This window comes from Streptomyces sp. RK9 (genome assembly GCF_045070545.1).
GTDB lineage: Bacteria > Actinomycetota > Actinomycetes > Streptomycetales > Streptomycetaceae > Streptomyces > Streptomyces alboflavus.
This window is the reverse complement of sequence record NZ_CP173703.1, coordinates 804387-861677: the sequence shown is the minus strand read 5'-3', so window position 1 is coordinate 861677 and position 57291 is coordinate 804387. Positions and strand designations below refer to the sequence as shown.

Sequence of the window (57291 nt, the reverse complement as noted above, 5' to 3'; positions counted from 1 at the left end):
CGCCGCCGGAGACGAACTCGTAGGCGCTCCACGGGCTGTCGGTGATCGTGGTGTCGGTGATGTTCACCGTTGCCTCGATGGCGCTGTCGTACGCGTCGACGCGCAGGGCGCCCATGGGATGGTTCCAGTTGGGGTTCATCGCGCCGGTGCGCACCAGGCTGTTGCCGGACACCGTGATGGTTCCGGCGAGCGGGAAGAACGGGTCGAGGAACTTCTGGTTGGAGATGGCTATGCCGCTGCCGAGGGCGTTGGTGTCGAGGACCAGGTTGTCCTTGACGGTGATGTTCCGGCCGCCGTAGATCGCGATGCCGTTGGCGAGGTTGGGCTGCGAGACGGTGTTGCCGATGAACGCCGAGTCGCTGTTGGTGGTGTTGAGCGACCACATGGCGAGGGCGTCGTCCCCGGTGTTGCGCAGGAAGTTGTCGCGCACCCGCACCCCGCGCGCGGTGCCGTTGAGGTTGAGGCCGTCCGCGGTCATGTCGAGGAACCGGTTCTTCTCGACGACCAGGTTGTCGTTGTTGCCCATCAGCCACATGCCGACCTTGAGATGCTGCAACCACATCCCGGACACGGCCGAGTCGGGGCCGAGCGAGCCGTTCACGAAGTTGTCCGGGTTGCTGTCGACGCGCTCGGTGACCTCGCCGATCACCGCGAAGTCGTGCAGACCGACCTTGCCGGTCGGGGCGCTCGACTGGTCGATGAAGCGGGAGCTGCGGACGACGGAGTGCCAGGCGCCCGCGCCCCGGATCCGCACGTCGTCGACGTTGCTGAGGGACTGCGTGAGCTTGAACTCGCCCGGCGGGATCCACACCGTGCCGCCCTTCGCGGCGGCGACGGCCTCACGGAAGGCCTGCGTGGAGTCGCCCTGCCCGGACGGGTCGGCGCCCTTGTCGGTCACCGACACCGCCCCGGACGGCTTGCCGCCCGCTGCGGCGACCTGCTCGAAGTCGGCCACGTCGACGGTCACTTGGGTGCCGGTCGCCTCCAGGCGGACCTTGTCGCCCGCGCCCGCGTTCCGGCCGAGGAGCAGCCGCGCGTTGTCCAGGAGGTGGTGGGTCTTGGACCCCTGGATCCAGGGCGTGTCGACATAGCTGTACTTCGACGTCACGGCGAGCGACTTGTCGAGCTTGACGCCGTTGACGTACACCGCGAGGGACCCCGACTGACCGTCGGGCACGCTGTACGCCACGTTCACCGCGTTCGCCGCGCCGGGCAGCGTGAACTCGACGTGCTGGCCCGCCGCGAGGCGGACGGCCTGCCGGCCCGACGACTCGGAGGCGACCGTGCCCTGGGTGTGGTCGGGGCCGATCCTGGTGCCGTTGGACGGGGCGCTCTCCGCCTCGACGGAGGTGAAGGGGACGGTGGCGCCCGCGGCGGCCGACCGGGCGCGCGAGCCGCCGTCGGCGGCCTGCGCGGCCGGGGCGAGCGCGGTCAGCAGGCCCGCCGCGAGACCGAGCGCGGCGGCGATCGGTACCGCTCTTCGGGCGGGGGAGCGGCCTAAGGGTGTGCATGAGGTGTGCATGACATGCCTCTCTCCGAGGGGGCGGGGGGCGGCGGCCCCGCCGCGGGTCAGACCCGCAGCCAGGCCGCCGTGTCCTGCGGGAGCCGCCCCTCGTCGTCCAGGGGGCCGCTGGCCAGCAGGAGGCTGGTGTGGGCGGGCGGTGCGCAGGGCGCGGCGGCGAAGTTCACCACGCAGACCAGGCCGTCGCCGCGCGCGAACGAGAGGACCCCGTCGGGGGCGGGCAGCCAGGTCAGCGGGCCGTCCCCGAAGCCGGGCCCGGCGCGCCGGATCCGCAACGCCGCGCGGTACAGGGCGAGCATCGACGCCGGGTCGCCGGACTGCCGGTCGGCCGCGTACGCCGCCCAGTCCGCGGGCTGCGGAAGCCAGGGCTCCGCCACGGACCCGAAGCCCGCGTGCGGCGCGCCCGCCACCCACGGCAACGGCACCCGGCACCCGTCGCGGCCCGGATCGCCGCCGCCCGACCGGAAGTGCATCGGGTCCTGGATCCGCCCCGGCGGAATCGCGCACTCGGGCAGGCCGAGCTCCTCGCCCTGGTAGACGTACACCGAGCCGGGCAGGGCGAGCGAGAGCAGCGCGGCGGCCCGCGCCCTGCGGGTGCCGAGGCCCAGGTCGGTCGGGGTGCCGAAGGCCTTCGTGGCGAAGTCGAAGCCGGTGTCCGCGCGGCCGTAGCGGGTCACGGTGCGCGTCACGTCGTGGTTGCACAGGACCCAGGTCGCGGGCGCGCCGACCGGGGCGTGCTCGGCGAGGGTCTCCGTGACGGACGTGCGCAGGCGCACCGCGTCCCAGGGGCAGCTGAGGAAGGACAGGTTGAAGGCGGTGTGCAGCTCGTCGGGGCGCAGATAGCGGGCGAAGCGCTCGGAGTCCGGCAGCCACACCTCGCCCACGAAGACCGCCCCGTACTCGTCGGCGACGGCCCGCCAGGAGCGGTAGATGTCGTGCAGCTCGTCGCGGTCGAGGAACGGGTGCGGGTCCCTGCCCTCGACGAAGTCGGGCAGCGCGGGATCCTTCGCGGGCAGCGCCGCGGAGTCGATCCGTACGCCCGCGACCCCCCGCTCCAGCCAGAACCGCAGCACGTCCTCGTGCTCCTGGCGGACCGCCGGATGCGCCCAGTTGAGGTCGGGCTGCTCGGGCGCGAACAGGTGCAGGTACCACTCGCCGTCCGGGACGCGGGTCCAGGTGGAGGCGGACGCGGCGAACTGCGACGGCCAGTCGTTGGGCGGCAGTTCGCCGTGCGCGCCGCGCCCCGGCCGGAAGTGGAACAGCTCGCGCTCGGGGCTCCCTGGCCCCGCGGCGAGCGCCGCCCGGAACCAGACATGCTGGTCGGAGACGTGGTTCGGGACGATGTCGACGATGGTGCGCAAGCCGAGGGCCCGGGCCTCGGCGATCAGCTTCTCGGCCTCGGCGACCGTGCCGAACGCCGGGTCGATCACGCGGTAGTCGGCCACGTCGTAGCCGCCGTCGACCATCGGCGACAGGTACCAGGGGTTGAACCACAGGGCGTCCACGCCGAGTTCGGCGAGGTACGGCAGCTTGGCGCGCACGCCCGCCAGGTCTCCGGTGCCGTCGCCGTCGCCGTCCGCGAAGCTGCGTACGTACACCTGGTAGATGACGGCGGAGCGCCACCAGTCGGCGTCGGGGGTGGTCGGTCGCGTGGCTGCCACGGTGACGGTCCTTTCGGGCAGGGGGACCCCGCCGCCGGCCGGGGCGGGGTGGGGGAGAGGGGCCGGCGGCCCGCCGGATCAGCCCTTGAGGCTGCCGGCGGTCAGGCCGCTCATGATGTGGCGCTGGCACACCAGGAAGATCACGAGGGTCGGCAGGGAGGCGATGACGAGGGCGGCGAGCAGCCAGTTCTCGGTGACGCTCGCGGCGAGCGAGTAGATCCCGACGTTGATGGTCTGCTTGCCCGGGTCGGGCAGCGTCAGCATGGGCCAGAGGAAGTCCTTCCACACCCCGACCACCGCGAAGATCGACACGACGCCGAGGATCGGCCGGGAGATCGGCAGGACCACCGAGCGCAGGGTGCGCAGCGGCGAGGCCCCGTCGATGGCGGCGGCGTCCAGGAGCTCGCGCGGGATCGAGTCGAAGAACCGCTTGAGCAGGAAGATGTTGAACGCGTTGGTGACCGAGGGCAGCCAGATCACCCAGGGCGAGTTGACGAGGTTCCGCTCGACGATCGGCACGTCGAGGACGGTCAGGTACTGCGGTACGACGAGGACGGTCGCCGGGATCATCAGGGTCACCAGCATCGCGCCGAGGATCACGTTGCCGAGGACCGGGCGCAGCTTGGAGAGCGAGTAGGCCGCCGCCACGTCGAAGACGAGCTGGAAGGCGAGGGCGCCGAGGGCGTAGTACAGCGTGTTGCCGAGGAGCTTCGCCAGGTCCATCACCCCCCAGGCGTCGGCGTAGTTGCCGGGGTGGGCGTCCTCGGGGACCAGCGTGGGCGGGGTCTGCGCGAACTCCTGCGGGGACTTCAGGCCGCTGGTCACCATCCAGTACAGCGGCCCGATGAACACCAGCGTGAAGACCACGAGGACCAGGGCGAGGGCCGTCCAGTAGAGGAACCTGCCGCGCGGCCGCGCGAGTTGGGCGGGGGAGATCAGGGTGCGTGTCGACATCGGGGCTCCCTCACTCCTCGCTCACGCGGCTCAGCCGGACGTACGCCGCCGAGAACACGGCGAGCAGGACGAGCAGCACCAGGCCGAGGGCGGCCGCGCTGCCGTAGTTGTTGAAGGTGAACGCGTACTGGTAGATCAGCTGGACCACGGTGAGCGTCGCGCCCTCGGGGCCCGCGCCCCCGGTGAGCAGGAACGGCTCCACGAACACCTGCATGGTGGCGATGATCTGCATGAGCAGCATCAGCGACAGGACGAGGCGGGTCTGCGGGATCGTGACGTGCCAGATCTTGCGGAGGATCCCCGCGCCGTCCAGCTCCGCGGCCTCGTACAGCTCGCCCGGGATGCCCTGGAGCGCGGCCAGATAGATCAGGGTCGCGCCGCCCATGTTCATCCACGTCGCCGCGATCACCACGGACAGCATCGCCGTGTCGGTCGACTGGAGCCACTGCTGCTCCGGAAGACCGACCGCGCCGAGCATCCGGTTGAACAGGCCGTACCCGGGGTCGTAGAAGTACTTGAAGAGGAGCACCGAGGCGACCGGCGGCAGCATCACCGGCAGATACACGAGCAGCCGCAGATAGCCCCGGCCGTGCCGGAACTCATTGAGCACGAGCGCGACCACGAACGGCACGACGAATCCGAGGAGCAGTGCGAGCCCCGTGAACAGGAGCGTGTTCCGCCAGGCCTGCCAGAACGCGGGGTCGTTGAAGATGTACGTGAAGTTCGACCAGCCCGCCCAGACGGTCGCGCCGTCCTCGCGCTTCTCGAACGCCAGGAAGAACTCCCTGACCATCGGGTACCAGGAGAAGAACGCGAAGCAGAGCACGGCGCCGACGAGGAAGCCGTGGGCGGTGAGATTGCGCTTCAGCGCCTGCCGGAACGCGGCGCGTCGGTGCGGGGAGCGGGTGGCGCCGGGGTCCGGGACGGGCGGCGGGGTCGTGCGCTCGGACAGGGTGGGGGCCGACACGGTGTCCCCCTACTGGTTCGCCAGGATCTGGTTGACCTGCTTCTCCGCGGTGTCGAGCAGCTTGCCCGTGTCGGCGTCCTCGTTGGTGAGGACGGCCGACATGGCGGTGTCGAGGACCTTGTAGATCTCCTGCGCCTTGGGCGGCTCGGGCTTGCCCTGCACGGGATGCGCGGTGAACGCCTTGAAGTTCGCCACGGGCATGGTGGAGCTGGTGGCGCGGGCCTTGTCGTCGGCCGTCTTCGTCTGCCCGGTCCAGAAGTTGGGCTGCGGCAGGCCGACGGGCAGGCCGTCCGCCTTGGTGCGGGCCCAGTCGAACTGGCCCTTGCCGGGGGTGAGGAACTTGAAGTTGATCCAGGCGATCGCGGCCTTGACCTTGTCGGCCGAGACGCCCTTCTTGATCATGTAGTCGTTGCCGCCGAAGAGCGTGGCCTGCTGCCCGGGGATCGGCGCCATCCCGTAGTCCCCGTACTTCGCGCCGAGGTTCTGCACCATGTACGTGATGTCGTCGGGCGCGGCGAGGAACATGCCGAGCTTCCCCGACGCCATCTGCTTCTGCAGGTCGCCCCACTTCAGGAGCTGTGTCCTGCCCATGCTGTCGTCGTCCCAGCGCATGGCCTTCAGGTTGTCGAGGATCCGCTTGCCGGTGGCGTCGTTGAACGCGGCCTCGGTGCCGTCCGCGTCGACGATGCTGCCGCCGAGGCCGTAGGCCGTCGCGGTGAAGTGCCAGCCGCCGTTGTTGCCCGCGCTGTACTCGCCGAACCCGGCGACGCCGTCACCGAGCGCGGCGATCCGCTTCGCCGCCGTGCGGACCTCCGCCCAGGTGGTGGGCGGCTTGTCGGGGTCGAGTCCGGCCTTCTCGAAGAGCGGACGGTTGATCAGCAGGCCCATCGTGTAGTTGCTGTAGGGCAGGCCGTAGAGCTTGCCGTCCTTCTTCAACACGTCCAGGACGTCTGGGTCCATGTCGCCGAGCGCGGGCACCGACCGGTCGTTGACGTAGGCGCTGATGTCGGTGGCGCCGTCGTTGTCGAGGACCTGCTGGAGGTCGGTGAAGTACGTGTAGAAGACGTCGGGTTGGGACTTGGCCTTCAGCATCGCCGTGAACCGGGGCGGCTCCAGACACGGATCGGTCTGCTTGCCCTTGATCGTGACGTTCGGGTACGTGGCGTTGAACGCCTTGACGTCCTCCTTCCACTGCTTGAGCTCGGCCTTCTCCGCAGCCGGCGGCATGCAGTCGATGGTGAGCGTGACCTTGGTCTTCGGGTCCAGCGGTGAAGCCGCGTCGGCCGCGTCCGCGGCGTTGCCGTCGCCCCCGTCGTCGCTGCTGCTGGTGCCGCAGGCGGCGAGCACGGTGAGGGCGAGCGTGGCGGCGAGCGCGGTCGTGGTGGTGCGGCGGGGGCGGCGCGTGCGGCTCACGTGTGGTCGGCGTATCCCGGTGCTTCTCATCGGTGGACCCCTCTGGGGCAGCGCCACCGCCCGTGCGGGCAGGGCATGGCGGGAGCTGGGGAAGCCCACAGCGGAGAGCTGTGCGGCGGCGCTCACTCAAGCACCGCCGACACCAAGCCGCAATATCTCGCGCGTAAATTGAAAATATTCGACTGTCGCGCGTTGTCGTCCTCGCGGCGGCTGATCACACCCCGCCCGTGTCGCCCGTGCCCGCACGTGCCACCTGTGCCGTGGAGCCCCGCACCACCAGCTCCGGCTCGAAGAGCAGTTCCCCCGACGGGACCGCGCTGCCCGCGATCTGGAGGGTGAGCAGCTCGACCGCGGCGCGGCCCATGGCCTCGATCGGCTGGCGGACCGTGGTGAGCGGTGGCTCGGTGCAGTTCATGAACGCGGAGTCGTCGAAGCCGACCACCGACACGTCCCGCGGCACCACCAGACCCCGGCGGCGGGCCGCCCGGACGGCGCCGAGCGCGAGCGGGTCGCTGGCGCAGACGATGCCGGTGACCCCGGCGTCGAGCAGCCTGGCCGCCGCGGCCTGGCCGCCCTCCAGCGAGAACATCGCCCGCGCCACCCGCTCCTGAGGCAGCCGCCCGCCCGCCGTGTCGGCCAGCGCGCGGGCCGCGGCCAGCTTGCGCTGCGAGGGCATGTGGTCGGCGGGGCCGAGCACCAGGCCGATGCGTTCGTGGCCGAGCGAGACCAGGTGGCGCCAGGCCTGCTCGACGGCCACGGCGTCGTCGCACGAGACGGCGGGGAAGCCCAGGTGCTCGATGGCCGCGTTCACCAGGACCACCGGGATGTTGCGCGCGGCGAGCTGCTTGTAGTGGTCGTGCGGCGCGTCGGCCTGGGCGTACAGGCCGCCCGCGAAGACGACGCCCGACACCTGCTGCTGGAGCAGCAGTTCCACGTAGTCCGCCTCCGAGACGCCGCCCTTGGTCTGCGTGCACAGGACCGGGGTGAGCCCCTGCTGGGCGAGGGAGCCCCCGATGACCTCGGCGAACGCCGGGAAGATCGGATTCTGCAGCTCCGGCAGGACGAGCCCCACCAGACGGGCGCGCTCCCCGCGCAGCAGGGTCGGCCGTTCGTAGCCGAGCACGTCGAGCGCGGAGAGGACCGCCTGCCGGGTGGCGTCCGAGACCCCCGGCTTGTTGTTGAGCACCCGGCTGACCGTGGCCTCGCTGACCCCGACCTTCTTCGCCACCTGAGCAAGTCGTCGCGTCATGAACGCAAGATTAGCGCAAGACTTGCGCGGCGCTTGCGTGAACGGCGTCGGCCCCTCTGTCCCGCGCGGCCCCGCACGCGCGCCCGTCAGCCCCGCACCCGCCGCCACTTGCGCAGGCTCACCAGCTCCCGGGGCGGCGTCAGCTTGCTGCCGACCTCGACGTACGACACCTCCGCCGCGTACACACTGCCCTCGGAGTCCACCGCGACGCTGTGCAGCCAGTTGAACTGCTCCGGGGCCTCGCCGGGCAGTTCGGCGCCGAACCGGGTGACGAGCCGCCCCGCGCGGTCATAGATCTGGATCTTGTGGCCGAGGCCGGGCACGCCCTGCTGCACCGGCGGCGGCCCCTGCTCGGCCACGTACACGTTGGTGTCGGCGCCCCGGCCCGCGCAGACGGCGACCGCCTTGTGGGCGTGCCAGGAGGCGCGGAACCCGCCGTCGAGGGAGAACACCTGGACGCGGTGGTTCTCGCGGTCGCAGACGATCACCTCGTCGTCGCCGCACAGGGCCAGGCCGTGCGGAAGGCTGAACCGGCCCTCGTCGGTGCCGGGTCCGCCCCAGGACAGCAGATGGGTGCCCGCGGCGTCGTAGCGGTGGACGCGCGAGTTGCCGTAGCCGTCGGACACGAAGACGTCGCCGGTCAGGGGCGATATCGCCACGTCGGTGGGCCGGTTGAAGGGCTCGCCGCTCTGGAACGGCGCCGGACGGCCGGTGCCGAGGGTCAGGAGCGTGTTGCCCTGCCGGTCGGTCTTGGTGACGCGGTTCCCCACGTCGTCCACGAGCCACAGGTGGTCCTCGTGGTCGACGGTGATCGCGTGGGGGCGCAGGAACCGGCAGCCCTTCCAGCGCGGCATCGTGTTGCCGTACGGGTCCTCGAACAACTCGGTCCCGGCGAACGGGGTGTCGTTGCCCCACATGTCGACGACGTTCCCGTCCCGGTCGAAGACGAGCACGGGCATGTTGCCGCGGTTGAAGACATGCACGCGGTCCTCGGAGTCCACGGCGACGGACGTGGCCTCCCTCAGCCACACCCCGTGCGGGATCCGGGCCCAGTACGGGACGGGTTCGTAGACGGTCTCAGCGGTCGCGGGTCCGACGGCCACGGGTCCTCCCAGGACGAGCGGGTCCGGATCAAGCGGGTCCGGATCATAGGACGGCCGCACGGCCGGGCGACAGAGGGCGGCCGTGCGGGGCGGTCCCCCAAGTGGCGCCCCCGGCTTGACAGGCGGACGATGGAGTGTAGGGCCGGTGCAGCCCGGAACGGAGGAAGTCATCATGATCGAGGTCAAGGCGGTCGAAAAGCCGGATGAGCGGCGTGACTTCCCCCGCGGTCACCTCGAAGCCGTCCATCTCACCGGTCTGGACTTCGCCGTGGGCACCTTCGAGCCCGGCTGGCGCTGGTCCGAGTCCGTGGGACCGATCGCGGGCACCGCGAGCTGCCTGATCCACCACAACGGCTACGTCGTCGAGGGGCGGATGCACCTGCTCATGGACGACGGCGGCGAGACCGAGGTCGGACCGGGCGACGTCTTCGTCTGCCCGCCGGGACACGACGCCTGGGTGGTGGGTGAGGAACCCGTCGTGGTGTTCGACTTCGCGGGCGGCATGGCGCAGGAGTACGCGAAGGCGGCGGGCGAGTAGGAGCGGCCCGGCCCCTGACCGGCGGCCGGCGGCCGCGGGAACGGGGCCCGCCGTCCCGGCCCCCGGGAGGCGCTGCCCTCGACGGACCGCACGCCCCGCCCGCGCGGCACCCCGCCCCGGACGGTCCACCAGGACATGCCGCCCCCGGCGCGGCCCGCTGGAATGGACGGGTGACCGCGCCCCCGGACGACTGCCTCGCGCGCAACGAGTGGATCTGCGGTGAGTATCTGAGCACCCGCCGCGAGATCCTGCTCGACGCCGTCCTGCAGCACCTGGAACTCACCGCGGTCTCCGTCCTGATCGCCCTCGTCATCGCCCTGCCCCTGGCCGTGGTCTCCCGGCGCTGGGGCCTCGCCGCCGGACCGGTGCTCGCGGTCACCACCGTCCTGTACACGATCCCGTCGCTCGCGATGTTCTCGCTGCTGCTTCCCGTGTACGGCCTGTCCTCGACGCTCGTCGTCGCCGGGCTCGTCCTGTACTCGCTGACGCTGCTCGTCCGCAACATCCTCGCGGGCCTGCGGGCCGTCCCCGAGGACACCCGGCAGGCCGCCCGCGGCATGGGCTACGGACCGATCCGCCTGCTCCTGACCGTCGAACTGCCGCTCGCGCTGCCCGCCGCCATGGCGGGCCTGCGCATCGCCACCGTCTCGGCGGTCTCCCTCGTCACCGTCGGCGCGATCGTCGGCTTCGGCGGACTCGGCAACCTCATCTACTCCGGGATGAACACCTACTTCAAGGCCCAGGTCCTCACCGCCTCCGTGCTCTGCGTGGTCATCGCCGTCCTCGCCGACCTGCTGCTGCTCGGCGTACAGCGCGTCCTCACACCCTGGACGAGGGCGGCCCGCGCGTGAACACCCTCACCGACGCCTGGGACTGGCTCGCCGACTCCGCGCACTGGGCGGGCGACGACGGCATCTGGCACCGGCTGACCCAGCACCTCGTCCTCACCGTCGTCTGCCTCCTGATCAGCTGCCTCATCGCGCTGCCCGTCGCCCTGGTCCTCGGCCACCTCGGCAAGGGCGGCGCGCTCGCCGTGAACATCTCCAACGTCGGGCGCGCCGTACCGACGTTCGCGGTCCTCGTGCTGCTCCTGCTCACCCCGCTCGGCAAGTGGGGCGAGGGCCCCACCGTCGTCGCCCTGGTCCTGTTCGCCGTGCCGCCGCTGCTCACCAACGCCTACGTCGGCATGCGCGGCGTCGACCGCAGCGTCGTCCAGGCCGCGCGCGGGATGGGCATGACGGGGCGGCAGATGCTCTGGCGGGTCGAGGCGCCGCTCGCGCTGCCCCTGATCATGAGCGGCGTCCGCATCGCCGCCGTCCAGCTCGTCGCCACCGCGACCATCGCCGCGCTCGCGGGCGGCGGCGGCCTCGGCCGCATCATCACGGCGGGCTTCAACCTGGCCAGCACGCCCCAAGTGGTGGCGGGCGCGGTGCTCGTCGCCGTGTTCGCCCTGCTGGTCGAGGGCGTGTTCGAGGCCGTCGAGCGGCTCGCGCCCCGGTGGGCGCGCAAGACGGGGAAGGGGTGAGCGGCGTGACACGCACCGTTCGCGGACGCAACCGGCTTACCCGGTGCGGCGTGCTGCTCGCGGCCGCCGTACTGCTCGCCTCCGGCTGCGACTCGGGTCCCTCCCTGGAGACCCAGGACAAGGTCACCGCGCCGCCCGGCGACAGCAAGCACCTCGTCGTCGGCTCCGCCGGATTCACGGAGAGCGACCTGCTCGCGCAGATGTACGCGCTCCTCCTGGACAAGGCCGGCTACGACACCGAGATCCTGTCCGTCGCCAACCGCGAACTCTACGAACCCGCCCTGGAGTCCGGACAGATCGACGTCGTGCCCGAGTACGCGGCCACGTTCGCCGACTGGCTGAACGCGAAGGTCAACGGCGCCGACGCGAAGCCCGTCGGCTCACCCGACCTCGACGCCACCATGAAGGCCCTGCGCGAGCTCGCCGCGCCCCGCGGCCTCACCGTCCTCGACCCCGGCAGGGCCGTGGACCAGAACGCGTTCGCCGTCACCGCCGCGTACGCCCGCGAACACCACCTCAAGTCCCTCAGCGACCTCGGCAAGTCCGGCCTCAAGGTCCGCCTGGCCGCGGGCGACGAATGCGTCCAGCGCCCGTACTGCGAACCCGGCCTGAAGAAGGTCTACGGCATCGACATCACCGGCGTCGACCCCAAGGGCGTCGGCACCACCCAGGCCAAGAAGGCCGTCCAGAGCGGCCAGGACCAGATGGTCCTCACCACCACGACGGACGCCACCCTCGACGAGTTCGGCCTCGTCCTCCTCACCGACGACAAGAACCTCCAGAACGCCGACTACATCGTCCCCGTCGTCAACCGCTCCCGCGCCGGCAGCAAGGGCGTCTCCCGCGCCCTGGCCCGCCTCAACACGGTCCTGACGACAGCGGACCTGGCAGACCTCAACAGACAGGTGGACAGCTGGCGCCGCCTGCCGGAGGACGTGGCGAAGAAGTACCTGGAGACCAAGGACCTGCTGTAGCGCTTGCCCGCCGCCCGCCGCCCGCCGCCCGCCGCACTTGCTCCACCTCCCCGGACGGGGCGCTTCTCTCCGCCGCAACGGCGAACACCCCCACAAGCATCTCGGCGGTGCCGAACACCCCCCGCCATGGCGCAGCCACAATCCCCACGAAGGCCAACAGACAACCCCCGCCTTGGCGCAGCCAAGATCCCGACGAAGGCCGACAGACAACCCCCGCCATGGCGCAGCCAAGAGCCCCCCGCAGGGAACCCCCGGCCCACCCCGCGCCGGAGAGGCGCTACGCGTCGGAGACCGAGTCGAACTCCACGTCCCCCCGCCCCACGCCGTGGGCATCCGCGTCCACCGACCGCCGCAGCGCCTCATGCAGCTTCGCCGGGGTGAGGACCCCGACGAAGCGGGCGCCGTCCACGACGGCGACCCAGCCGGCGTCGTGCTGGAGCATCACGCCGAACGCCTGCTTCAGGGGCGCGCCCACGGGCACCCAGGCGTTCATGCGGTGGGCGAGGTCGCCGACGGTGGCGTCGTCCCCGGCGAGGCCGACCTCGTCGACGCCGACCCAGCCGTGCAGGTCGCCGCCCTCGTCGAGGACCATCGCCCAGCGGGCGTCGTCCCCGCGCAGCCGGGCCGCGGCCTGCGCGGCGGACTCGTCGAGGCGGGCGACGGGCGGCTGTTCCAGGTCGTCGACCTCGATCTCGGTGACCGAGAGCCGCTTGAGCCCGCGGTCGGCGCCGACGAACCTGGCCACGTACGGCGTCGCGGGCGTGCCGAGGACGGCGCCCGGCGTGTCGAACTGCTCGATGCGCCCCTGCCCGTACACGGCGACCCGGTCGCCGAGGCGGACGGCCTCCTCGATGTCGTGGGTGACCATCAGGACGGTCTTGCGCACGGTCCGCTGGAGGTTCAGGAACTCGTTCTGGAGCCGTTCGCGCACGACGGGGTCGACGGCGCCGAACGGCTCGTCCATCAGGAGCACGGGCGGGTCGGCGGCGAGGGCGCGGGCCACGCCGACGCGCTGGCGCTGTCCGCCGGAGAGCTGCTCGGGATAGCGCGGCCCGTACGTCTTCGGGTCGAGCCCGACCAGGTCGAGGAGTTCGGCGGCGCGGGCCCGTGCCCTGGCCCGCTTCCAGCCGACGAGGGCGGGCACGGTCGCGGTGTTGTCGAGGACGGTGCGGTGCGGGAAGAGGCCGACCTGCTGGATGACGTAGCCGATGCGGCGCCGCAGGCGTACGGGGTCGACGGCGGCGATGTCCTCGCCGTTGACGTAGATGCGGCCGGAGGTCGGCTCGATGAGCCGGTTCACCATCATCATCGTGGTGGTCTTGCCGCAGCCGGACGGGCCGACGAGCGTGACCAGCTCTCCCTCGGCGACCTCGAAGGAGAGGTCGTCCACGGCCGTCGTGCCGTCCGGGTAGCGCTTGGTCACCTGCTCGAACCGGATCATTCCCTCACGCTAGCCGTGCGTGTTCCACCCCGCACACGCTCGGCGACCGCTCAGGCGTCCGCCGTGGGGCTCCCGCTCACCAGGACCACCTCCAGGGTGCGCGGCCCGTGCACGCCCTCGACGCGGTCGAGTTCGATGTCGCTGGTCGCGGAAGGACCGGAGATCCAGGTGAGCGGGCGCCCGGGGTCCAGCCGCTCCATGGCCCGGGGCACGGAGGAGACGACCTGGTCGGGGACGCGGACGACGCAGATGTGGTGGTCGGGGACGAGGGTGATGCGGCGGCGCCCCTGGTCGGGCGAGCCGTCGAGGACGAGGGTGCCGGTCTCGGCGATCGCGATCGCGCAGCCGGTGACGACGCTGTCGGCCCGGTCCAGCTCCGCCGTGGTGCTCGCGGCCCGGTCGTGGATGCGGACCGGGTCGGCGGCGGCCAGCCATCCCGGCGGCAGGGCGGGCGGCACGAGGACGTTCCGGGCGCCGCGCAGGGCCAGGAGCCGCATCAGCAGGTCCGACAGCTCGTCCTCGCCCGTGCGGTGCACGATCGCCCGGTAGTCGGCGAGGTTCTCGGCGAGCAGGTCGACGGTCTGCCCGGTGGTGCGCTCACCGTGCTCGCGCGCGTAGTCCCGGTCGACGGCCGAGTCGTACGGCTCGTCGGGGACCGGCCCGAGCGCCCGGCCGATCCGCCCCAGGATGATGTCCTTGGAACTCACGCTCCCGCCTTCCCGTCCTCGGTACGCCCCTCGGCGGAAGCCCCCGCCGGTCTCGCCGTACGTCCCTGCGTGCGCTGCCACCAGTCGCGGAACGACTCCTTCGGCACCGTCGGCAGATCCCGCGTCGCGCTCCACGCACGGCCAGGACCCGGCAGCGTCCGGGGGTGCGCGCGCCGGGTCCGGGCGGCGAGGCGCTGCCCGGCCCGCAGCAGCCCCGGCCGGGCGAACACCAGGCCCGCCGCGCGCATGGCGGCCCGCTCGGCCGCGTGGCCGCGGGCGGGCTTCAGGGTCGCCCTCACGCCGTGGCGGGTGAACTCGCCGCCCTGGACGACGCGTTCGCGCAGGTGCACCAGGACTTCGGGGATGTCGATGGCGACCGGGCACACCTCGTAGCAGGCGCCGCAGAGGCTGGAGGCGTAGGGCAGGGAGGCGTCGATCTCGCTGGCGGTGCCGCGCAGTTGAGGGCTGAGGATGGCGCCGATGGGGCCCGGGTAGACCGAGCCGTAGGCGTGCCCTCCGGCCCGTTCGTAGACGGGGCAGACGTTCAGGCAGGCCGAGCAGCGGATGCAGCGCAGGGCCTGGCGGCCGACCTCGTCGGCGAGGGTGTCGGTGCGGCCGTTGTCGAGGAGCACGAGGTGGAAGGCGGTGGGCCCGTCGCCGTCCGTGGTGCCCGTCCACATCGACGTGTACGGGTTCATGCGCTCGGCCGTCGAGGAGCGCGGCAGGGTCTGCAGGAACACCTCCAGGTCCCGCCACGTCGGCACGACCTTCTCGATGCCGACCACGGAGATCAGCGTCTCGGGCAGCGTCAGGCACATCCGCCCGTTGCCCTCCGACTCCACGACCACCATGGTGCCGGTCTCGGCGACCATGAAGTTCGCCCCCGAGACGCCGACCCTGGCGCGCAGGAACTTCTCCCGCAGGTGCAGCCGGGCGGCCTCGGCGAGTTCGGCGGGCGTGTCCGTCAGGGCGTCCGGGGCGGGGCGGCCCCACTGCGCCATCTCGCGCGCGAAGATGTCGCGGATCTCGCCGCGGTTGCGGTGGATGGCGGGTACGAGGATGTGCGACGGGCGGTCCTTGCCGAGCTGCACGATGAGCTCGGCGAGGTCGGTCTCGTAGGCGTGGATGCCCGCGGCCTCCAGGGCTTCGTTGAGGCCGATCTCCTGCGTGGCCATCGACTTGACCTTGACCACCTCGCGCTCGCCGGTGGCCCGGACCAGATCGGTGACGATGCGGTTCGCCTCGTCCGCGTCGGCGGCCCAGTGCACGGTGCCGCCCGCCGCCGTCACCGCCTCCTCCAGGCGCAGCAGGTGCTCGCCGAGGTGGCGCAGCGTGTGGTCCTTGATCTGCCGTCCGGCCGTTCGCAGCCGCTCCCAGTCGTCGAGCTCCGCGACGGCCTTCGCGCGTTTGTCGCGGATGGTGTGGGTGGCGTGGCGCAGATTGGCGCGCAGGGTCGCGTCGCGCACGGCGTCGCGCGCCGCCGCGGGGAACGCCGGCATCCCGAGATACGTGCCGCTCATGACCAGGGCTCCTTCTCCGTGCTCGCCAGGATCTCCGCGAGGTGCACCGGCCGCATCGCCGTGCGAAGCCGCGTCATCGTGCCGCCGAGGTGCATCAGACAGGAGTTGTCCGCCGCGCACAGCACCTCCGCGCCCGTCGACTCGGCGGCGCGCACCTTGTCCGTGCCCATCGCCGCCGAGACGTCGGAGTTCTTCACCGCGAACGTCCCGCCGAAGCCGCAGCACTCCCGCGCGCCCGGCAGCTCCACGAGGTCGAGCCCCTCGACGGCCGCGAGCAGCCGCGTCGGCCGGTCGCCGAGGCCGAGGGAGCGCAGCCCGTGACAGGTCGGGTGGTACGTCACCGTGTGCGGGTAGTACGCGCCCACGTCGGTCACGCCGAGCACGTCCACCAGGAACTCCGTCAGCTCGTACGTCTTCGGCACCACCGTCGCCAGCGTCCGGGCGAGCCCGTCGCCGCGGCCCTCGGCGCGCGCCCGCTCGCCCATCCGCGGATACAGCTCCCGCACCATCGACCCGCACGACCCGGACGGCGTCACGACGGCGTCGTACTCACCGAAGACATCGGAGAAATGCCGGGCGAGCGGCTCGGCCTGGTGACGGTAGCCCGTGTTGTAGTGGGCCTGCCCGCAACAGGTCTGCGCCGCCGGGAAGTCCACGTCCACACCCAGTCTGGTCAGGAGTTTCACCACGGCGCGGCCCGTGTCGGGATACAGCGTGTCGTTGACACACGTCAGGAAGAGGGCGACGCGCAACGCTGGGTCCTCCTTGTCGATCATCGGTGCTTTCCCCGCGCAGCGTAATCTGGCGGGGGCGCCTTGGGGAGAGGGGTGCCACGGCTTTGGTCCATCCCTTGACCCTCCGCGTGGGACGGGCTGAAGTGATCGCCTCAAGGGCTCGTCCTCAAACGCCGGACGGGCTGCAACGGTTACCCCGAACCTGAAGGAGTTGTGTTGAGCGAGTCGTACCGTCAGCCCGGGGTCGTGCTCACCGATCGGCGGTTCAGTGTGCCGTTGGATCACGATGTGCCCGGTGGTGAGCGGATCGAGTTGTTCGGCCGGGAGTGTGTCGCGGCGGGGCGCGAGGGCGCGGAGCTGCCGTGGCTGGTGTACCTCCAGGGTGGGCCCGGCTTCGGTGCCAACCGGTTCAGCGGGAAGCAGGCGTGGCTAGGGCGCGCGCTGCGCGACTACCGCGTGCTGCTGCTCGACCAGCGCGGCACCGGCAGCTCCACCCCCGCCAACCGGCAGACGCTGCCGCTGCGCGGCGGGCCGCGTGAACAGGCCGACTACCTCGCGCACTTCCGCGCCGACGGGATCGTGCGCGACTGCGAGGCGATCCGGACCGAGGTCACCGGCGGCGCGCCCTGGACCGTCCTCGGCCAGAGCTTCGGCGGCTTCTGCACGACGCATTACCTGTCGGCCGCGCCCGAGGGACTCGCGGCGGCCCTGATCACCGGCGGCCTCCCGACCCTGGACGGGCACGCCGACGACGTGTACCGCGCCGCGTACCCGCGCATGGAGCGCAAGTCCCTGGCGCACTACGCGCGTTACCCCCAGGACGCCGAGCGGGCCCGCCGCATCGCCGAGTACGTGGCCGAGCACGAGCCCGTCCTGCCCGGCGGCTACCGCTTCACCACCGAGGCGTTCCAGTCCCTCGGCATCCTGCTCGGCACCGGCGACGGCACCCACCGGCTGCACTACCTCCTGGAGGACGCCTTCGTGCGCACCCCGGCGGGCCACGCCCTGTCGGACGCCTTCCAGGAGACCGTCCAGAGCATCCTGTCGTACGCCGGGGCGCCGCTGTACGCCCTGCTGCACGAGGCCTGCTACGCCCAGGGCGGGCGGCCCACCGCCTGGTCCGCGGAGCGGGTGCGGGCGGAGTTCCCGCGCTTCGACGCGGGCAAGAGCCTCGCGGACGGCGCCCCGCCGCTGTTCACCGGCGAGGCCGTGCAGCGCTGGATGTTCGACTCCGACCCCGCCCTGCGCCCGCTGCGGGAGACGGCCGACCTCCTCGCCGACCGCGTCGACTGGCCCGCGCTGTACGACCGTTCACGCCTCGCCGCGAACGAGGTGCCGGTGGCCGCGGCCGTCTACCACGACGACCTGTACGTCGACACCGAGCACTCCCTGGACACCGCCCGCACGATCCGGGGGCTGCGCACCTGGGTCACGGACGAGTACGAGCACGACGGCCTGCGGGTGAGCGGGCCGCGGGTCCTCGACCGGCTCATCGGCCTGGTGCGCGGCGAACTCTGAACCGGCCTCTGAACCGGCCTCTGAACCGGCAATGGCGCACTGCGACGCGGCGAGCGGCGCGCGCTGACCTGGGGATGTGACCTCGTGGTGCCCGGCGCGCGCGGTTAGGCTGCGGCCATGACCGACCAGCAGAGCAGTGCCGCCGAGCCCACGCAGCTCACTCCCATGCCCGAGGACTGGCAGCGGGCCCTCGCCGTCGTCGCCCACCCGGACGACCTGGAGTACGGCTGCGCCGGCGCCATAGCCGCGTGGACCGACGCCGGGCGCGAGGTGGTGTACGTGCTCGCCACGCGCGGCGAGGCGGGCATCGACACCCTCGCGCCCGCCGAGGCCGCGCCGCTGCGCGAGCGCGAGCAGCGGGCCAGCGCCGCCGTCGTCGGCGTGGACACCGTCGAGTTCCTCGACCACAAGGACGGGGTGATCGAGTACGGCATCGCGCTGCGCCGCGACATCGCCGCCGCCATCCGCAAGCACAAGCCCGAGCTGGTCATCACCCTCAACCACCGCGACACCTGGGGCGGCGTCGCCTGGAACACCCCCGACCACGTCGCGGTCGGCCGCGCCACGCTGGACGCCGCGTCCGACGCGGGCAACCGCTGGATCTTCCCCGAGCTGTCCGAGCAGGGCCTCGAACCGTGGGACGGCGTGCGCTGGGTCGCCGTCGCGGGCACCAACGCGCCGACCCACGCCGTGGACGCGACCCCCGGCCTGGAGCGCGCCATCCAGTCCCTCCTGGAACACCGCGCGTACATCGAGGTCCTCACCGACGAGGACCCCGAGAAGTACTGCCGCACCTTCCTCAGCGGCTTCGCCGAGCAGCTCGCGCCCCGCTTCGGCGGCAAGCCCGCCGTGGCGTTCGAGGTCTTCAGCCGGTGAGCACCCGCCCGTAGGCTGACGGTACGTCAGATACGTACCGTCGGCGCGGGAAGAGGGTCGGACCGGTGATCGACACCGTCAGCACGGACATCCCGGAGGGCGCGGAGCGGCGGCTGCGCCTCGACGTCGAGGACGGCGTCGGCGTCCTCACCCTCTGCCGCCCCGCCCGGCTCAACGCCTGGAGCTGGGAGTCCACCCGCCAACTCGGCCTGTACGCCGACCGCATCCGCTTCGACGACGCGATCCGCGTGGTCCTGCTCCGGGCCGAGGGACGGGCGTTCTGCGCGGGCATCGACATCACCGCGCCGGGCGGCGCCATCACCGGCCGCTCGGCCGCGGAGCGCACCGCCAACTACTACGAGGGCATCCGCTGGGCGCACGAGCGCTTCCGGGCCTTCGCGGGCCTGCCGCAGCCCGTCGTCGCCGCCGTGCAGGGCTACTGCCTTGGCTTCGGCTTCGAACTCGCCCTGATGGCGGACGTCCGGATCGCCGCCGACGACGCCGTGTTCGCACTCCCCGAGGCCCGGCTCGGCGTCGCCGTCGACGCGGGCGGTGACCTGCGCGTCGCCCGGGACGCGGGCGCGGGCTGGGCCAAGTACCTCGCCCTGACCGGCCGCCGCATCGACGCCGCCACCGCGGCCCGCCTCCACCTCGCCCAACTCGTCGTCCCCCGCACCGACCTGGAGCCGGCCGCACGGGACGTGGCCGCCGAGATCGCCGCGAACGCGCCCCTCGCCGTACGGGGCGTGAAGCGGGACATCGACGCCTACGCGGACGCGGGTCTCGGCCGGTCGCTGGACCGCGTGGCGATGACGGCGGCGGTCACGCTGACTTCGGAGGACGTGGGGGAGGGGTACGCGGCGAAGGCGGGTGGGCGGGAGGCGGAGTTCGAGGGGAAGTGAGGGGGCCTGGGGTTCGGTGGGGGCGGGGCGGGCCCGCTTTGGCCGCGCCACGAAGGCAGGGCGGGGCGAGCCCGCTCAGGTCGCGTCACGAAGGCGCGCGTCCTGCCGGGGTTGCGTCACGGTCGGGCGAGCCGCGCCCCGGGGCGGGCAGGGGGCGTTCCTTGCTCAGGCTCGGGCAAGGCGGTGTGCGCCTCGTCCGCGGCGCGTCACGGTGGTGTGGGACCTGCCCGAGCCGGGCAGGAGGGGCGGTCCTCGCGCTCAGGCTTAGGCAAGCAAGGTCGTGTGCGCTCCGCCTGAGCCGCGTCACGGTGGTGTGAGCCCCGTCCGGGGCGGGCAGGAGGGGCGCTCCTCGCTCAAGCCCAAGCAGGGCGGTGTGCGCCGCCCGCGCCTCGTCACGATGGCGCACGCCTCGCCCGGCCCTCTCATGACGGCGCGCCCCCAGCCCGCTCCGGCGGGGACGCCCGGCCCAACTGCTCCCGCAGCGGCACCACCGGTGGGTTCACCACGGCCCGCCGCTGCCAGTTCGCCCCGTCGACCACCAGCGTGTGGCCCGTGATGAAGCGGGCGTACGGGGACGCGAGGAACGTGGCCGCCCAGCCGAGTTCGCGCGGCGCGCCCACGCGGAGGGCGGGCTGGCGGGCGGCCAGGGTGTGGTCGGGGCCGAGGCCGTCGCGGATGTCGGGCGTCATGTCCGCGTGCGGCATCAGGCCGGGGACGAGGCCGTTGACCTGGATGCCGTACGGCCCCCATTCCACCGCGAGGGTCTCGACCAGGCTGCGCACGCCCGCCTTCGCCGCCGCGCTGTGCGCGAAGCCGGGGCCGCCCGTCCAGGCGTAGGACGCGCCGATGTTGATGACGGAGCCGGGCGCGCCCGCCGCGAGATGGCGGCGGGCGAACTCGCGCGTCATGAAGAACGTGCCGGTGAGCGTCGTGTCCAGGACCGCGCGCCAGGCGCCCGGGGACATCTCCTCGGCGGGCACGGGGAAGTTCGCCGCCGCGTTGTTCACCAGGACGTCCGGCAGGCCGTACGCCGACTCCGCGGCCTCGAACGCGGCGGCGGCCAGGTCCGGGTCGCGGATGTCGCACACGGCCGTCGCCACGCGCCCGCCGAGCGCGGCCAGTTCCGCGCGGGCCGCGGCGAGGCGGGGCGCGCTCCGGCTCGCGAGCACCAAGTCCGCGCCGAGCCGGGCGAATTCGGTCGCGATGGCGAGGCCGAGGCCGCTGCCGCCGCCGGTGACCAGGACGACGGTGCCGTCGAAGGTGCCGGGCGGCAGGGCGCTCGCGCCGGGCGGGGGAGGGGCGGGGAGGCCGGGGGGCGGGGGTGTGGCGGTGCCGTCACTCGTCATGGACGCCATCGATAGCGCGACGGCCCGCAAAGCTCCAGAGGCGGCGCGGGGCAGCGCGGAAGGCGTCGCGGGGCAGTGCCGGGCAGTGCTGCACAGTGCGAGGCGAGGCGAGGCGAGGCGGGGCGGGGCAGGGCGTCGGTGCTGGATTGACATACCGGCTTGCTGATTCTGCAATAGGGGCATGGGAAGCCGAAAGAAGTCCGACGTCACCGACCCGCACGACGCCACCCCTGCCTCCGGCCCGCACGACGCCACTCTCGCCCCCGACTCCGCATCCGGCGACGACACCGACAAGGTCCTCACCGCCGTCGGCCCCCGCCTCCGCAAGATCCGCAAGGAGCGCGGCGCCACCCTCGCCGGTCTCTCCGAGGCCACCGGCATCTCCGTCAGCACCCTGTCCCGCCTGGAGTCGGGCGGGCGCAGGCCGAGCCTCGAACTGCTCCTGCCCATCGCCCGCGCCCACCAGGTGCCCCTCGACGAGCTGGTCGGCGCCCCGCCGGTGGGCGACCCGAGGGTGCGGGCCAAGCCGATCGTCCGGCACGGGCGGACGATGGTGCCGCTGACCCGGCAGCCCGGCGGGCTCCAGGCGTACAAGGTCATCGAGCCCCCGCGCTCCGACACGCCCGACCCGCGGACCCACGAGGGCTACGAGTGGCTGTACGTCCTCTCGGGGCGCCTTCGCCTCGTGCTCGCCGAGCACGACGTGGTGCTCGGCCCCGGCGAGGCGGCGGAGTTCGACACGCGTGTGCCGCACTGGTTCGGGTCGACGGGGGAGGGTCCGGTGGAGTTCCTGAGCCTCTTCGGGCCGCAGGGGGAGCGCATGCACGTACGGGCGCGGCCCGCCGCGAAGGGCGGCAAGGGGGAGTAAGGGGGGAGGGCGAGAGGGCGCCGCCGGTGCGGGCCGTGCTGTTCCCTTCTGGGCAAGCGACCGCTTAGTATGCATCCTGAGCACGGTCGACTACAGCGTGGAGGCCCCGCATGCGCGCATGGCACGTACACCGCAACGGCGAGCCGGGCGAGGTGATGCGGCTCGAAGAGGCGGAGCGGCCCGTGCCCGGCGACGGGCAGGTGCTCCTGAAGGTCCGCGCCGCGAACATCAACTTCCCCGACGCGCTGCTCTGCCGTGGGCAGTACCAGATCACCCCGCCGCTGCCGTTCACGCCGGGCGTGGAGATCTGCGGCGAGACCGAGGACGGGCGGCGCGTCATCGCCAACCCCGCGCTGCCGCACGGCGGTCTCGCCGAGTACGCCGTCGCGGACGCCGCCGCCCTGCTGCCCGCGCCGGACGCCCTCGACGACGCGGAGGCCGCCGCGCTGCACATCGGCTACCAGACCGGCTGGTTCGGCCTGCACCGGCGCGCGCACCTCAAGGAGGGCGAGACGCTGCTCGTGCACGCGGCCGCGGGCGGCGTCGGCAGCGCCGCCGTCCAGCTCGGCAGGGCGGCGGGCGCCCGCGTCATCGGCGTCGTCGGCGGCCCGGACAAGGCCGAGGTCGCGCGCGGGCTCGGCTGCGACCTGGTCATCGACCGGCGCGCGGACGACATCGTGGGCGCCGTGAAGGAGGCCACCGGCGGCCGCGGCGCCGACGTCGTGTACGACCCGGTCGGCGGCGACGCCTACGCCAAGTCCGCCAAGTGCGTGGCCTTCGAGGGCCGCATCCTCGTCGTCGGCTTCGCGAGCGGCGCCATCCCGACGCCCGCCCTCAACCACGCCCTGGTGAAGAACTACTCGATCGTCGGCCTGCACTGGGGCCTGTACAACACCAAGGACCCCCGCGCCGTCCTCGAGTGCCACGAACACCTCACCGAGCTGGCCGCGAAGGGCGCCGTCAAGCCCCTGGTGAGCGAGCGGCTGCCGCTCGGCCGGGCCGCCGCGGCCGTCCAGCGCGTCGCCGACGGCACCACCACCGGCCGCGTCACCGTGCTGCCCGCCCTCCCCGAGGAGGCCGCCGCATGACCGACGCCGCCGCGCTCCGCCGCCGCACCCAGGACCTGCTCGCCGCACACCCCCCGGCGACCACGGACCGCATCGACTTCCTGAAGGCCCGCTTCGACGCCGGACTCGCCTGGGTGCACTACCCCGAGGGCCTCGGCGGCCTGGGCGCCCCGCGCACCCTGCAGGCCGTCGTGGACGCCGAGTTGGAGGCCGCGGGCGCGCCCGACAACGATCCGCGCCGCATCGGCATCGGCCTCGGCATGGCCGCGCCCACCATCCTCGGCTTCGGCACGGACGAGCAGAAGCGCCGCTTCCTGCGGCCCCTGTGGGTCGGCGAGGAGGTGTGGTGCCAGCTGTTCAGCGAACCCGGCGCCGGATCCGACCTCGCGGCGCTCGGCACCCGCGCCGTCCGCGACGGCGAGAGCTGGAACGTGGACGGGCAGAAGGTGTGGACGTCCAGCGCGCACGTCGCCCGCTGGGGCATCCTCATCGCCCGCACCGACCCGGACGTGCCCAAGCACCGCGGCATCACGTACTTCATCTGCGACATGACCGACCCCGGCGTCGAGGTGCGGCCGCTGCGCCAGATCACCGGCGAGGCCGAGTTCAACGAGGTCTTCCTCAGCGGCGTGCGCATCCCGGACAGCCGCCGCCTCGGCGCGGTCGGCGACGGCTGGAAGGTCGCGCAGACCACCCTCATGAACGAGCGCGTCTCCATCGGCGGCATGCACATCCCCCGCGAGGGCGGCATGATCGGCCCCGTCGCCGAGACCTGGCGCGCACGCCCCGAACTGCGCACCCACGACCTGCACCAGCGCCTGCTCACCCTCTGGGTGGAGGCGGAGGTCGCCCGGCTCACCGGCGACCGCCTCCGCCAGCAGCTCGTCGCGGGCCAGCCGGGCCCCGAGGGCTCCGGCATGAAGCTCGGGTTCGCCCGCCTCAACCAGGAGATCAGCGGCCTGGAGGTGGAACTCCTCGGCGACGAGGGCCTGTTGTACGACGACTGGACGATGCGCCGGCCCGACCTGGTCGACTTCACCGGGCGCGAGGCGGGATATCGCTATCTGCGCTCCAAGGGCAACAGCATCGAGGGCGGGACCAGCGAGGTGCTGCTCAACATCGTCGCCGAGCGTGTCCTCGGCCTGCCGTCGGAACCGCGCACCGACAAGGACGTCGCCTGGAAGGACCTGACCCGATGAGTGACCTGCTGTACACGGAGGAAGAGGAGGCGCTGCGCTCCGCCGTGCGCTCCCTGCTCGCCGACCGCTGCGCCCCGGCCGACGTCCTCGCCCGCGCCGAGTCGGACCGGCCGCACGACCGCGAGCTGTGGAAGACCCTCGCCGACAGCATGGGCCTCGCCGGGCTCCTGGTGCCCGAGGACCGCGGCGGCCAGGGCGCCTCGCACCGCGAAGCGGCCGTCGTCCTGGAGGAGTTGGGGCGCGCGGTGGCGCCGGTGCCGTACCTCACCAGTGCCGTCATCGCCACCGAGACGCTGCTCGCCTGCACCGGTGACGCGGCGGCGGAGCTGCTCGCCGCGCTCGCCTCCGGCCGCACCGTGGGCGCGCTCGCCGTGCCGTTCGCCACCGCGCCGGGCGCGGTCCACGCCCGGGTCCGGCACGAGGGCGGCGCCCTGCGCGGCGAGGTGACCGGCGTCGCGGACGCGGTCGGCGCCGACGTCCTGCTCGTCCCCGCCGACGGCGGCCTCTTCGCCGTCGACACCGGCCGCGACGGCGTCACCGTCACCCCGCTGACCTCCCTCGACCGCACCCGCCCGCTGGCCACCGTCACCCTCGACGGCGCCCCCGCGCGCCCGCTCGCCGAGGGCGCGGAAGCGGACTCGGCCGTCCGCCTCGGCCTGCGCTCCGGGGCCGGACTGCTCGCCTCCGAGCAACTCGGCCTCGCCGAATGGTGCTTGACGGAAACCGTTGCCTACCTGAAGGAGCGCCATCAGTTCAACCGGCCCGTCGGCTCCTTCCAGGCGCTCAAGCACCGCCTCGCCGAGCTCTGGCTGCGCGTGGTCAACACCCGCGCCGCGGCCCGGCACGCCGCCGACGCCCTCGCCACCGGCAGCGACGAGCCGAACCTCGCGGCGGCCCTCGCGCAGGCCTACGCGGCCCCCGTCGCGGTGCGCGCCGCCGAGGAGGCGCTCCAGCTGCACGGCGGTATCGGCATGACGTGGGAGCACCCCGTCCATCTGTACCTGAAGCGGGCCAAGGCCGACTCGATCGCCCTGGGCACGGCGGGACAGCACCGGACGGAACTGGCCGACCTGATCGACCTCCCCGCGCCCGCAACGCCCTGACCTGGTCGTAGTCCCAGGGGCGTATGGGACCCGGCCATTACCCGCCCATTACATGAGGCATAATTGCGAGCCGTTCGCAATAACACTTGATCTTGTGTAGGGGTGTGGAGCATGAGGGCCGGATCGATACGTGGCACCGGTGCCGTCGCGGCGGCGGCCGCACTGGCGGTCGCCGCCACGGCCTGTTCGGCGCCGGACGACGACAAGGGCGGCGGCGCCAAGACGTCGGCCGTCGTCGGCATCGCGTACGAGCCCGAGACCCTGAGCCCGCTCCTCGGCTACGGCAAGGACGGCAACTCCAAGATCTTCGACGGGCTGCTCACGCACGACGCGGACATGAAGCTGCGGCCCGCGCTCGCCGCGAAGCTGCCGAAGGTCGGCGACGACGGCAAGACGTACACGTACGAGCTGCGCAAGGGCGTCAAGTTCAGCGACGGCAAGCCGTTCACGGCCAAGGACGTCGTCTTCACGTACGAGACCATCCTCGACAAGAAGACGAACAACGCCTCCAAGACCGAGCTCGACGCCCTCAAGAGCGTCGAGGCCAAGGGCGACGGCACCGTCGTCTTCCACCTGAAGTACCCCTACGCGCCGTTCGCCGAGCGGACCGTCCTGCCCATCGCGCCGCAGCACATCGCGGGCAAGCAGGACGTGAACACCGGCTCCTTCACCACCAAGCCCGTCGGCACCGGACCGTACGAGCTGGTGAAGTGGTCCAAGGGCGAGAAGCTCGTCTTCAAGGCCAACCCCGGCTACTGGGGCGGCGCGCCGAAGGTCAAGAACTTCACCATGGCCATCGTCAAGGACGACGACGTGCGCGCGACCCGCCTGCGCACCGGCGACCTCGACGGCGCCATCCTGCCGCCCAACCTCGCCAAGACCTTCGAGTCCGACGGCGGCAAGCAGACGTACGCCGCCAAGACCTTCGACTACCGCGTCGTGACCCTGCCGACCGGCAACAAGGTCGCGGGCGACACCGCCGTGCGGCGCGCCCTCGACGTCGGCGTGGACCGCAAGACGATGGTCGACCAGATCCTGGAGGGCGCGGGCAAGGAGGCCTACGGCCCGGTGCCGACGGACAGCCCCTGGTTCACCAAGGGCACCGAGCGGAAGTTCGACGTCGAGAAGGCCAAGAAGATCCTCGACGACGCCGGCTGGAAGCCCGGCAAGGACGGCATCCGCGAGAAGGACGGCGTCCAGGCGAAGTTCCCCCTCTGGTACCTCACCGGCGACAAGCTCCGCCAGGACCACGCCCTCGCCTACGCCTCCGACGCCAAGAAGCTCGGCATCAAGGCCGAGGTGCAGTCCGGCACCTGGGAGGTCATCGAGCCCCGCATGGCCAAGGACGCGGTCCTCGCGGGCGGCGGCTCCCCGGCCGACCCGGACTTCGACCAGTACACGCTCCTGAACTCCGCGCTCGCCGGTGACGGCTTCAACAACATGGCGCACTACGACAACCCCAAGGTCGACAAGGCCCTGGAGGACGCCCGCAGGAGCGGCGACCATGCGAAGCGCCAGGCCGCGTACGACACGATCCAGCGCGAGCTGGTCAAGAACCCCGGCTACACCTTCCTCACCCACATCGACCACCTGTACGTGGTGAACAAGTCCTTCGGCGAGCTGTCCACGCAGGTCGAGCCGCACGACCACGGCCTCGCGTCCGGCCCGTGGTGGAACGTCGAGGACTGGCAGCCGAACAAGTGACGTCGGCGCCCACCGAGTCCGCCGACCCCACCGAGTCCGCCGGGCCCGCCCCGGCGGCCGGGCGGGGGCGGCGCGCGCTGCCCTGGGGCCCGATGGCGCGGCTCGCGGGACGGCGGGCGGTGTTCGCCGTCCCCGTCCTGCTCATCGTCACCTTCGGCGTCTTCGCCGTCGCGGAGGCCTCGCCCTTCGACCCCGTCAAGGCGTACGCGGGCACGGCCGGGCTCACCGCGTCCCAGGAGAACCTCGACCAGCTGCGCGCCAACCTCGGCGTCGACAAGCCGCTGGTCGAGCGCTGGTGGGACTGGCTGACCGCCGCCCTCCGGGGCGACTTCGGGGACTCCCACACGCTGCGCCAGCCCGTCGCCGACGCCATCGGCGAGCGCATCGGCTGGTCGGTGCTCCTCGCCGCGACCGCCTTCGCCCTCGCGATCCTGCTCGGCTCGGCCCTCGGCGTGCTCGCCGCGCGCCGCCCCGGCGGCTGGCTCGACCGCTGCGTGACCTCGCTCGCGTACACCCTGGAGGCCGCGCCGCCGTTCTGGCTCGGCCTGCTCGCCGTGTGGTTCTTCGCCCTCAAGCTGGGCGTGCTGCCCGCGGGCGGCCTCACCGACACCTCCAGCACGGTGGTGACGGCCGGGCAGGTCACCCACCACCTCGTCCTGCCCGCTGCCGTCCTCGCCGTCTCCCAGCTTCCCTGGTTCGTCCTGTACGTACGCCAGGGTGTCGGCGACGCCCTCGGCGACGACCCCGTCCGGGGCGCCCGCGCGCGCGGCCTCGCCGAGCGGACCGTGCTCCTCAAGCACGCCTTCCGCTCCGGCATGCTGCCCGTGCTCACCCTCGTCGGCTCCCGTGTGCCCGAGCTCATCACCGGCGCGCTCCTCGTCGAGACCGTCTTCAGCTGGCCCGGCATCGCCGCCGCGACCGTGCAGGCCGCCACCTCCGTGGACTTCCCCCTGCTCGCCGCCCTGACCGCGCTCGCCACCGTCGCGGTCCTGCTCGGCAACCTCCTCGCGGACCTGCTGTACGGGCTCGCCGACCCGAGGGTGGGATTCGATGGCTGACACCCGCAGTCCGCAGGCCGAGGTGTCGAAGGCCGGCGCCGCCACCCAGGTCACCTGGCGCTCCGCGACCGGCCGCGCCGCCGCGGGCACCCGCAGGCAGTCCCGCTCCACGCGCGCGTGGCGGGTCTGGAGCTCCGCCGCGATCGTCGCGGCCGTCGTCCTCGCCGTGCTGATCGTGCCGCCCCTCGTCGACCTCGACGAACAGGCCGTGCACCTCGCCGACAAGCTCCTGCCGCCGTCCCTGGAGCACCCCTTCGGCACCGACGACGTGGGCCGCGACCTGCTTCTGCGGTGCGTGTACGGGCTGCGTGTCTCGCTGCTCGTCGGCGTGGTCGCCGCCGTCGTGGCCACCGTCATCGGCACCGCCGTGGGCGCGCTCGCCGCCGCGTCCGGCGGCTGGGTGGACCGCGTCGTCATGCGCCTCGTGGACGTCTTCTCGTCCGTGCCGCACCTGCTGCTCGGCATCTTCATCGTGGCGATGTTCCGGCCCGGCGTCTGGCCCGTCGTGATCTCCGTGGCCCTCACGCACTGGCTGTCCACGGCCCGCATCGTGCGCGCCGAGGTCCTCTCGCTGCGCTCGCGGCCCTACATCGACGCCGCCGTCTCCGGCGGCGCGTCCCGCTGGCGCGTGACCGTGCGGCACCTGCTCCCCGGCGTCCTGCCCCAGGCCGGGCTCGCCGCCGTCCTCATGGTCCCGCACGCCATCTGGCACGAGTCCGCCCTGTCCTTCCTCGGCCTCGGCCTGCCCACCCACCAGGCCAGCCTCGGCACCCTCGTCCAGGGCGCCCGCAGCTCCCTCCTGGCCGGCGACTGGTGGCCCACGCTCTTCCCCGGCCTGTTCATCATCGTGCCGACCCTCGCCATCGCGGGCCTCGCGGGCGCCTGGCGCGACCGGATCAACCCGCGCCGCCGATCGGAGCTGATGCTGTGAGTGGGTCGCCCACCGGGGCCGAGTCGGCCGTGACCGAGACCGAGCCCGCCGCGACCGACCGGACGGCGGCGGCCGAAGCCGGGACAGACGCGGCCGCCACTGCCGTGGATGCCGACGCCGTGGCGGCGCCCCCGCCCGTCCTCTCCGTACGCGGCCTCTCCGTCCGCTTCCGCATGCGCGGCGGCGCCCACGTGGCCGCCGTCACCGACGCGCGGTTCGACCTCGCCGCAGGCGAGTGCCTCGCGCTCGTCGGCGAGAGCGGGTGCGGCAAGTCCGTGCTGGCCTCCGCGCTGCTCGGCCTGCTGCCCGAGAACGCCCAGACGGCCGGGGCCGCGCTCCTCGGCGACGGCACCGACCTGCTCACCGCCGACGAGCGCACCCTCGCCCGCACCGTGCGCGGGCGGCGCGTCGGCCTCGTACCGCAGAGCCCGGCCGCGCATCTGACGCCCGTCCGCACCGTGCGCTCCCAGCTGGAGGAGACCCTGCGGGAGCTGACGGGCGTGCGCCGGCCCGCGCTGCGCAAGGCGGGCGAGGCCGCCGCCGAGCGCGCCGCGTTCCCCGTCGGGCACCTCGACCGCTACCCGCACGAGCTGTCCGGCGGGCTCGCCCAGCGCGCCGCGACCGCCCTCGCGCTCATCGGAGACGCCCCGCTGCTCCTCGCCGACGAGCCCACCACCGGCCTCGACCGCGAGCTGGTCGACCGCACCGTCGACGAGCTGCGGCGGCACGTCGGGGACGACCGCGCGCTGCTGATGATCACCCACGACCTGGCGGCGGCCGAGCGGATCGCCGACCGCGTGGCCGTGATGTACGCGAGCCGCATCGTCGAGATCGCCGACGCCGCCGACTTCTTCGGCGAGCCGGGGCCACGCCACCCCTACGCGCGCGGGCTGCTGGACGCGCTGCCCGACCGGGAGTTCAGGCCCGTCCCCGGCATGCCGCCCGAGCTGTCCGCGCTGCCCGAGGGGTGCGCGTTCGCCGCGCGCTGCGAGCGGGCCGACGAGGCCTGCGCGGTCGTGCCCGCGCTCCCGGCGGCGCCCTCGTCGGGCGCCGCCTGCCACCACCCGGTCGCCGCCGCCCTGGAGGCGTCCCGTGCTTGAACTGCGTTCCCTGACCGCCGGATACGACCGCCGCGACCCCGTCGTCCGCGAGGTCAGCCTGACCGTCGGGCCCGGCGAGTCCGTCGGCCTGCTCGGCCCCAGCGGCTGCGGCAAGTCGACGCTCGCGCGCGTCGCGGCGCTCCTGCACCGGCCCGACCGGGGCGAGGTCGTCATCGACGGCGAGCCCGCACGCGGCTGGCGCCATCGCGCGCCGCGCGCCCAGCGCACCGCGTTCGGCGTCGTCTTCCAGCAGCCCCGGCTCTCCGCCGACCCGCGCCTCACCCTCACCCAGCTCATCGCCGAACCCCTGCGCGCCACCGGACGAGGCGCCGAGGCCCCCGACCGCGTGCGGGACCTCGCGCGCACCGTCGGCCTCGGCGAGGACCTGCTCACCCGCCGTCCGCACGAGGTCAGCGACGGCCAGCTCCAACGCGCCTGCCTGGCCCGCGCCCTGGTCCTGCGCCCGCGCTGGCTCATCTGCGACGAGATGACGGCGATGCTGGACGCGTCGACGACGGCGGCGCTGGTGACGGCGGTGGAGGACTACCGCGCGGACAGCGGCGCGGGCCTCCTCGCGGTCGGCCACGACAAGGTGCTCCTTGAGCGGTGGTGCGACCGGACGGTGCACTGGGACGAGCTGACGCGGGCGTAGGGGCGGCGGCAGGACCGACCAGCTCCGCCTCGCGGTCCGCTACGAGAAGTGCGGCACCGAAAGGCCGGTGAACCCGACCGGCTCGCCGTCCGCCCAGGGGTCAGCTCGTGAGCCGGCCGTCGGCCAGTGCGGCGGCGGAAAGCCTGCCGCGTGGTGCGGTCGCGTCGGCGGTCCCCAGGCACTGTTCGCCGTCGAACAGGCCCAGTTCGTACCGCACGGTGTGCTCGTCGTGTCCGCTGACGGCGATCCCGATGTCGTAGGAGCGGGGGTGCAGGACTTCGCCGAGGTAGTTCACGTGGTAGCGCCAGGGGAGGTAGCGCGGGAGCTTCCTGGCGGCGTCGTCTCCCAGCAGACGGTGCGCGTGGGACGCGATCGCCTCGTCGTACCAGCCCAGTTGGGCGATGTAGTTGACGTGCCGGTTGACGTCGACGTCACCGACGCGGCTGTGGACGGTGGCGATGGCCGGGTAGTGCTGCTGCTCGCGGCGACGCGGTCCGGGTTTCGACGCGGCTGCCGCACCGGTTCCCGGCAGTCGCAACTCGGCGAGGTCGGCGAGCAGTTCGTCCGGCAGGGCGATCGGCCCGGACCCGTCGGCGAGGACGACGGTGGCCTCGGCCGTGGCGACGAGGCGGTCGTCGACGAACATCCCCTGGCCGTAGGTGTACGAGGACCGTCCGATCGCGCGGACACCGGTGCCGACCCGGACGGTCGCGCCGACCCTGCCGAACGCCGTCAGCCGCTCGACGCGCTGGCTGACGAACAGGATCTGGTAGGGCTCGAACCCGCCGCCGGCCGCGAGCTTGCCGAAGCGCGGGAGGCGCAGACCGACCCGTGGATGCTCGAACAGACGCGACAGCGCCACCGTGCTGATCGTGCCGTCCGGTGCGAGGTCGCCGAACCGCTGCACCACCTCCTCGTGGTGGGGAAAGGCGTCCTCGGCCAGGGGCGCGGCGTGGGACGGTCCGTCGACAACCTGCTCGTGGTGGTCTGTCACAGGGCCCATTGAACGTCATGCACGCACCGCGTGCAACGGTGCGTGCAACACTGCTCCCGCCGTTCGGTGGAGCACTCTCTCCGCTCGACTCCACTGCCATTAAGCTGCGGTCATGCGTCAGCGGTGGAGTAGACAGACCATTTTGGATGCCGCTGTGGAGCTGCTTTCCGGCTCCGAGAGGGACGAGTCCTTCAGCATGCGCAAGCTGGCCGCCGAACTGGGCACCGACTCCTCCAGCCTGTACCGCCACTTCCGCAATCGCACCGAGCTGATGCTCGCGATCGTGGACCACGTGCTGGTCCAGGCCATGCACGGCTACCGGCGGCAGGGGACCTGGCGTGCGCGGCTCGTCGACCTGGTCCTGCGCTCATGGGACGCGTACGCCGCGCTGCCGCAGTTGGCGAAGGACGCCGGCCACTATCCGGGCAGCGGACCCGGCAGCCAGTTGGTGATCGAGGAGACCCTGCAGGCACTCGGCGACGCCGGAGTGCCCGAGGAACTCATCCCCGAGTGGAACGACCGGCTGCTGACCCTGTCCGTGTCCCTGATCTCCGCGCACGCGGCCAGGCAGTCCTCCGGCCCGGCCGAGCAGAAGCGGCGACGGGAGACCTTCCAAGTGATCACGCTGGGCGCCGACCCGGCGGACTTCCCGGCGCTGGCGCACTACGGCCGCCGCATCCACCCCGTCGGCTTCACCCGCGAGAGCTTCCTCGCCACGATGAACCTGGTCCTGGACGCGGTCCCCGCGCGGCACGACTGAAGCCTCAGCCCCGCCCCGCCGCCCTCAGCCCCGCTCCACCACCCTCACCTCCGTCCCCCGCTCCCGCATCGCCCGCACCTCCTCCCGCGCGAGCCCGTCGTCCACGACCACCACGTCGAAGTCGGTGAGCGGCGCGAGCGCGTACAGGCCGTCGCGGGTGAACTTGGTGTGGTCGGCGAGCAGGACCCGGCGCGTGGCCGCCGCCATCATCGCCCGCTTGACCTGCACCGTCTCCGGTGACGTGTGGTAGCAGCGGCCGCGGGTCACCGCCGTCGTCGACATGAAGAGGACATCCGCGCGGAACGCCGCCACGCTGTCGGCGGTGTGCAGGCCCATGAACGCGTCGTACGCGGGGAAGTAGGCGCCGCCGAGCGCGATGAGGGAGACGCCGGGCTCCTTGGCGAGCGCCGTGATCGCGGGCAGCGAGTTCGTGAGGACCGTGAGCGGGGTGTGCTCCGTCAGTTCGCGGGTCAGGTGCAGGCATGTCGTGCTGTCGTCGAGGAGGACGGTCTGGCCGGGGACCAGGAGGCGGGCCGCGGCGCGGGCGAGCTGCTGCTTCGTCTGCGCCATGGTCGTCATGCGCTCGGCGACGCTGCCGTGGAACTGCGCCGACGGCAGGGCGGTCGCCCCGCCGCGCACCTTGCGCAGCCAGCCCTGCGACTGGAGGAAGTCCAGGTCGCGGTGGACGGTCATCAGGCTCACGTCGAACGCGTCGGCGAGGTCGGCGGCCCGCACGAAGCCGCCCGCGACCACCTGCTCCCTGATGCGGCGGCGCCGCTCCTCGCGCACGTCCACGCGGTCCGGCTGCGCCATGACTCTCCTCGGCTCTCCGTGAGTGTGACGTATCCGAGTGATGATCCCACGTACATCACTCGGTGAGCATCCTGGACCCCCAGCTCGGCAGCCCGGTGCCTGAGGTCTTCTCACCCGCGGGGGAGACTGCCCGCGGGAGGTTCCACCAGGTGTTTGACGTGGGATTTCGTCGGCTTGTTAGCTCAGGGCCGTCCCGCAACGCCGCCGCCCCACCGTCCCCAGGGGAGCTTCAATGACGAACCCTCCCGTGCCGCCCGCCCCAGGCGGCACCGCCCCGCCGCGTTCGCTCTTCACACGCGCCGGTGTCCCGCAGCCCCTCTCCTGGGGCTACCTCGGCCTGCTCGTCTTCATGACGGGCGTCGGCGTCGAGGCCGGTTTCCTCTCGCCGTACCTGGAGGACATCGGCATCCCGTCGTCGCAGGTCGCGATGGTGTTCACCGTGTACGGCGTGACGGGCGCCGTCGCCGGATGGCTGTCCGCCGCGCTCTCCGACCTGTGGGGTCCGCGCCGCGTGATGTGGCTCGGCCTCGGCGCCTTCGTGGTCACCCACGCCTTCTTCCTCGCGGTCGCCGTCCCCAGCGAGGCGTACCCGCTGCTCCTGCTCGGCTACGGCCTCCGCGGCCTCGCCTATCCCTTGTTCGCGTACGCGTTCCTCGTCTGGATCGCCGCGGTCGCGCCGCCGAAGCAGATGGGCAGCGCGATGGGCTGGTTCTGGTCGGCGTTCTCCGCGGGCCTGCCGACGCTCGGCTCGCTCACCGCGAGCCTGCTCATCCCGAGGGTGGGGGAGCGCGGCACCCTGTGGGCGGCGCTCGGTGTGGTGGTGGTCGGCGGGCTGCTCGCGCTGCTCCTGGTGCGGGAACCCACCGGGGCCGCGCGGCTCGCCCCGGCGGGAGAGAGCCCCCTGGCCGGGCTCGTCGGCAGCCTCACCATCCTGGTCCGGGAGCCGCGGGTCGGCGCCGGGGCCGTGGTGCGGATGCTCAACACCGCCTCGCAGTTCGGCTTTCTGGTGATGCTTCCGGCGTGGTTCCTGCACGAGGTCGGGCTTTCCGACGCCCAGTGGCTCAGACTGCTCGCCATCATGTTCGCCACGAACATCGTCACGAACCTGCTGTTCGGCGTCGTCGGGGACAAGGTCGGCTGGCGCGCGACGGTCGCGTGGTGCGGCGGCGTCGGCTGCACGGTCTCGACGCTGCTCCTGTACTACGTCCCGGCGGCGGCCGGCGCGCGGTACGCGCTGTGCGTCCTGGTCGCCGTGCTCTACGGCGCCACCCTCTCCGGATACGTGCCGCTGTCCGCCCTCATGACCGCCATCGCGCCCGCCCACAAGGGCCAGGCCATGGCCGCCCTGAACCTCGGGGCCGGTGCCTCCACGTTCGTCGGGCCGCTGGTCGTCAGCATCTTCCGGGGGCCGCTCGGTGTGGGCGGCGTCGTCTGGATCTTCGCGGGGTTCCACGCGGTGAGCGCCGCCCTCACCCTCGTACTGAGGGCGACTGCCGCGGACGGTGCCGCGGACAGCGGCCCCGCACCGAGCACCGTCGCGCACGCCGTCGCCACCCCCGCCACGAAGGGTCTGTGACCACCATGTCGGTACTCGCCATCGACGTCGGCACCACCATGATCAAGTCGGTCGTCTTCGACGACCAGGGCGGCGAACTCGCCGTCTCCCGGCTGGAGACCGAGGTGCAGCGCCGCCACCCGGGCTGGGCCGAGCAGGACATGGACACGGTGTGGAACGCCGTCGTCTACACCGTCCGCACCGCCCTGTCCGCCCTCGCCGAACGGCCCGGCCCCGCCGACCCCGTCTGGCTGGTCACGTTCACCGCGCAGGGCGACGGCGCCTGGCTCGTGGACGCGGCGGGGCGGCCCACCGGGCCCGCGATCCTGTGGTCCGACGGGCGCGCCGGCGACCTCCTCACGCGCTGGGAGCGTGCGGGCGTCCTGGAGGAGGCGTTCCGCCGCAACGGCTCGCTGACGTGCAGCGGCATGCCGAACGCCGTGTTCAGCTGGCTCGACGTCCACGACCCGGACCGGCTCGCCCGCTCCAGCGCCTCCCTGACCGCGGCGGGCTGGCTCTTCCTCAACCTGACCGGTGTGACGGCGATCGACGAGTCCGATGCCTCCGCGCCGTTCCTCGACCACGCCACCGGCGACTACGACCCCGGGATCGTGGACCTGTTCGGGCTCGCCGCGCACGCGCGTCTGCTGCCCAGGGTCCTCGGCGAGGACGAGCGGATCGCCGAGATCACCGCCGACGCGGCCGCCCAACTCGGCGTGCAGCCGGGCCTTCCCGTGGTGATGGCCCCCTACGACATCGCCTCCACCGCGCGCGGCGTCGGCGTCGTCAACCCCGGCCAGGCGTGCGGCATCCTCGGCACGACACTGTGCACGGAGATCGTCCGCAAGGACGTCGACGCCACCGGGGAGCCGTCCGGCATCAACATCGCCTACCGGGGCCGCGAACGGGTCCTGCGCGCCTTCCCGACCCTCAGCGGCGTCGAGGTGCTTTCCTGGGCCGCGCGCACCCTCCAGCTCGAAGGGCCCCCGCAGCTGGGCGAGTTGGCGTTCTCCGCGCCGCCCGGAGCGAACGGCCTGATGTTCCTGCCCTACCTGTCCCCGGCCGGCGAACGCGCGCCGTTCCTCGACCCGCGTGCCCGCGGCGCCTTCTGGGGCCTGTCCCTGGAGCACACCCCGGCCGACCTCGCCCGCGCCGTCTTCGACGGCCTCTCCCTCGTCGTCCGCGACTCGCTCGCCGCGTCCCGCACGACCGTGACCGAGCTGCGGCTGTGCGGCGGCGGCGCCAACAGCGACGACTGGTGCCGCCTCATCGCGGACGCCACCGGCGTGCCCACGGCCCGCTCGGGCGACACCGAACTCGGCGCCAAGGGCGCCTTCCTCACCGGGCTCGTGCTCACCGGCGCCGAGTCCAGCATGCACAGCGCCGCCGCCAAGTACGTGCGGATGCGCACCAGTTGGGAGCCCGACCCGGAGCGCACCCAGTTCTACGCCGGGCTGTACGAGGAGTTCCTGCGCTGGCGGACGCTCGCCCGCGACGCCGGATGGACGGCGGCGGCCCCCGGATCCCGTACCGCACCCCCCGGATCCCGCACCGCGCCCGAAGGAGCCCCCCGTGCCTGACCCCGCCCCCCGTCCGCCCAGTGACCCCGCCGGGCTGCCGCCCGAAGCCGTCTGGCTCGGGCTCGACCTCGGCACCCAGAGCGCCCGCTGCGTCGCCGTCGACTCCGCGGGCACCGTCCTCGCCGCCGCGTCCCGGCCCCTGACCAGCCGCCGCGACGGGGTCCGGCACGAGCAGGACCCCGAGGAGTGGTGGACGGCGCTCACCGCCGCCTGCCGGGAGGCGACCGCCGCGCTCGACGACCCCGCCCGCGTCCGGGGCCTCGCCCTCGACGCCACCTCCGGCACCCTCCTGCTCGCCGACGGCCGGGGCGTCCCGCTGACGCCGGGCCTGATGTACGACGACGGGCGCGCCGCCGACCAGGCCGCCCGCGCCAACGCCGTCGGCGGCGCCGTCTGGGGCGCGCTCGGCTACCGCTCGATGCAGCCGTCCTGGGCGCTGCCCAAGCTCCTGTGGCTCCTCGAACACGTGGAGTCGGCCGCGGGCCCGGACGTCCGGCTGCTGCACCAGCCCGACCTCGTCACCTGGCGCCTGGCCGGGCGTCAGGTCGCGAGCGACGCCAGCCACGCCCTGAAGACCGGCTACCACCTGGTCGACGAACGCTGGCCCGCCGAGGAGTTCGCCGCGCTCGGCGTGCCCGCCCGGCTGCTGCCCGACGTGGTCCGGCCCGGCAGCGTGCTCGGCACCGTGTGCGCGGCGGCCGCCGAGGCCACCGGCATCCCCGAGGGGACCGCGATCGTCGCCGGGATGACGGACGGCTGCGCCGCGCAGATCGGCGCGGGCGCCCTGACACCCGGCGCCTGGAACGCGGTGCTCGGCACCACGCTCGTCCTCAAGGGCAGCAGCCCGCACCTCGTGCGCGACCCGGGCGGGGTCGTCTACTGCCACCGGGGACCCGGCGGCACCTGGCTGCCGGGCGGGGCGTCCAGCAGCGGCGCGGGCGTGCTCGCGCGGGAGTTCCCGGGGGCGGACCTCGCGCGGCTCACGGCGGCCGGGGCGGCCCTGGACGGGGACGCGGTCGCGTATCCGCTGGTGTCGAGCGGCGGCGAACGCTTCCCGTTCCGGGCGGCGGACGCCACGCCCTTCGTCCTCGGCACACCGCGCGGCGAGGCGGGGCGCTTCCACGCGTACCTGCTGGGCGTGGCCTGCGTGGAGCGGCTGTGCCTGGACCACCTGGACCGCATCGGCGCGCCCGTGGACGGGCCGCTGACCTTCACGGGCGGCGGCGCGCGCAACGCCTACTGGAACCAGTTGCGCGCCGATGTGCTCGGCCGCCCGGCGCGCGTGCCCGAACAGGCCGAAGGGGCCGTCGGGATGGCGGTCCTCGCGGCGACGTCGAGCGGCGTGCCCGTGCGGGAAGCGGCCGCCGCGATGGTGCGCACCGGCGCCGAGGTCCGCCCGGACCCGGCACGGACGGCCCGCTGGACACCCGTCTACCTCGGCTTCGTCGACGCGCTCGCCGCCCGCGGCTGGCTCGCCCCCGAGGTCGCCGCGCACGCACGCGCCCGCGCACACCGGCCACCGCGGCCGGCGGGGGCACGGGCCGCGACGGACACCGAACACCCCCGAGCAAGAGGAACAGCGCAGTGACCCACGTCATTCTCGTACGCCACGGCGAGACCGTCTGGCACGACGGCAACCGCTACGCGGGCCGCACCGACGTCGCGCTCACCCCGCGCGGCCGCCTCCAGGCCGCCGAACTCGCCGCCTGGGCGGCCGGGCAGAGCATCGACGCGGTGTACAGCTCACCGCTGTCGCGGGCGCGCCTGACGGCGGCACCGGCGGGGGAGGCGCTCGGTCTGACGCCGCGCGTCGACGAGCGGCTCAGCGAGGTCGACTTCGGCCGCGGCGAGGGCCTCACCCGGGCCGAGATGCGCGACCGCTTCCCCGGCGAACTGGACGCGTTCCTCGACGACCCCGTCGCCCACCACCTGCCCGACGGCGAGGACCCGCGCGAGGCCGCCGCACGCGCGAGCGCCTGCCTCGCCGACATCGCCGCCGCCTTCCCCGAAGGACGCGTGCTCGTCGTCGCCCACTCGACGCTGCTGCGCCTGACCCTCTGCGACCAGCTCGGCATCCCCCTGAGCGAGTACCGCAGGGTGTTCCCGCACATGGACAACGGCACCCTCACCGAACTGCGCCTGCGCGACGGGCAGTCGTCGCTCCTGCGCTTCAACGCGCCCGCGCACCCCGCGCACTGACCGGGGCGCCCCTTCCCCTCGTACGCACAGAAAGAAGCCCTCATGAGCACCACTGGCCCTACCGACCCCACTGGTACCGGCGGCCTCACCGTCCTGGCCGCGGGCGACCACTTCGTCCTGCCGCGCCTGCTCGGCGAGGAGGTCCGCAGGGCCACCGACGGCGCGGCGACGGTCCGCGAACTCACCCTGCCCTGGCCGCACACGCCCTTCGGTCCGGTCGGCGAGGTCATCGAGGCGTCCGGGACCGAGGACGAGCTGATCGCGGCGCTCGCCGGGGTGGAGGCGTGCGTGACGCAGATGGCACCGCTGACCGAACGCGTCCTCGCGGCCTGCCCCGACCTCAAGCTGATGTGCGTCAGCCGGGGCGGCCCCGTCAACGCCAACCTGGAGGCCGCGACCCGGCACGGCGTCGCCGTCTGCTACGCCCCGGGCCGCAACGCCGTCGCCACCGCCGAGCACACCCTCACGCTGCTCCTCGCGGCGGCGCGCGGCGTCGGCGACACGCACACCGACCTGCGCCTCGGGGTATGGCGCGGCGACTACTACGACTACGACAACTGTGGCATCGAGATCGAGGGCGCGACGGTCGGCCTGATCGGGTACGGCGCGATCGGCAGCCGGGTCGCGCGGATCCTGGTGGCGATGGGCGCCGAGGTCCTCGTCCACGACCCGTACGTGTCCCCGGAAGCGCTCGCCGGAGTCGCCGAACAGGTCACGCTCGACGCACTCCTGTCCCGCTCCCGCATCGTCTCCCTCCACGCCCGCGTGACCGACGAGACCAAGGGCATGATCGGCGCCGAGCAGATCGCCCGCATGCCGCGCGGCTCGGTCCTGGTGAACTGCGCCCGGGGCGCGCTCCTCGACTACGACGCCGTGTGCGACGCCCTGGACAGCGGCCGCCTCGCCGGAGCGGGCTTCGACGTCTACCCGCAGGAGCCCGTCCCCGCCGACTCCCGCCTCCTGTCCACCCCCGGCATCGTCATGACCCCCCACATCGCGGGCGCCAGCCAGGAGGTCGCCCACAAGGCGGCCCGCATCGTCGCGGCGGAAGTCGGCCGCCACCTGCGCGGCGAGCCCCTGGCCCACTGCGCGAACCCGGAGGTCACGGTGGACCGGACGCGGTGAACGCACGGGGTCGATAGCGCCAACTCCCAGGCCAGAACCGGCGGAACGACGTCGTACCGCGCGAAGATGCCCTGCTCGCGCACGCAAAGCGACGTGGCGGCCGACTCCCGCATCCAGTGACGATGTCCCAGCATTACGGCCCGGATGGTGTGGGCGGGCAGCAGAGAATGGCCGAGAGAAGAAGGCGCGAGAGGACGTGTGCTCTACCGTATGCCTGTCCCTGAGAGTGCCCCGGAGGCGAACGGAATGGCCGAGCTGATCAGCCGTGAAGAAGTGCACGTGCCCGTCGACTACTACGGCCTCGCGGTGGAGGACTGGGACGACAGCCAAGTCCCGGTGCCGTTCCCCGAAGACTGGGAACAAGGCCCCTTTCTGACAGCGCACCCCGGGCGGCTGTCCTTCACCAGCGCGGGCCACACCCACAGTGCGAGTATGACGATCGAAGTCTGGGACCAACCAGTTCCTGTGCCACCCGGCGACTGGGAGGAATCCGAACTCACCGAGATCCGCTGCACTTCAGGGCAGCTCCAGGCCCGCGGCCTCACCAGCGGCCCGTGGCCCGACCCGGTGCGTCTGCCGGACAAGCCCGAGACCTGGACCGTTCGCGTGGTGAGCGGAGGGCGGACCGAAGTCGCCGCGCAATCACGGGACCGAGCTGTCGAAGGAGTCGAGCAGTACCTGCTCCAGCTCTGGCCCAAGACCTGAACCAGCAGGGCCGACGGCGTGACCACGTATCGTGTCCAGCCGTCGGCCCTCAGGCGACATCAGGAAATTATCTTCATGAAGAATCCGTCGTCCGGTCCGTCGATCACTCGGTTCTTTTCGTAGTACTGAGCGAGGAGATTCCCTGCAGCGCCGTTGGACTTCTTCGGCAGCGCCCGCACGCTGAAGTTCCTCTTGTGGAATCGCGGATCATACTCCGATGCGGCCGCGCCCTCGTAGGTGGTCTTCATCGGATACTCGTCGCACTCTTTCCTGCCGCCCTCGGTGTAGTCGTCACCGAAATACTTCTTGCAGTTGTAGCGAGAGCGGTTGTAGTTCGCTTGCTTTCTGCGTCCGTCTTTGAAGAGGCGAGTCAGGGGCTCATCGGGACTTCCTCCCGCCAGCTTCTTGTGGAGGTAAGGGGGCTGAGTCTGGCTGGGCCGCGTCAGCGCCAGTTTGACGTGCTTGGCCACGTCCTTCTCCGGAGCGCTCTCTTTGGTGCTGTATACGAGTGCCGTCGACACGCTGAAGATCGCCGCGCCCTTCGCGCGGTGGGGCAGATAATTGGCCTTGTCCCAGCGTGGCGGCATCATGAACAGGTCACCGCCGGCAGGGTCCACCTCCCCCCACCCGGGCGGAGGAGCGGCTTTGACGGTCGGCTGATATACGGCGAATATGTGGTCGTCCGAACTGCTGCCCTGCCCAGGAGCCGCGTACACCGTGTGCTTGAAATTCCCGCCGTTGAGAAGCTGGGCCCAGGTCCGTTTTACCGGCATGGACGTGCCCACTCCACCGTGCTTGTACCGCGCCCGAGCCGGCCAACTCTTCGCGATCTTAGCGTTCGTGCTGATACTCATCCCTGGAGCATTGTGCACACCAGTCGCCGCGAAATTGGTGAAGCGGTAGACGACTGTCATCGTCCGACTGTTCTTCGGAATCGTCCCGATGGCCAGCACCGTGAACGAGCTTGCACCGATCGGCCTCCCACCGCGCAGCCACGCTGTTTTGAACGTTTTGCCAGAACACACCGCGAACCGCGATCTGATGTAGAACTGCTTGTCTGCCAGCCCGCTCGTGCACTGCTGCGGAGTCATCGTGTGCGCCGGCTCCGGCAGCGAAACTGCTGCCGCCGACACGCCACCCCTGCTGCTCCCTGCAGACCCGCCCTCCACGGCCGTCGCTGAGACCTCATCGGCCCGCGCCATGGCCTCTCGCGCCGGCCCGATCGTTTCCCGGGGCAAAATGCCCTGCGGCAGCCTCGTCTCCTGAGAAGCCCGCAACCGCTCCACCGCGCGGGGCTTCCGCAATTCGTCGAGATCCGGCAGCCCGGTGTCCACCGGGCCGACCGTCGTAATCACCTCCTGCTCGGGATCCTCCGACCCCTCAGCGCTGTCCAGCGGCGCGACCGCCGACGCCAGCAATGCCGGTAACAGCACTGCCGACAAGCGCAGACGTGATCTGCGCATCCCGATTCCCTGCACAAGTCCCCCTCGATGCGTGACACCGCTGCCACCCCATGTGGCGCGGCCGGACCACGCGTACCAGGGGCGTCGGCAGACCCGAGCATGGGCACGACAGGACTGGCGCAATCGCGACTGAGAATGGCGAACAGCACACCACCAGGCGCAGCCTCGTCCCGTTCCTCTGCCCTGAACACTTCGGCATGCGCCCCACCGAGCGGCATTCCTGCAGACTCGGGCGAAATGATCGCTGAGCGCGATGCCAATGATCCGACGAGTACGCGCCCTTGCCGGAGCCACATGCCGCCATCACTCTGTGAATCGGGGACAGTGCGATCCGCGACTGGGGGAGGGCGGATGACGGAGCAGCCAGGGGACCACTTACGCCGGACAGGGCCCGCATGGAGACTGCTGCAGGACAAGGTCCTCGTGCATACCCGAGCCAGTACCAGAAACGGCACCAACCCGGCACTCTCCACCAGCGAGCACGACGGGATCATCCTCTGCGGCGCCGACGCGCTCCCAGTCATCGGCAGTTTCCACCGCCAGGCACCCGGACGGCGACTCCAACTCGTCGACCCCGACAGCTACAGCGACTACGCCACCGCCGACGCACCTTTCCGGGTAGCAAGCAACAACTGCAGTGGGCAGCAGTCCTTGTTCGAAGAAGACGACACGGAAGAACTCCGCCACAGTCAGCAAGGACAGCTGTCCAACGGTGCCACGGCCAGCCTCACCCCCACGCGCTACATCGGCGCTGGAGACCGTCAGGCGGTAGCCTCCGCCCTCCAGATCGTCCGTGGCCTCGATGCCCAGCAGACCATGCTCACCCTGCCGCTCGACTACAAGTGGCTACGCGAACCAGACGACCTCGACTACCTCATCGCCATGCTCGCCGACCTGCCCCACGTCAAAGCAATCGCCCTGGGGGCTGCAAGAAACCCACTTGCCACCAGAGGCACCGTCACCGCGCTGCGCAAACTGATCACCAGCCTTGAGCGAGTCGCCCTCATCCGTACCGACCTTGCTGGACTCGACGCTTACGCCCATGGAGCCCTGTTCGTCTCGATCGGTATGCAGACTCCGATGCGACACATCCGCACACCCGGCAGTGCAGGGCCACCCCTGCCCAGGACAAGCAACGTCACGACGATGGTGCTGCACCCGCAACTCATGGACTACTTCAGGGCCAACACCCTGCGAGCGCTCTACGGGAGGCTGCCCGGGCCGCTCTGCGACTGCAGCGTCTGCTCAGGCCGCAGCCTGCTCCGCTTCGACCACACCCTCAGCGATCAGGAGGAAGCCAACCGGCACAACATCGCCACCTGGCTGCCCTGGGCTGACCACCTGCAGCGCACCGAACCAGGAGCCGACCGGCGTTCCGCATGGCAACAGCTCTGTCACGACGCACGCGACGCCCACCAGGAACTCCGTGAACACCTCTCCGACCCCGGTGCCCTCGCGACGCCGAGCTGGTTCAAGGTGTGGGCAGGAGATCCCGACTAGCGTCGAGCAACTGCGCATACACCTGCTCGGCGAACAGCCAGCCCGCGGCCGTAGGCACGAACCGACGGGACGACCGAGGTGCCACCATCAGCTCCGGCACCTCCCTGTCAGCCGCACGCACCACACCCAAGCCGTACACGCCGGCCTCGATCGCCATCAGCTCCGAGCCCGTAGCCGGACCATCCAGCCACACCGCCGACACGGTGTACGGACCGAAACGCCCCGCCCGCCGCAAAGCAGCCGCGCTGGGCTTTCGCGTCCGTGTCACTGCCAGATCTACCTCAAGCGGCGCCACCAGACGCCGGACGATGTGCCCGTCACGTTGTTCCACGGAACCTTGCGGGCAACACCGCAGCCGCATCCGCTCCCGCTCCGTCAACGACTCGACCGGCACGGGCAGATCAGCGGGCAGCTGCATCAATGCATCCAGTACGGGCATGTTCAGCAGCGGCGCCACACCTTGCCTGGCACGACGTCTCATCTCCGCTGTGTTCAACCGGACAGCCAGCACAGCTTGCACGCCCCGCGCCTGCACCTCGGCCACCGTTGTCCCCGGCAGCAGCGAGCCGTCTGCCACCACCTCGCAGACCTGCCGCGCACGCGCACCAGCAGACACTAAACCACACATAGCAACCTCGGTATCTCGACTACACGTGGCACGAAATCACGAACACCCATGGGCGTGGCACCTTCACGGAAATCGGCGACACACAAGCCGCAACCCCGCTAAGGCGAAGGGCGTGCGGCGGCCTTCAGGCACAAGTCCGCAAGATGATCGGTGCTCATGTACCGGGGGCGGGGTTCTGGTCCTGCCCTGACCAATCAGCCTCCCTGGCATTTCGGTTGCCGGGGTCACTCTCCAGCTCGTCCATCTCGAGGGCGAGCATCAGCAGCCCGGGACCTGAGAGGACGGCTTGCGTGTGCTTGGCACACGGAGCGCTGCTGAGCGTCAGGTTGGTCCGGTGTTCGCAGCCGTCTTCGACGTACCGGTCGACGGCGCGTGTCACCTTACGGATCTCTGTCACGGACTCTGGGTAGCTGTCTTGGGCGCCTGCGTCGTCGAGCGCGGTCTCGACCGCGTAAACCGCTTCGGTGAGTTTTGTGAGGTGGGCGGTGCAGCCTCGGCTGCCGACGGTCTTGCACACCCTCGGCGTGTCACTCTTGGTGGCTTGTTGAAGCTTCGGAGTCCATTTGGAGGACAGCGAAGCTGTGGAGGGTGTGCTCTTGTTCGGCTTGGATTCCCTTTCGCTGCTCGAGCATCCGGTGAGCAGCAGGACAGCGACTGCGGAAGTGATGATGGTTCGTCTCATGTAGGACCCCTTCGGGCTGTCGAGGGGAAGCTACGTCAGCGCGAGGTCCATTAGGGGGAGTTCCAGGGTTCTGGTGTGGCCACGGCTGACTGTGCGCTAGTCCTTGCGGGCCATGCGGGAGTCTTCCGGGCCGGCTCGGCCGGTCTCACTGATGCGAGGGGCTCTGGTTCTGGCGGTGTCTTTGTCGCGTGGAGCGTAGCGCGCGGTATGCGTTGTGGTGGCTGCCTGACCAGTGCCAATGGTCGTCACCGCTGAGGAGAGACGTTGAGGGGGCGGCCCGAGCAGATGACGTCACCGGGCGTTCCCCTAGCGTGCACTGACAGACAACTTGATGGTCCCTGCGCTGCAACAAGCGTGGCCTGACCTGTCGTTGAGTCGTAGTGCCTGGAGGTTGTGGGCGGGGTAGATAGCCCGGAGCCTCATACGCACCGAGGCTCCGGCACACCGCCGGACCCGTCCCCACGTGACCCCCGGGAGAGACCCCTCATGGCCCCCTTCACCCGTCGCAGAGCCCTGGGCACCCTCGGCGCCGCCTTCGCGACCGCGGTCGCCGCGCCCCAACTCGCCCACGCCGCCGACGGCCCCCCGGCCAAGAGCCGGCCCGCCGCCGAGCCCGCCGGTACGGCCCGCCACCCGCGCCCCCGCCCCCTCGCCCAGGCCCACGCGCACAACGACTACGAACACCCGCGCCCCCTCCTGGACGCCCTCGACCATCGCTTCACCAGCGTCGAGGCCGACATCTTCCTCGTCGGCGGCAAGCTCCTGGTCGCCCACGACCCGGAGGACCTGGACCCGAACCGCACCCTGGAATCGCTCTACCTCGACCCGCTGGCGGCCCGCGTCCGCAAGAACCACGGTTCGGTGTACCGGCGTTGGCACGGGGAGTTCCAGCTCCTCGTCGACATCAAGACCGAGGGCGCGTCGACGTACCGCGAACTGGACCTGCGTCTGCGCCGCTACCGGCATCTGTTCACCACGTACGCGCACGGCAAGGTCCGCCGCTCCGCCGTCACCGCCGTGATCTCCGGCGACCGCGCGGCCCGGGCGCCGATGGAGGCCCAGCGGGTCCGGCGCGCCTTCTACGACGGCCGTCTCGCCGACCTCGGCGGCGCGGCGCCCGCCTCGTTCATCCCGCTCATCAGCGACAACTGGTCGCTCAACTTCACCTGGCAGGGCGTCGGTCCGATCCCGCCCGCCGAGCGGCAGAAGCTGCGGGGCATCGTCTCCACCGCCCACAAGCGCGGGCAGCGCGTCCGCTTCTGGGCCACCCCCGACCTGGCGGGACCGCAGCGCGAGGCGGTGTGGGGCGAACTGCTCGCCGCCGGTGTCGACCACCTCAACACCGACGACCTCGCCGGGCTCCAGCGGTTCCTGGACGCGCGCGGAAGGTAACGGCCCCGCACCCGCTCGCCCGCGGAACCACCCGTCCGGCGGACACGCATCTCACTCGGACAAACCCTCCGCTACGCCACACTTGCCGCCGAAAGCAGTGATTCCGGCGTGGCGGAGGAGGTCCGTGATGGCCGTTTCGATTTCCGTGGGGCTGCTGCTCCTGATCCTGGCCGTGGTCGTCCTGCGCCACGGCCGGATGAAGGTGTCGCACGCCGTGATCTGTGGCCTGCTCGGCTTCTATCTCGCGAGCACCAGCGTGGCGCCCACGATCCACAACGGCATGAACGCGACGGCGGACATCGTCAGCGGTATTCATCCCTGACGGCCCCGGCGCTGAGGGTTCCGGCCCTGAGGCCTCCCTCTCTGATGTCTCCGGCCCTGACGTCTCCGGTCGCCGGGCTTCGCGCCGCGGCCCGCTCCGGCGTGATCGTTTCGGCCGCGTGAACAACTCCCGCACGTACATGGACACTTCACGGGGTCGGCCCTAGCTTCGGGCCATGCCACGCCTTACCCGAAGTAACCGCGGCCGGGCCCTCGCGCTGTGCCTCACCCTGACGGCGGCCGTCCTGCCGGTCCTCACCGTCCCGGCGCACGCCGACGAGATCCCCAACGCCCCCGGCCACCGGCTCGTCGCCCCGTACACCGGGCAGCCCGCCACGGCCCGCCCCGTCCCCGGCGACCCGCCGCCGCAGCACCCCCACCTCGCCGCCAACGGCCGCAGCGGCATGCACGCCGACGCCGCGGGCAGCGGCACCTACCCCTGGAACGGACCCCTCGGCCACCAACCGCGGGTGACCAGCGAGAAGATGGCGGCGCTCGGCGGTGAGTGCGCGACCGTCACCTTCGACAAGGACGGGCGGATCGTCACCGTCTGCGGCACGTTCTCCGGCTTCCTCGTGAAGCTGCTCGACCCCGGGACCCTGCGCACCCTCGCCGAGTACAAGCTGCCGCAGCGCCCCTCCACCATCGAGGCCATCACCCGGCTCGACTTCTCGAAGATCTTCAAGGACACCTCCGGCGGCGCCTACTCCTACCTCGACGACAAGGACCGGCTCGTCCTCGCCGACTCCCGCCAGCACATCGTCCGGCTCGCGCACGAGCAGGCGCCCGACGGCAGCTGGCGGTTCGTCGTCGAGAAGGACTGGGACCTGACCGCGCACGTCCCGCACGACTGCGTGTCGTGGACCAACCTGTACCCGAGCGGCACCTGCGACCCGGTCACCTCCGTCATGCCCGACTGGGACGGCCGGATCTGGTGGGTGACCCGGCAGGGCCGCGTCGGCACCGTCGACCCCGACAGCGGCGCGATCCGCTCCGTGCGGCTCGGCGGCGAGGAGATCCAGAACTCGTTCTCCGTCGCCGAGGACGGCGTGTCGATCGTCTCCGACCACGCCCTGTACAGCTTCGAGGCGGCCGCCGACGGCACCCCGAAGGTCCTCTGGCGCCGGACCTACGACCGCGGCACCGGCACCAAACCCGGCTCGGTGAACCAGGGTTCGGGCACCACGCCCGACCTCTTCGGCACCGACGAGGACTACGTGGCCATCACCGACAACGCCGACGACCGCATGCACGTCCTCGTCTACCGCCGCGACCCCGACGTGCCGGAGGAGCGCCGACTGGTCTGCGAGGTCCCCGTGTTCGGATCCGGCGCTTCGACCACCGACAACTCCCTGATCAGCCACGGGAACAGCCTCGTCGTCGAGAACAACTACGGCTACGAGAACATCACCTCGCTCACCTTCGGCCGCAGCGTCGTCGGCGGCGTCAGCCGCGTCGACGTGCGTGCGGACGGCAGCGGCTGCGACACCGTGTGGGAGAGCCCCGTGCGTTCGCCGTCCACCGTTCCCAAGCTGTCGACCACGAACGGGCTGCTGTACTTCTACACGAAGGAGCCCCACCGCCTCGGCATCGACGCCTGGTACCTGACCGCCGTCGACTTCCGCACCGGCGAGCCCCGCTGGAAGCGGCTCACCGGCACGGGCGTCGCGTACGACAACAACTGGGCGCCCGTGACGCTCGGCCCGGACGGCACGGCGTACGTGGGCGTGTTCAACGGGCTCGTGGCGGTGCGGGACGGGTCACCGTGACCGGGCGGAGCCCCGCACCCGTACCGGCCTAGCCGCGGGAGAACACCGCGATGCCGTTGGGGACCGGGCGTTCCGCGCCGCCGCTCGGATGGTTGCGCACCGAGACCGCGGGCGCGCCCGGCTCCCGCGCGGCCAGCGTGCTGGAGCCGCCGCCGTCCAGGCTGAAGCCGTCGTCGGCGCCGAGGGCGCGCAAGGAGGCGGCGACCTCGGCGATCGTCAGACCGGCGCGGAACTCGGGGCCGCCGTCCAGGGCGACGAGGTAGAGCCGCCTGCCGTCGGCGGAGACGCCCGCCGAGGTGCGCACGGCCGCGACCCGGTCGTCGAGTCCGGGCAGCGGCGCGCCGTCGCGAAGGAGCGGGTAGCCGCCGAGCGCGAAGCTGTACGGGACGCGTGACGTCGCCGCGACCAGGCGGTGGCGCACCCGCACCGGGTCGCCCGGCGACAGCTTGCGCAGCTCCTGCGCGCCCGCCTCGCGGCCGACGAGGACCGTGGTGCCCTCGGCGATGGGGCCGCGGCCAGGGGTGTCGGCCCGGTCCACGACCCGGCCGTGACGCACCGTCACCTCGTAGGTGTCGGTGCTGCACGGCGCGCCCCGGTCGGTGTCGGTGCCGCAGGTGGCCCGCACGCGGGAGGTCTGGCCCCAGGCGCTGGTGAACGCGCCGACGGAACCCTCCGCCAGGGCGTACTGGTTGAGGCCGCGCAGCGGCAGCCGGCCCGACGGGGTGCGGATGGTGCCGTCCAGGGCCATGCGGTCGAGGCGTGCCCTGCGGTCGATGCCCACGCCCAGGACGTCCTCGGTGGTGGTGCCGGGCGGCAGCGCGGGGCCGAAGCGCTGGCCGTTCGGCACCGCGGCCTTGAGGTCCCGGCCGGACGCGACGGCGGGTCCGACGGGCGCGCCGGTCGCCTCGACGCCGGGGTGCTGGGTCTCCGTGATGTTGAAGAAGTCGCCGTTGACGCCCGCGACGGCGCCGGCGGTGTCGGACATCGCGGACACGGTCTGCCGGGCGCCGACCGCGCCGGGGTGGAGCAGGCCGAGGCGGACCCGCGGATCGCGCAGGTCCACCTCCAGGACGTGCGCGTGGGCCGGGCCGCGCGGGGTCGGGATGTCGAAGTCCCGGTACTCCACACCGGGCGCGACCCGCGTGCTCGCCGCCGCGCCGCCGCCGGAAGCGCCGCTGGCCGGTGCCGCCCCCGTGAGGGCGGCACCGGCCAGTGTGGTCAGGACGGTCAGAACGGCGAAGGGGCCTCTTCGGGCCGCCCATCGCCGGGTGCCGGTTCTGCGCCGGCCACTACGTCGCGTACACCGTGTCACAGGTCCCCCTCGTCTCGGACGGGCTGCCAACTGTCCCAGTGGCAGGAGGAGTTGACCAGACGGCGATGGCTACGTCCCGACGAGCCGGGAACGGATCAGGAAACGCACGCCTTCGGGCGCCTCCAGGGAGAAGCCGCTGCCCCGGCCCTCCACGACGTCGACGATGAGCCGGGTGTGGCTCCACACCTCGAACTGGCTCTTGGACATCCAGAACCGTACTGGCTCCGCCACCCCCGCCACGTCCAGCGACGCGAGCAGGACGTCGGAGTCACCCGTGCGGAACTCACCGTCGGGGTAGCACATCGGCGCGCTGCCGTCGCAGCAGCCGCCGGACTGATGGAACATCAGCGGGCCGTGGGCCGCCCGCAGCCGCCGCAGCAGATCGGCGGCGGCAGCGGTGAGTTCCACGCGCGGGGTCTCGGCCATGGGCGATCGCACTCCTCCGGACGGCGGACGGCGGACGGCGCACCGTGACGGCGCGGCCGGTCCAGTCAACGCGGCCGGACGTTGCGAGGAGGTTGCGACGGTCGCGGGAGGCATGCGTGGAGCGGGTACGAGGCACGGGTGAGGCGGGCGACCCTCAGGCGGGCAGCCCTCAGGCCGGCGGCCCTCAGGCGGGCAGCCCCCAGGCGGGCGACCCCCAGGCCGCCCGCCCCAGATGCCGGTACGTCAGCCGATCGGCTCGCGCATGTCCTCGCGCACCCGGAGCGTCGTCTCCGCGAGCTTGTCGAGGTCGATCTCGTCGGGGTCCTGCGTCGCGCTCTCGGGGGTGACCAGGCCCACGGCCGCGCCGGTGTTGTCGTCGGCCCAGGCGCACAGCGGGACGTTGCTCGTCCCGCCGTTCTGCGACGACTTGAGCACCTGGCAGCGCACGGTGAGGTCGGAGCCCTTGGGGGTGATGTCCCGCGCGGGGACGGCGACCGAGGCGCCGTCCGCGTCGGCCGAGCCCTCCATCAGGTCCTTGCGCGCCTCGCCGGGATCCTTGAAGCGCCCGTACATCCCGGAGACCACGAGCGCGTTCCGTGAGAACGTGCCCCTGCCGTTGAACTGGCCGACGACCGCCTTCGGGTCCCGGACGTTGGAGCGGTTCTTGTTCTCCTCGACCACCTTCCGGCCCGCCGTGTCGGAGAGGTCCTGCGCGAGCTTGTAGGTCCCGTTGAGCAGCGTGCCCGGCATCCGCAGCCGGTACTTCGCCTCCGGGAACCCGGCGTCCGTGCTGCTGCCGATCAAGGCGAGCGCGACGAGGATCACGATGACGGCGCCCACGACGCCCCCGACGATGCCGAGGACCTTGCCGGTGCGACGCCCGCCCTGTGGCGGTCCGCCGTACTGCCCGCCCCAGGGCGCGGGCCCGGGCGCAGCAGGACAGGGCGCGTACTGGCCCTGGGGCGGGGCCTGTCCCGGGTGCTGCGGCGGGGCGTACGGCGACGGCGGGGGCTGCTGCCCGTAGGGGGCCTGAGCTGGGCCGAAGCCCTGCGGGGGCGGTGGTGGCGGCGTGGACATGCCGACACGCTACGTCAGACTTGTGACGGTACGGCAACCGGCCCGGCGGTGTCCGTCCCGTGTGCCAGGCCGTCATCATGCGCAGCAGCGCCGGGCTGACCTCGGCGTGCGGGTACGAGGACGGCGACCGGGACGGCGCGAGCTGGTGCCGGCTCTCCATGCCCCTCACGTCAGGCACGGTCGGCGGCCGGGCGGAAGGCGGGAGGGTGGGTGCGGTGCTCCCACCCTGATCGGTCGGTCGTGGACAGGGGGCGACACCCTTGGGCCCCGATGGGCACAAGGTGCGTGCTGTTGCTGTCATATGCCGGGGCGCGGTGCGGCCGGACGGCAGGCTGCGCGGCATGGGCGTACAGAATGTGCACACGGCTCTCACGGCGCTGGGAGCGGCCTTCTCGGGGGTGGCGGCGCTCGCCGCCGTCATGGTGGCGCGCTGGCAGACGGTGTTCGGGCGGCGCGTCGCCCTGGAGTCGGTGGGCTCGCAGGCCGCCGTGGAGCGGGAGTTGCGGCTCGAGGCGCAGCGGTGCGAGGCCTGGACGGTGTTCCTGCGCGCCTCGGACGCTTTCGCCGACGTGGTGTGGCGGCTCGGGGAGATAGAGGCGCGGTCCCGTGCGGAGGTGCTGCGGTCCAGGAGCGAGGCGCTGACGGAGGCGTGTGCGGGGCTGCGGGTGCTCGGTCCCGAGTGCGTCGTGCGGCACGCGGAGGCGGTGCGGGAGCGGTGCGCGCGCATGGAGCGGTACGCCGCCCGGCGGGCCGTCGTGCGGTCCGCGCTGCGCGCCCTGGAGCGACGCTGGTGTCCGGGCAACGCCGAGTGGTGCGAGGACGACGCCCACGGCTGCGCGTTCGTCGCCCACGACATGCTGGAGCGCTGGGGCGACCGCGACGGGGACGAGCGCCCCGACGACCTGGACTTCCTGGAGTACCTGATCCGGGGGAGCGGCGTCCTGGCGGACGACGGCGCGCCGGTGGAGAGCGGCGTCCTGACGGAGGACGACCTGCGGCGGCTGCTCGCCGTCGCGGGCAACCCCGTGTCCTGGGACCACCTGGCCGCCGAGGACCGCTGGCTGCGGCCGCGGACCGGGTTCGACGAGGAGCGGGGCGCGTTCGTCGCGGCGGTGCGGGACTTCCTCGCGGACGGCGGGCGGGCGGGGGCGGGGCGGGCGCCCGCGTAGCCGGCGGCGTTCTAGGCTTCCACCCGGCCCCGGCCCCGACGTTCAGGCCGGCCCGACCCCGCCCTCGACCTCAGGAGCGCACCCCGTGTTCGACGCCGTACCGGAGAACCCCTACCCCGACGGCCTCCGCGCCGACGAGGCACCCGCGCCGCACGCGCTGCTCACGCCGGTCCTCGGGCTCCTCGGCACCTGGCGCGGCCGGGGCCAGGGCACCTACCCGACGCTCGACGCCGACTTCACGTACGCGCAGGAGGTCACCTTCAGCCACGACGGGCGGCCCTTCCTCCGCTACGAGGCGCGGGCCTGGCTCGTCGACGGCGACGACGTGCCGCTGCGGCCCTCGGCGCGCGAGAGCGGCTGGTGGCGGCTGCAGCCCGACGGCAGGGTGGAGGCTCTGATCACCCAGCCGACGGGCATCGCGGAGATCTCCGTGGGCCACGCGGCCGACGGCGCCGTCGACCTCAGCACCCACGAAGTGGCCCGTACCCCCACCGCCAAGGAGGTCGACGCCACCCGCCGCCGCTACACCCTGGCCGACGGCACACTCACGTTCGTCCACGACCTCGCGGCCGTCGGACAGCCGTTGCAGCACCATCTGCGGGCGCTGCTGCGACGCGAGAAGCGCGAGCGATAGGACGCGCGCGCCGGGCAGGCAGGACCGGCCTGCCCGGCGCGGCGGTCCGCCGTCGTCAGCTGCCGTAGCGGAGGGAGATCGTGTCGCCGAGCTTGATCTCCTTGTCGCGCGCGGCGACCGCGGCCGCCGCGCCGTCGACGCTCGCCTTCCAGATCGAACTGCCGCTGTTGGCCTTGCCGTTGAGGGCCGTGATGGTGCCGGTGCCGCTGCCCGGGGTGACGGACGTGACGCAGCCCGCCGGGGTGGCCGACGAGGACGCCGCGTCCAGGACCGCGCCGAGCGTGGTGGTCTTCGCGGTCGGCGTGAAGGCGACGGAGCAGACCTTGAGCGACGTGCCGTCGTCGACGGTCAGGGCCAGGCTGGTCGCGGTGCCCGGCGTGAAGTCGGAGGTGGCGGCCCAGCGGGACGCGCCCGCCGTCGTCGGGGTCGGCGGGGCCGCCATGAAGCCGCCCCCGGCCACGGCTCGCAGGCCGTCGATGGAGGCGTACGCGGACGGCGTGGTGTCGGTCGGCAGGTACTTGAAGCCGCCGGCCGGCTTGAACTGCTGGGCGATGAGGAAGTCCACCGGGGTCTTGCCCGCGGGTGTGAGGAAGTCGCCGGTCTGCGGGTTGATGCCGCACGCGTTCAGGCCGGAGACGGCCCAGCCGTTGGAGTCGGTGTTGGCGCCGAACAGGGCGGCGAAGGCACCGGAGTTGTTGATGAGCTTCGACTTCAGGAAGGCCCGGGCCCTGGTGATGGCGGGGTCGGTCGCGGGCACCCCGGACACGCACAGGGAGGCCATCGCGGCGCCGGTCATGTCGATGTCGCCGGGCGTGGCGAGCGCGTCGGGGTCGCCCTCGGCCTTGCCGAAGTTCCAGCCGCCGTCGTTGTGCTGGTTGGCGCGCACCGTGGCGACGGACCTGTCGAGCAGCGCCTGCGGCACCCGCTTGGCGCCGGACTGGGTCTTGGCGCCGCCGAGCGAGATGAGGGCGAAGACCGTGCCGTTGAAGTTGGACGGCGAACCCCAGTAGCCCGGCGCGGAGTTCTGCCAGTGCCCGTAGGTGTCCGCGATCAGGTTGCGGCTCGCCGAGACGCGGGCCGGGTCGATGCCCGCCGAGTAGGCGTTGATGATGCCGCGTTCGTAGTCGGTGACGACCGGCGACGTGCCCGGCCAGCCCGCCGCCGCGAGGTGCGCGCGGTACACGGTGCGGGCGTTCTTGGAGGTGTCGCCGCCGGGGCTGACGTCGGCGGCCGCCGTGCCCGCCGAGGCGAACGCGGAGAACGCCCACTCGTTGGAGAGGCCCGCGCCGGCGTACGAACCGTCGGCGCCCTGCAGGGATCTGAGATAGCTCACGCCGTTCGTCCTGGACGTGGCTATCTGGCCGGGGGTGGCCGTGGCGGCCGCGGGGAGCGCGGTGAGGACGAGGGCGCCCACCGCGCCGAGTGCGGTGGGTACGGCGAGGAGGGTGCGACGGGCGGCACGGGACGAGGTCATGTCGGGGAGCTCCCGGGGTGAGGGGGCGGCGGCCTCACGTCCCCCCGCGGCCGGTCCCCTGTGCGTGGACCCGAGCCGGACGACACGCGGCCGTCGCCCGAGCGCGTGGGGTCGACGTCCATTGACGCTGGCCGTTCGGGCATTCGGGCTCGGCCCGGCTCCCTGCCGGTCCACACCGCTGCGCGTCAGCTCTGGGTTCGCACCAGATTCCCCCGATCGGCAGCACAGGACGGTACTCGAACCTCACAGAACCCGCACACCCTTGCCACCGCATTCGCAACTGTGCTCTAATTCGGCCGATTCCAAGCTCAGTCATCAGGGGAAGCCGGTCGAAGTCCGGCGCTGACCCGCAACCGTAGGTTCGCCGAGCACCTCAAGTGCCCGGCGGGCGAGCCGGATTACCTGGACTGAGGGCTAGCGATTGACGCCGTCGCGGACTACGGCGTGGTTCGGACGGTTTCTCCACGCGGGCCCCGGCCCCGGGCCTGCCACCACGCGGATTCCGCCGCGGCCGATGCCCAGGGGGCAGTGGTGGGGCAGGGAACCGGACGGGTCCGGAGCATACGCACGAGAGGCGTCGCGCTGTTGTGCGCGGCCGCGACAGCGCTGGGCGGCGGCGTCCTGCTGCTCGGCCCGGCCACTCCCGCCGCGGCCGATCCGATGAGCTCCTGCACCCGCACCAAGGGCGCGGTCGTCGCGGTGGACTTCGCCGACTGGGGCGGCGGCGTGGTGCGCGGCTGCGACGCGACGCCGACGACCGGCTACGACCTGCTGCACGAGGCCGGATTCAGCACCGAGGGCACCGAGCACGACGGGCCCGCGTTCATCTGCCGCCTCGGCCACAAGAGGTTCAACTCCGGTAAGCAGTACCCGACTCCGGGCCAGGAGAAGTGCAGGCTCACTCCGCCCGCCACCGCGTACTGGTCGTACTGGATCGCCCCGCCCGGCCAGGACTACTGGACCTACAGCCCGCTCGGCGCCATGAGCCAGAAGTCGAAGAACGGCTCCGTCGAGGCCTGGGTGTTCGGCGCCACCGACCCCGACGGCACCAGCGGCGGCCCCACGTTCACCCCCGCCCAGGTGCGCGCGGGCGGCCAGACCGACCCCGCTGACAACCCGCCCGACGTCAAGCCCGGCAAGGTCGACCTGAAGGCCGCGGACGCCTGGCTGCGGGGCCGGCTCACCGAGGGCGACCACGTCCGCGACGAGGGCGCCGAGAACGCCAACCTCTACCAGACGGCGAACACCGCCCTCGCCCTCGCGGCCACCAAGGGCCGCAGCACCACGCTCGACCGGATGAAGTCCTACCTCGCGGCGCGCACCGAGGAGTTCGCCTACCCGCAGGGCACGGACAAGGCCCCGAGCCCGCTGGGCGCGGCCCTGCTCGCGCTGCTCGCCGAGAGCACCGAGGGCGACCCGCACTCCTTCGGCGGCCACAACCTGGCCCGTGACCTCGGCAGAAGCGTGTGCACCGCGGGCGGCACCGCCGACTGCGTCGCCAAGGGCGACTTCCCCGGTGTCGGCGACGTGGAGACCCAGGCCCTCGCCGTGCTCGCGCTGCACCGCGCGGGCCGGAAGATCCCCGCCGACGCCGTCGCGCGCGTGGCCGCCCACCAGTGCAAGGACGGCGGCTTCAGCCCGACGCTGATGCGGGACGGCGACACCTGCTCCTACAGCGACCCCGCCACCACCCCGTACGCGACCATCGCCCTCCAGCAGGCGGGCGGCCACGCCGACGCCGTCGCGAAGGCCCGCAAGAACCTGCGCGGCGCCCAACTGCCCACCGGCGCCGTCGCCGCCTACCCGGGCGTGACCACCGGGGACGTCACCGCCACCGGCAGGTCCGCCCAGGCGATGCGGCTCCTCGGCGACACGGTCCGCGCGGACGCCGCCGTGTCCTGGCTGTCGCGGCAGCAGACGAAGTCCGGCGGCTTCGGCTCCGACGAGGGCGCCACCGACCCGGCGATCTTCCCGACCTGGGCCGCCGCGCTCGCGGGCGCGCGCACCAGCCTGGCGTCGCTCACCACCAAGCGCCCCGACCAGACCAAGCCGCCCGTCGACCCGACGAAGCCGCCCGTCGACCCCACCGACCCCTCCGACCCGGACCCGGTGAAGCCGCCGACCTCCGGTGTGCGGCCGCCGTGGCGCGCCGGTGAGGGCCCCGACCTGAAGAAGGGCACCGCCTACCTCACGGCGGGCTCCCGGCTGAAGAAGGGCCACTACTACGAGAACGTCGCGGGGACCGGCTTCGCCGACTACGGCCTGACCATCGACGGCGCCTACGCCCTCGCGGCCACGGGCACGAACAACAACAAGCTGCGCGGCATCGTCGACTTCCTCGACGGGGAGGGCAAGGACGCCAGCTCCGGGCGGCGCACCGTCAACGACTGGACGGGCGTGGGCACCTCGCACGCGGCCGGCGGCTCCATCGGCAAGGTCGCCGTGCTCGCCCAGGCCGTCGGCAGGAACCCGCGCGACTTCGCCGGGCACGACCTGATCGCGGCACTCGGCAAGGCCGTCTGCAAGAAGAAGAGCCAGGGCGCCGACCGCAGCTGCGCGGCCAAGGGCGCCTACCGGTACGCCCCTTCGGTGTTCTCGCAGTCCCTCGCCGTCATCGCCCAGCTGCGCGCGGGCGAGAAGCGCGCGGCCGCGGCCCCCGTCACGTACCTGCGGAGCCTGCAGAAGTCGTCCGGCGCCTGGCCGAGCCTCATCCCGCCGACCGGTGACTCCGAGGTGGACTCCACCGCCATGGCCGCGATGGCTCTGGACCTGGCCGGTGACACCCGCTCCGAGAAGGCCGTCACCAAGGGCCTGAAGTGGATCGCGTCCCAGCAGCTCCGCAGCGGTGGGTTCCCCGGCGCGTCCGGCGACTCCGTCAACTCCGCGGCCCTCGCGGTCCAGGGCCTCTCCCTGGACGCCCCGAAGTACACGACCCAGATCAAGAAGGCCCGCAAGTTCCTGGCCAAGCAGCAGAACGGGGACGGCGGCTTCAACGTGGCGGCCGGCGGGCAGCGCGGCTCCGACGTCCGCGCCTCGACGCAGGCGCTCGGCGGCGCGATCGGCACCTCGTTCGGCACGCTC

The 57291-nt window shown here is 72.5% G+C and carries 51 protein-coding genes and 2 riboswitches (2 of these 53 running past the window's edge); of the genes, 30 read left to right on the top strand and 21 right to left on the bottom strand.

Annotation, left to right across the window (positions count from 1 at the left end):
* The 7 genes from AB6L24_RS03660 to AB6L24_RS03630 all read right to left on the bottom strand — a co-directional run.
* On the bottom strand, positions 1-1522 hold the 5' portion of the coding sequence (locus tag AB6L24_RS03660; protein WP_405652017.1) for a discoidin domain-containing protein. 701 nt of this gene lie to the left of the window's left edge; 1522 of the gene's 2223 nt are visible here — the first part of the coding sequence; it begins with the start codon at positions 1520-1522; its stop codon lies off the left edge, out of view.
* Between the two features lie 47 nt (positions 1523-1569).
* The gene (locus AB6L24_RS03655) at positions 1570-3183 is read right to left on the bottom strand and encodes a glycoside hydrolase family 13 protein (RefSeq protein WP_405652015.1); all 1614 of its coding nucleotides are present in this window, start codon (positions 3181-3183) and stop codon (positions 1570-1572) included.
* A gap of 78 nt (positions 3184-3261) precedes the next feature.
* Positions 3262-4137 (bottom strand): carbohydrate ABC transporter permease, encoded by an 876-nt coding sequence (locus tag AB6L24_RS03650; RefSeq protein WP_405652012.1) that lies wholly within the window; start codon positions 4135-4137, stop codon positions 3262-3264.
* Between the two features lie 10 nt (positions 4138-4147).
* On the bottom strand, positions 4148-5104 hold the full coding sequence (locus AB6L24_RS03645) for a carbohydrate ABC transporter permease (RefSeq protein ID WP_405652010.1): 957 nt from the start codon (positions 5102-5104) through the stop codon (positions 4148-4150).
* A gap of 9 nt (positions 5105-5113) precedes the next feature.
* Positions 5114-6547, bottom strand: coding sequence for an extracellular solute-binding protein (locus tag AB6L24_RS03640; RefSeq protein WP_405652008.1), 1434 nt, complete (start codon positions 6545-6547; stop codon positions 5114-5116).
* 184 nt (positions 6548-6731) lie between these two features.
* Positions 6732-7766, bottom strand: a complete 1035-nt coding sequence (locus AB6L24_RS03635) for a LacI family DNA-binding transcriptional regulator (RefSeq protein WP_405652006.1) — start codon at positions 7764-7766, stop codon at positions 6732-6734.
* Positions 7767-7852: 86 nt separating this feature from the next.
* Positions 7853-8869 carry a peptidyl-alpha-hydroxyglycine alpha-amidating lyase family protein gene (locus AB6L24_RS03630; RefSeq protein ID WP_405652004.1) on the bottom strand — a complete coding sequence of 339 codons (1017 nt, stop codon included), beginning with the start codon at positions 8867-8869 and terminating at the stop codon, positions 7853-7855.
* A gap of 172 nt (positions 8870-9041) precedes the next feature.
* Here AB6L24_RS03630 and AB6L24_RS03625 point away from each other — a divergent pair, with 172 nt between their 5' ends.
* From AB6L24_RS03625 to AB6L24_RS03610, 4 genes are all read left to right on the top strand, one after another.
* Positions 9042-9407, top strand: a complete 366-nt coding sequence (locus AB6L24_RS03625; RefSeq protein WP_380844057.1) for a cupin domain-containing protein — start codon at positions 9042-9044, stop codon at positions 9405-9407.
* A 170-nt stretch (positions 9408-9577) separates the two neighbouring features.
* Positions 9578-10258, top strand: coding sequence for an ABC transporter permease (locus AB6L24_RS03620; protein ID WP_405652002.1), 681 nt, complete (start codon positions 9578-9580; stop codon positions 10256-10258).
* Positions 10255-10932, top strand: coding sequence for an ABC transporter permease (locus AB6L24_RS03615; RefSeq protein WP_405652000.1), 678 nt, complete (start codon positions 10255-10257; stop codon positions 10930-10932). Before AB6L24_RS03620 ends, AB6L24_RS03615 begins: the two co-directional genes overlap by 4 nt.
* 53 nt (positions 10933-10985) lie before the next feature.
* Positions 10986-11906, top strand: coding sequence for an ABC transporter substrate-binding protein (locus AB6L24_RS03610; RefSeq protein WP_405657024.1), 921 nt, complete (start codon positions 10986-10988; stop codon positions 11904-11906).
* A gap of 277 nt (positions 11907-12183) precedes the next feature.
* On the opposite strand, the gene AB6L24_RS03605 is transcribed toward AB6L24_RS03610, so the two are convergent.
* Genes AB6L24_RS03605 through AB6L24_RS03590 form a run of 4 tightly spaced genes read right to left on the bottom strand, consistent with a single transcriptional unit; the run spans position 12184 to position 16326 of the window.
* On the bottom strand, positions 12184-13347 hold the full coding sequence (locus AB6L24_RS03605) for an ABC transporter ATP-binding protein (protein WP_405651998.1): 1164 nt from the start codon (positions 13345-13347) through the stop codon (positions 12184-12186).
* Positions 13348-13397: 50 nt separating this feature from the next.
* Complete coding sequence (locus tag AB6L24_RS03600) at positions 13398-14054, bottom strand: lactate utilization protein C (protein ID WP_405651996.1); 657 nt, start codon at positions 14052-14054, stop codon at positions 13398-13400.
* Positions 14051-15574 carry a lactate utilization protein B gene (locus AB6L24_RS03595; RefSeq protein WP_405651994.1) on the bottom strand — a complete coding sequence of 508 codons (1524 nt, stop codon included), beginning with the start codon at positions 15572-15574 and terminating at the stop codon, positions 14051-14053. The genes AB6L24_RS03600 and AB6L24_RS03595 overlap by 4 nt, the downstream gene beginning before the upstream one ends.
* Positions 15571-16326 carry a (Fe-S)-binding protein gene (locus tag AB6L24_RS03590; protein ID WP_405657022.1) on the bottom strand — a complete coding sequence of 252 codons (756 nt, stop codon included), beginning with the start codon at positions 16324-16326 and terminating at the stop codon, positions 15571-15573. The genes AB6L24_RS03595 and AB6L24_RS03590 overlap by 4 nt, the downstream gene beginning before the upstream one ends.
* Positions 16327-16524: 198 nt before the next feature.
* Between AB6L24_RS03590 and AB6L24_RS03585 the strand changes: the two genes are divergently transcribed.
* From AB6L24_RS03585 to AB6L24_RS03575, 3 genes are all read left to right on the top strand, one after another.
* On the top strand, positions 16525-17826 hold the full coding sequence (locus AB6L24_RS03585) for an alpha/beta fold hydrolase (protein ID WP_405651992.1): 1302 nt from the start codon (positions 16525-16527) through the stop codon (positions 17824-17826).
* Positions 17827-17943: 117 nt separating this feature from the next.
* A complete protein-coding gene (locus AB6L24_RS03580; RefSeq protein WP_405651990.1) occupies positions 17944-18702 on the top strand; it encodes a PIG-L deacetylase family protein in 759 nt (252 codons plus the stop codon).
* 65 nt (positions 18703-18767) lie between these two features.
* Positions 18768-19604, top strand: a complete 837-nt coding sequence (locus tag AB6L24_RS03575) for an enoyl-CoA hydratase/isomerase family protein (protein ID WP_405651988.1) — start codon at positions 18768-18770, stop codon at positions 19602-19604.
* A 422-nt stretch (positions 19605-20026) separates the two neighbouring features.
* On the opposite strand, the gene AB6L24_RS03570 is transcribed toward AB6L24_RS03575, so the two are convergent.
* Positions 20027-20950 carry an SDR family oxidoreductase gene (locus AB6L24_RS03570; protein WP_405651986.1) on the bottom strand — a complete coding sequence of 308 codons (924 nt, stop codon included), beginning with the start codon at positions 20948-20950 and terminating at the stop codon, positions 20027-20029.
* Between the two features lie 181 nt (positions 20951-21131).
* On the opposite strand from AB6L24_RS03570, the gene AB6L24_RS03565 reads away from it, so the two are divergent.
* The 9 genes from AB6L24_RS03565 (at position 21132) to AB6L24_RS03525 (ending at position 30632) form a co-directional block, all read left to right on the top strand.
* Entirely contained in the window at positions 21132-21818 is a 687-nt protein-coding gene (locus AB6L24_RS03565) for a helix-turn-helix domain-containing protein (RefSeq protein ID WP_405651984.1), read from the top strand.
* Between the two features lie 110 nt (positions 21819-21928).
* The gene (locus AB6L24_RS03560) at positions 21929-22906 is read left to right on the top strand and encodes an NADPH:quinone oxidoreductase family protein (protein ID WP_405651982.1); all 978 of its coding nucleotides are present in this window, start codon (positions 21929-21931) and stop codon (positions 22904-22906) included.
* Positions 22903-24084: an acyl-CoA dehydrogenase family protein gene (locus tag AB6L24_RS03555; protein ID WP_405651980.1), complete on the top strand. Its 1182-nt coding sequence runs from the start codon at positions 22903-22905 to the stop codon at positions 24082-24084. The genes AB6L24_RS03560 and AB6L24_RS03555 overlap by 4 nt, the downstream gene beginning before the upstream one ends.
* On the top strand, positions 24081-25187 hold the full coding sequence (locus AB6L24_RS03550) for an acyl-CoA dehydrogenase family protein (protein WP_405651978.1): 1107 nt from the start codon (positions 24081-24083) through the stop codon (positions 25185-25187). Before AB6L24_RS03555 ends, AB6L24_RS03550 begins: the two co-directional genes overlap by 4 nt.
* Before the next feature lie 111 nt (positions 25188-25298).
* Positions 25299-26891 (top strand): ABC transporter substrate-binding protein, encoded by a 1593-nt coding sequence (locus tag AB6L24_RS03545; RefSeq protein WP_405651976.1) that lies wholly within the window; start codon positions 25299-25301, stop codon positions 26889-26891.
* Between the two features lie 92 nt (positions 26892-26983).
* On the top strand, positions 26984-27949 hold the full coding sequence (locus AB6L24_RS03540) for an ABC transporter permease (RefSeq protein ID WP_380845012.1): 966 nt from the start codon (positions 26984-26986) through the stop codon (positions 27947-27949).
* Positions 27942-28880, top strand: coding sequence for an ABC transporter permease (locus AB6L24_RS03535; RefSeq protein ID WP_405651974.1), 939 nt, complete (start codon positions 27942-27944; stop codon positions 28878-28880). The genes AB6L24_RS03540 and AB6L24_RS03535 overlap by 8 nt, the downstream gene beginning before the upstream one ends.
* The gene (locus AB6L24_RS03530; RefSeq protein WP_405651972.1) at positions 28877-29980 is read left to right on the top strand and encodes an ABC transporter ATP-binding protein; all 1104 of its coding nucleotides are present in this window, start codon (positions 28877-28879) and stop codon (positions 29978-29980) included. The genes AB6L24_RS03535 and AB6L24_RS03530 overlap by 4 nt, the downstream gene beginning before the upstream one ends.
* A complete protein-coding gene (locus AB6L24_RS03525; RefSeq protein WP_030363802.1) occupies positions 29973-30632 on the top strand; it encodes an ABC transporter ATP-binding protein in 660 nt (219 codons plus the stop codon). The genes AB6L24_RS03530 and AB6L24_RS03525 overlap by 8 nt, the downstream gene beginning before the upstream one ends.
* 100 nt (positions 30633-30732) lie before the next feature.
* On the opposite strand, the gene AB6L24_RS03520 is transcribed toward AB6L24_RS03525, so the two are convergent.
* Positions 30733-31626, bottom strand: a complete 894-nt coding sequence (locus AB6L24_RS03520; RefSeq protein ID WP_405651970.1) for a hypothetical protein — start codon at positions 31624-31626, stop codon at positions 30733-30735.
* A gap of 112 nt (positions 31627-31738) precedes the next feature.
* Between AB6L24_RS03520 and AB6L24_RS03515 the strand changes: the two genes are divergently transcribed.
* Positions 31739-32386, top strand: a complete 648-nt coding sequence (locus tag AB6L24_RS03515) for a TetR/AcrR family transcriptional regulator (RefSeq protein ID WP_405651968.1) — start codon at positions 31739-31741, stop codon at positions 32384-32386.
* A 24-nt stretch (positions 32387-32410) separates the two neighbouring features.
* Here AB6L24_RS03515 and AB6L24_RS03510 read toward each other — a convergent pair whose 3' ends face one another.
* Complete coding sequence (locus AB6L24_RS03510; RefSeq protein WP_405651966.1) at positions 32411-33199, bottom strand: DeoR/GlpR family DNA-binding transcription regulator; 789 nt, start codon at positions 33197-33199, stop codon at positions 32411-32413.
* 232 nt (positions 33200-33431) lie between these two features.
* Here AB6L24_RS03510 and AB6L24_RS03505 point away from each other — a divergent pair, with 232 nt between their 5' ends.
* The 6 genes from AB6L24_RS03505 (at position 33432) to AB6L24_RS03480 (ending at position 40363) form a co-directional block, all read left to right on the top strand.
* A complete protein-coding gene (locus AB6L24_RS03505; protein WP_405651964.1) occupies positions 33432-34775 on the top strand; it encodes an MFS transporter in 1344 nt (447 codons plus the stop codon).
* Between the two features lie 5 nt (positions 34776-34780).
* A complete protein-coding gene (locus tag AB6L24_RS03500; RefSeq protein ID WP_405651962.1) occupies positions 34781-36334 on the top strand; it encodes an FGGY family carbohydrate kinase in 1554 nt (517 codons plus the stop codon).
* Positions 36327-37922 (top strand): FGGY-family carbohydrate kinase, encoded by a 1596-nt coding sequence (locus AB6L24_RS03495; RefSeq protein ID WP_405651960.1) that lies wholly within the window; start codon positions 36327-36329, stop codon positions 37920-37922. Before AB6L24_RS03500 ends, AB6L24_RS03495 begins: the two co-directional genes overlap by 8 nt.
* Positions 37919-38533, top strand: coding sequence for a histidine phosphatase family protein (locus AB6L24_RS03490; RefSeq protein WP_405651958.1), 615 nt, complete (start codon positions 37919-37921; stop codon positions 38531-38533). Before AB6L24_RS03495 ends, AB6L24_RS03490 begins: the two co-directional genes overlap by 4 nt.
* A gap of 42 nt (positions 38534-38575) precedes the next feature.
* Entirely contained in the window at positions 38576-39658 is a 1083-nt protein-coding gene (locus AB6L24_RS03485) for a 2-hydroxyacid dehydrogenase (protein WP_405651956.1), read from the top strand.
* Between the two features lie 246 nt (positions 39659-39904).
* Entirely contained in the window at positions 39905-40363 is a 459-nt protein-coding gene (locus AB6L24_RS03480) for a hypothetical protein (protein ID WP_405651954.1), read from the top strand.
* A 59-nt stretch (positions 40364-40422) separates the two neighbouring features.
* On the opposite strand, the gene AB6L24_RS03475 is transcribed toward AB6L24_RS03480, so the two are convergent.
* Complete coding sequence (locus AB6L24_RS03475) at positions 40423-41826, bottom strand: hypothetical protein (RefSeq protein ID WP_405651952.1); 1404 nt, start codon at positions 41824-41826, stop codon at positions 40423-40425.
* A gap of 351 nt (positions 41827-42177) precedes the next feature.
* On the opposite strand from AB6L24_RS03475, the gene AB6L24_RS03470 reads away from it, so the two are divergent.
* Positions 42178-43326, top strand: a complete 1149-nt coding sequence (locus tag AB6L24_RS03470; protein WP_405651950.1) for a hypothetical protein — start codon at positions 42178-42180, stop codon at positions 43324-43326.
* On the opposite strand, the gene AB6L24_RS03465 is transcribed toward AB6L24_RS03470, so the two are convergent.
* Together AB6L24_RS03465 and AB6L24_RS03460 are read right to left on the bottom strand one after the other, a co-directional pair.
* Complete coding sequence (locus AB6L24_RS03465; RefSeq protein WP_405651948.1) at positions 43298-43906, bottom strand: hypothetical protein; 609 nt, start codon at positions 43904-43906, stop codon at positions 43298-43300. The genes AB6L24_RS03470 and AB6L24_RS03465 overlap by 29 nt on opposite strands.
* A gap of 202 nt (positions 43907-44108) precedes the next feature.
* Positions 44109-44636, bottom strand: a complete 528-nt coding sequence (locus AB6L24_RS03460) for a hypothetical protein (protein WP_405651946.1) — start codon at positions 44634-44636, stop codon at positions 44109-44111.
* A 486-nt stretch (positions 44637-45122) separates the two neighbouring features.
* Here AB6L24_RS03460 and AB6L24_RS03455 point away from each other — a divergent pair, with 486 nt between their 5' ends.
* The 3 genes from AB6L24_RS03455 (at position 45123) to AB6L24_RS03445 (ending at position 48118) form a co-directional block, all read left to right on the top strand.
* The gene (locus AB6L24_RS03455; protein ID WP_405651944.1) at positions 45123-46028 is read left to right on the top strand and encodes a phosphatidylinositol-specific phospholipase C/glycerophosphodiester phosphodiesterase family protein; all 906 of its coding nucleotides are present in this window, start codon (positions 45123-45125) and stop codon (positions 46026-46028) included.
* 127 nt (positions 46029-46155) lie between these two features.
* Positions 46156-46350 carry a hypothetical protein gene (locus AB6L24_RS03450; protein WP_031192322.1) on the top strand — a complete coding sequence of 65 codons (195 nt, stop codon included), beginning with the start codon at positions 46156-46158 and terminating at the stop codon, positions 46348-46350.
* A 175-nt stretch (positions 46351-46525) separates the two neighbouring features.
* Positions 46526-48118: a hypothetical protein gene (locus AB6L24_RS03445; protein WP_405651941.1), complete on the top strand. Its 1593-nt coding sequence runs from the start codon at positions 46526-46528 to the stop codon at positions 48116-48118.
* A gap of 28 nt (positions 48119-48146) precedes the next feature.
* Here the strand turns inward: AB6L24_RS03445 and AB6L24_RS03440 are convergent, their stop codons facing one another.
* The 3 genes from AB6L24_RS03440 to AB6L24_RS03430 all read right to left on the bottom strand — a co-directional run bounded on the left by AB6L24_RS03440 (position 48147) and on the right by AB6L24_RS03430 (position 50933).
* Positions 48147-49430: a phosphodiester glycosidase family protein gene (locus tag AB6L24_RS03440; protein WP_405651939.1), complete on the bottom strand. Its 1284-nt coding sequence runs from the start codon at positions 49428-49430 to the stop codon at positions 48147-48149.
* A 69-nt stretch (positions 49431-49499) separates the two neighbouring features.
* Positions 49500-49856: a DUF779 domain-containing protein gene (locus AB6L24_RS03435; RefSeq protein ID WP_087886898.1), complete on the bottom strand. Its 357-nt coding sequence runs from the start codon at positions 49854-49856 to the stop codon at positions 49500-49502.
* Positions 49857-50099: 243 nt separating this feature from the next.
* The gene (locus AB6L24_RS03430; protein ID WP_405651937.1) at positions 50100-50933 is read right to left on the bottom strand and encodes a hypothetical protein; all 834 of its coding nucleotides are present in this window, start codon (positions 50931-50933) and stop codon (positions 50100-50102) included.
* A 341-nt stretch (positions 50934-51274) separates the two neighbouring features.
* On the opposite strand from AB6L24_RS03430, the gene AB6L24_RS03425 reads away from it, so the two are divergent.
* Both AB6L24_RS03425 and AB6L24_RS03420 read left to right on the top strand, forming a co-directional pair.
* Positions 51275-52102, top strand: a complete 828-nt coding sequence (locus AB6L24_RS03425) for a hypothetical protein (protein WP_405651934.1) — start codon at positions 51275-51277, stop codon at positions 52100-52102.
* Positions 52103-52187: 85 nt separating this feature from the next.
* Positions 52188-52736 (top strand): FABP family protein, encoded by a 549-nt coding sequence (locus AB6L24_RS03420; protein WP_405651932.1) that lies wholly within the window; start codon positions 52188-52190, stop codon positions 52734-52736.
* A 55-nt stretch (positions 52737-52791) separates the two neighbouring features.
* Here AB6L24_RS03420 and AB6L24_RS03415 read toward each other — a convergent pair whose 3' ends face one another.
* A complete protein-coding gene (locus AB6L24_RS03415) occupies positions 52792-54210 on the bottom strand; it encodes a hypothetical protein (RefSeq protein WP_405651930.1) in 1419 nt (472 codons plus the stop codon).
* 137 nt (positions 54211-54347) lie between these two features.
* Positions 54348-54423: riboswitch (cobalamin riboswitch) on the bottom strand.
* Between the two features lie 64 nt (positions 54424-54487).
* Positions 54488-54636: riboswitch (cobalamin riboswitch) on the top strand.
* 234 nt (positions 54637-54870) lie between these two features.
* On the opposite strand from AB6L24_RS03415, the gene AB6L24_RS03410 reads away from it, so the two are divergent.
* On the top strand, positions 54871-57291 hold the 5' portion of the coding sequence (locus tag AB6L24_RS03410) for a prenyltransferase/squalene oxidase repeat-containing protein (RefSeq protein ID WP_405657020.1). It continues 279 nt past the right edge of the window; only the first 2421 of its 2700 coding nucleotides appear in the window; its start codon is at positions 54871-54873; its stop codon lies off the right edge, out of view.

Bases quoted from the DNA above. Each gene is read 5' to 3' on its own strand.
- AB6L24_RS03650 (WP_405652012.1), bottom strand. From the start codon at position 4,137: ATGTCGACACGCACCCTGATCTCCCCCGCCCAACTCGCGCGGCCGCGC.
- AB6L24_RS03640 (WP_405652008.1), bottom strand. From the start codon at position 6,547: ATGAGAAGCACCGGGATACGCCGACCACACGTGAGCCGCACGCGCCGC.
- AB6L24_RS03635 (WP_405652006.1), bottom strand. From the start codon at position 7,766: ATGACGCGACGACTTGCTCAGGTGGCGAAGAAGGTCGGGGTCAGCGAG.
- AB6L24_RS03625 (WP_380844057.1), top strand. From the start codon at position 9,042: ATGATCGAGGTCAAGGCGGTCGAAAAGCCGGATGAGCGGCGTGACTTC.
- AB6L24_RS03605 (WP_405651998.1), bottom strand. From the start codon at position 13,347: ATGATCCGGTTCGAGCAGGTGACCAAGCGCTACCCGGACGGCACGACG.
- AB6L24_RS03595 (WP_405651994.1), bottom strand. From the start codon at position 15,574: ATGAGCGGCACGTATCTCGGGATGCCGGCGTTCCCCGCGGCGGCGCGC.
- AB6L24_RS03580 (WP_405651990.1), top strand. From the start codon at position 17,944: ATGACCGACCAGCAGAGCAGTGCCGCCGAGCCCACGCAGCTCACTCCC.
- AB6L24_RS03570 (WP_405651986.1), bottom strand. From the start codon at position 20,950: ATGACGAGTGACGGCACCGCCACACCCCCGCCCCCCGGCCTCCCCGCC.
- AB6L24_RS03565 (WP_405651984.1), top strand. From the start codon at position 21,132: ATGGGAAGCCGAAAGAAGTCCGACGTCACCGACCCGCACGACGCCACC.
- AB6L24_RS03560 (WP_405651982.1), top strand. From the start codon at position 21,929: ATGCGCGCATGGCACGTACACCGCAACGGCGAGCCGGGCGAGGTGATG.
- AB6L24_RS03555 (WP_405651980.1), top strand. From the start codon at position 22,903: ATGACCGACGCCGCCGCGCTCCGCCGCCGCACCCAGGACCTGCTCGCC.
- AB6L24_RS03550 (WP_405651978.1), top strand. From the start codon at position 24,081: ATGAGTGACCTGCTGTACACGGAGGAAGAGGAGGCGCTGCGCTCCGCC.
- AB6L24_RS03545 (WP_405651976.1), top strand. From the start codon at position 25,299: ATGAGGGCCGGATCGATACGTGGCACCGGTGCCGTCGCGGCGGCGGCC.
- AB6L24_RS03540 (WP_380845012.1), top strand. From the start codon at position 26,984: ATGGCGCGGCTCGCGGGACGGCGGGCGGTGTTCGCCGTCCCCGTCCTG.
- AB6L24_RS03535 (WP_405651974.1), top strand. From the start codon at position 27,942: ATGGCTGACACCCGCAGTCCGCAGGCCGAGGTGTCGAAGGCCGGCGCC.
- AB6L24_RS03515 (WP_405651968.1), top strand. From the start codon at position 31,739: ATGCGTCAGCGGTGGAGTAGACAGACCATTTTGGATGCCGCTGTGGAG.
- AB6L24_RS03510 (WP_405651966.1), bottom strand. From the start codon at position 33,199: ATGGCGCAGCCGGACCGCGTGGACGTGCGCGAGGAGCGGCGCCGCCGC.
- AB6L24_RS03505 (WP_405651964.1), top strand. From the start codon at position 33,432: ATGACGAACCCTCCCGTGCCGCCCGCCCCAGGCGGCACCGCCCCGCCG.
- AB6L24_RS03500 (WP_405651962.1), top strand. From the start codon at position 34,781: ATGTCGGTACTCGCCATCGACGTCGGCACCACCATGATCAAGTCGGTC.
- AB6L24_RS03485 (WP_405651956.1), top strand. From the start codon at position 38,576: ATGAGCACCACTGGCCCTACCGACCCCACTGGTACCGGCGGCCTCACC.
- AB6L24_RS03480 (WP_405651954.1), top strand. From the start codon at position 39,905: ATGGCCGAGCTGATCAGCCGTGAAGAAGTGCACGTGCCCGTCGACTAC.
- AB6L24_RS03475 (WP_405651952.1), bottom strand. From the start codon at position 41,826: ATGCGCAGATCACGTCTGCGCTTGTCGGCAGTGCTGTTACCGGCATTG.
- AB6L24_RS03470 (WP_405651950.1), top strand. From the start codon at position 42,178: ATGACGGAGCAGCCAGGGGACCACTTACGCCGGACAGGGCCCGCATGG.
- AB6L24_RS03460 (WP_405651946.1), bottom strand. From the start codon at position 44,636: ATGAGACGAACCATCATCACTTCCGCAGTCGCTGTCCTGCTGCTCACC.
- AB6L24_RS03455 (WP_405651944.1), top strand. From the start codon at position 45,123: ATGGCCCCCTTCACCCGTCGCAGAGCCCTGGGCACCCTCGGCGCCGCC.
- AB6L24_RS03450 (WP_031192322.1), top strand. From the start codon at position 46,156: ATGGCCGTTTCGATTTCCGTGGGGCTGCTGCTCCTGATCCTGGCCGTG.
- AB6L24_RS03445 (WP_405651941.1), top strand. From the start codon at position 46,526: ATGCCACGCCTTACCCGAAGTAACCGCGGCCGGGCCCTCGCGCTGTGC.
- AB6L24_RS03435 (WP_087886898.1), bottom strand. From the start codon at position 49,856: ATGGCCGAGACCCCGCGCGTGGAACTCACCGCTGCCGCCGCCGATCTG.
- AB6L24_RS03430 (WP_405651937.1), bottom strand. From the start codon at position 50,933: ATGTCCACGCCGCCACCACCGCCCCCGCAGGGCTTCGGCCCAGCTCAG.
- AB6L24_RS03425 (WP_405651934.1), top strand. From the start codon at position 51,275: ATGGGCGTACAGAATGTGCACACGGCTCTCACGGCGCTGGGAGCGGCC.
- AB6L24_RS03415 (WP_405651930.1), bottom strand. From the start codon at position 54,210: ATGACCTCGTCCCGTGCCGCCCGTCGCACCCTCCTCGCCGTACCCACC.